Below are 56647 nucleotides of genomic sequence, written 5' to 3'. Positions count from 1 at the left end.
ATGTGGATGTTCCGCTCGGGGTGCTCGTGGTCGTCACAGGCGTCGCGGGCTCGGGCAAGAGCTCGCTCATTCACGGCTCGGTGGCGACGCGAGAGGGCGTCGTTGCGATCGACCAGGGCGCCATCCGCGGGTCGCGGCGCAGCAACCCCGCCACCTACACGGGCCTGCTCGACCCGATCCGCACCGCCTTCGCCAAGGCCAACGGGGTGAAGCCCGCGCTCTTCAGCGCCAACTCCGAGGGAGCGTGCCCCGCGTGCAACGGCAACGGGCTCATCTTCACCGACCTTGGGCCCATGGCCACCGTCTCGACGGTGTGCGAAGAGTGCGAGGGTCGTCGCTTTCAGGCGAGCGTGCTCGAGTACCGGCTGGGCGGCAAGAACATCAGCGAAGTGCTCACGATGCCCGTGTCGGAGGCCGAGCGGTTCTTCGCCGCGGGTGACGCGAAACTGCCAGCCGCGCACGCCATCCTCGATCGACTGGTGGATGTCGGGCTCGGCTACCTGACGCTCGGCCAGCCGCTCACGACCCTGTCGGGCGGCGAGCGGCAGCGCCTCAAGCTCGCGACGCAGATGGGCGACAAGGGCTGGATCTACGTGCTCGACGAGCCGACCACGGGCCTGCACCTCGCCGATGTCGAGAACCTGCTCGGGCTGCTCGACCGCCTCGTCGACAGCGGCAAGTCGGTCATCGTCATCGAGCACCACCAGGCCGTCATGGCCCACGCCGACTGGATCATCGACCTCGGGCCCGGGGCCGGCCACGACGGGGGCCGCATCGTGTTCGAGGGCACGCCCGCCGACCTCGTCGCGGCCCGCTCGACGCTCACGGGCCAGCACCTCGCCGAGTACGTCGGGGGTTAACCCCCTCGTCGCGCGCCCCCGCGACCCCCTAGCCTGGGGGCGACCATTCAGGAGGATCACATGGCAGGCAAGGCAGTGCAGCAGGGTGCGACGTGGGGCTTCGCGGGCCTGCTCGCCTACATCGGCGCGGCGATCTACTTCATCGGCCAGAGCGACGGCAGTTTCGGGGGCGTCATCGTGGGGCTGCTACAGGCCATCGTGTGGCCGGCCTACGCCGTCTACGGCGGGCTGAGCGCGCTCGGCGTGTAGCGCTCGGCGGTCGGGCAGGCTCAGTGCGCGAAGAGCACCTTGAGCACGACGATGCCCGCGCACGCGAGGGCGAGCACGAGCCCGCCCGAGAGCGTGCGCCAAGTGGGCGTGCGACCGCTCAGCCGCTCGACGAGGAACCCGATGAGGGCGAGCCGGCTGACGACCCACAGCGCAGCGAGCAGCTGCGCGAGCTCGGAGGTCAGGAGGGCCGTGTCGCCCAGGATCAGGATGGCGACGGGCACGAGGCCCGAGAAGAGGATGGGCAGGGCATCCACCAGTTCGTGCCGCACGTGGGGGCGGTGGGCGCCGCGCTCGCGACCCAGCTGCTGGCCGACGTTGTGCGCGATGACGTGCGCGAGGTAGGTCGTCAGGGTCGTGACGCCCACGATGAGGGTCGCGTCGCCCGAGTCGATCGAGCTGCCCGTGGCGACAGCGATCGCCGCGAGGGTCAAGATGTTGCCGTACACGTAGGCCGCGAGCCGCAGCCGCAGGCGCTCGGTCGTGAGGTGCTCGCCCGGTCGCGCGATCATCCAGGCGGGCATGCGCGGCGTCGGCGCCGCGACCTGCTCGTCGGCGGTCATCGTGCGCGCGCTAGACCGAGTAGTCGACGACCGCGCGGTCGGTGACGACCGTGCCGATCCAGGCCGCCGCCTCCTTGTGCGCGGGGTGCGCCTGGTAGGCCTCGAGCGCGGCGTTGTCGTCGTGCTCCGAGACGAGCGCGACATCCCAGTGGCCCTCGACGAGACCGAGGTCGCGGTCGACGCGAATGCTCTGGATGCCCGCGATCTGCGTCTCGAGCGCTTCGAGCCGTTCGGCGATGCCGTGGGCGTCGTCGCGGCGCTGGGCGTCGTCGGTGGCGGCCAGGCGGAACAGCACGATGTGGCGGATCATGCTCTCACTATAGGGATGGTCGTCCGGACGCGCGGGGGCTAGATTCGCGCCATGGAGTCGAGATTCGCCACCCCCGTCGACATGCGCGCGTCGGTGTTCTTCGACGGCCCCGAGGCGCCCGCGCGCTACTCGCGGTTCTGGATGCTGCTGGTGCTGTCGTCGATCATCGCCTCGGCGGGCGTCGTGGCCGATTCGACGGCCGCCGTCATCGGCGCGATGATCGTCGCCCCGCTGCTCGGGCCCATCCAGGGGACCATGCTGGCGACGGTGCTCGGCGATCGCGCGAACCTTCTCCGCTCGCTGCTGCTCGTCGTCGCGGGGGCCGCGGTCGCCGTCGCGATCGGCTATGCCATCGGCCTCACGGTCGCCGGCGACGTCGTGGCGGCGACGAACACGCAGGTCGCGGGGCGCGTGAGCCCGCGGCTCATCGACCTGCTCGCGGCTTTAGGTACCGGAGTGGTCGGGTCGGTCGCCCTCGTGCGCCGCGACATCTCCGACACCCTGCCCGGCGTCGCGATCGCGATCTCGCTCGTGCCGCCGCTCACGGTCGTCGGGCTCACGCTCGAGTCGGGCGCGGTCGGCGAAGCCTTCGGCGCGCTGCTGCTGTTCGTCACGAACGTCGTGGCGATCATCGCGACGGGCATCGTCGTCATGTCGTTCTACGGGGTGAACAAGCTCGCGGCCGTGGGGGCCGAGGCGGCGGCGGCCGGCGGGTCGAGGGCGGCGAGCCTGCGCAAGCCCGTCGTGCTGCTCATCTCGATGCTCATCATCATCGGCATCCCGCTCTCGCTCACGAGCATCGAGATCGGCGCCAAGTCGATCATCGAGCGCGTCGTCGTCGACGAGGTCGAGGCGTGGAGCGCCGATGCCGGCTGGCGGGTGCAGTCGATCGACTACAGCACCGTCGAGCTCACGATCCACCTCGAGGGCCCCCTGCCCGTGCCCGACACCGAGGCGCTCGAAGCGGCGCTCGAGGCCCGCGGCGTCGATCCGGAGGCCGTCACGATCGTGCTGATCCCCGTCTACGAGGTCGAGCTCGGCTCGTGACCCCGCACGTGATGCGCCGCATCGGGCTGCTCGGCGGCATGAGCTGGCAGAGCTCTGTGCTCTATTACTCGCTCATCAACGAGGGCATCGCCGAGCGGCTCGGGGGAGTGCACTCGGCCGACCTCGTGATGGTCTCTGTCGACTTCGCCGAGGTAGAGCAGTTGCAGTCCGCCGGCGACTGGTATCGGGCCGGAGAGCTGCTGGCGCGCGAGGCGCGAGCGCTCGAAGCGGCGGGCGCGGAGCTGATCGTGCTGTGCACGAACACCATGCACATCGTCGCGCCGGCGATCGAGGCCGCGGTGAGCATCCCGCTGCTGCACCTGGCTGACGTGACGGCCCGGGCGATCGGGGCCGCCGGTCTGGTGCGGGTCGGATTGCTCGGCACGCGTTTCACGATGCAGCAGGCGTTCTATCGCGAGCGCGTCGAGTCGCACGACATCGAGGTTCTCGTGCCCGACCTCGACGACCAGGCCGTCGTGCATCGCGTGATCTACGACGAGCTCGTCCGCGGCGTCGTGAGCGACGATTCGCGCGTGGAGTATCAGCAGATCATCCAACGACTCGTCGACCGGGGAGCGCAGGGTGTCGTGCTTGGGTGCACCGAGATCGAGCTACTGATCGGCGAACATCACGTCACCGTGCCGCTGTTCGCAACCACACGACTTCACGCGCGCGCGGCAGTCGACTGGGCGTTGGGCGACAATTCTCCGCACTCCCGCTAGGCCCGCTGCGCGCCGGATCGTGATGTCCGTCGGCAGGCTTCCAGAAACGCGGACTAAGGCGAATACGTGTCACGATATTCCGCATTTCTGGAAGCCTGGCGGGGGTGCCCACCGGAACAGGCCTCGGTCGGCGTCCTGCACAACGGCGTTCCGCGCACAGCGGGCAACGACCTGAACGGCCTACCCTGGGGGAGTGACTGCCGCGCCTCTGACCCCTGACGAGATCGAGGCGATCCGCGCGCAGTTCCCGATCCTCGCGCGGCAGGTGAACGGGCATCCGTTGGCCTACCTCGACTCGGCCGCGACGGCCCAGAAGCCGCTGCGCGTCATCGAGGCCGAGAGCGCCTTCTACCGCGAGTCCAACGCGGCCGTGCATCGCGGAGCCCACACGCTCGCGGGCGAGGCGACCGAGTTGTACGAGGATGCCCGGCGCACGATCGCCGGCTTCCTCGCCGTCGACGAGAACGAGGTCGTCTTCACGAGCCACGCGACCGAGGCGCTCAACCTCGTCGCCTACGCCCTCGGCACCGCGAGCCTCGGCCACGGCGCGGGTGCGAGATCGGCGGCCGCCCCCTACGGACTGCACGCGGGCGACGAGATCGTCGTAACCGAGCTCGAGCACCACGCCAACCTCATCCCGTGGCAAGAGCTCACGGCGCGCACGGGCGCGACTCTGCGGTACATCCCGGTGCTCGACGACGGCGCCCTCGACCTCGACGCGGCCGCGAGCATCATCGGCGCGCGCACGCGCGTGCTCGCACTCACGCACGTCTCGAACGTCACGGGCGCGATCACGCCGCTCGAGCAGCTCGTGCCGCTCGCCCGGGCCGTCGGCGCGCTCGTCGTGCTCGACGCCTGCCAGTCGGCCCCGCACACGACCCTGCACCCGCGCGAGCTCGACGTCGACATCGCCGTGTTCAGCGGGCACAAGCTCTACGGCCCCACCGGCATCGGCGTGCTCTACGGCCGCGCCGCGCTGCTCGACGCCCTGCCGCCGTTCCTCTACGGCGGCTCGATGATCACGACCGTCACGATGGAGCGCGCCGAGTACCTGCCCGCGCCGCAGCGCTTCGAACCCGGAACGCCGCGCATCGCGCAGGCCATCGGGCTCGCCGAGGCAGTGCGCTTCGTCACCGAGCTCGGCCTCGACCGCATCGCGGCGACCGAGCACGCCCTCACCGAGCGGATGCTCGCGGGGCTCGCGCGCATCCCGAACATTCGCGTTCTCGGCGGCGCGGACGCCTCCGCGCGCGTCGGCCTCGCGAGCATCGTCGTCGACGACGTGCACGCGCACGACGCCGGTCAGGTGCTCGACGAGGCCGGCATCGCCGCGCGCGTCGGCCACCACTGCGCCCAACCGTTGCACCGCCGCCTCGGGGCGACGGCGAGCCTGCGGCTGAGCCTCGGTGTGCACTCGACGGCCGCCGAGGTCGATCGGGCGCTCGAAGCCGTGGCGAGCATCCGCCCGTTCTTCGGGTTCACGGAAGGAGCCTCGTGAGCGGTCTCGAGCAGCTGTACCAGCAGATCATCATCGACCATTCGAAGCACCCGCACGGCGTCGGCCTCGCCGAGGGCGAGGAAACGAGCCACCAGCGCAATCCCGTGTGCGGCGACGAGATCACACTCGCGCTGCGGTGGGATACCGCGGGCGAGCGCGTCGAGTCGGTCGCGTGGGAGGGGTCGGGATGCTCGATCTCGCAGGCGAGCGCCTCGCTGCTCGCGACCCTCGCCGAGGAGTCGGTCGACGAGGGGTCGCCCTGGCCCCCGGAAGAGCTCACTGCTCTCATCGACGAGTTCCGAGAGGCGCTGCGGTCGCGCGGTGCGACGCCGCTCGACGAGGAGCGCTTCGGCGGCGCGGCCGCGCTCAGCGGCGTCTCGAAGTACGTCGCGCGCGTCAAGTGCGCGATGCTCGCCTGGGTCGCCGCGGAGGACCTGTTGCAGCGCCGCGCCTCTTAGCCGCAGATCTGGGGCAAACGGGCGCTACGGCGGGCGTCTTCCGCCGTTTTGCGGCCAATCTGTGTCACCCCGCGGGGGGCTAGACCCGCTCGAGCACCCAGAGCGGGATCACCCGCTCGGTCTTCAGCTGGTAATTAGCGTAGTCGGGCCAGACCGCGCACGCGCGATCCCACCACAAAGCGCGATCCTCGCCCTCGAGCAGTCGGGCGCGGTAGTCGTGCTTCTCGGCCATGTCCTGCAGCTCGCACAGGGGATGCGCGCGGAGGTTGTGGTGCCACACGGGGTTCTCGGGCGCACCGCCCTTCGAGGCGACCACCGCGTAGTCGCCGTCGTGCTCGACGCGCATGAGAGCCGTCTTGCGCAGCATCCCCGTCTTCGCGCCCAGCGTCGTGAGCACGATGATGGGGCGCCCGCGCAGGTCGTTGCCCTCGGCGCCGTTCGTGCGCTCGTAGAGCTCGGCCTGCTCGCGGGCCCAGGCAGACGTGCTCGGTGCGTACTCTCCGGTCAGCGGCATGACTCGAGCGTATCCGGGCCGCGCTTGGCGTGTCGCGTTCGCGCGGCGTAGTGTCGGCGCTCGAACGTATGTTCGACTGATCCCCGTCAGACCAGCGCCGGGCCGGAGCGCGCGCGACCCTGAATGCGAGACTGCCGTGCCGGCCCGTGCCCGTGACAATCGTGCTCACACGTTTTCGACCCCCGATCCCGCCGACCCGATCGCGATCGTGTGGGCCGACCCCGACGGCCGCCCGATGCGGCTCGTCTGGGCCGGGGCCCGCTGGCGCGTCACCGATCGGCCGACCGTCATCACCGAGCCCGTCTCGTGGTGGCGCCGCCTCGACGTGGATGCTCAGGCCCTCGCCGTCGCACCCCGCACCTGCACCGGCTGGCGCTTTCAGGCCACGGCCGACGATGGCCGCAGCTGCGTGCTCGACGTGCGCGACGAGGGCGACCCGGCGCGCTGGTTCGTCGTCAAGGTCTACGAGTAGCGCGCCTCAGCCGCGTTCGAGCAGCTGCGCGAGCCGCGCGATGAAGGCATCGAAGTCGGTGGCGTCGCGCACGAGCTCCGCCACGTCGCGGCGGGCCGCGAAGACGTCGACGAACTGGTCGAACAGGGGCTGGAACCGCGCACGACCCTCGGCGCTGAACGCGATGAAGGCGATGACCGAGACGCGGGCATCCCCCCAGGCGATCGGGGTGGGCGAGAGCGCGAGGGCGATGGCCGTGCGCTCGGCCGCGAGGCCCATGGCGTGCGGCACTGCGAGGGTCTCGGTGAAGGCCGTCGACGACATGCGCTCGCGTTCGAGCGCGGCGGAGACGTAGGCGTCGTCGACGACCCCCGCCTCGACGAGCGCGGCGCCGAGGCCGCGGATGATCGACTCGGGGTCGTCGCCCGGGGGTGGGGTGAAGAACAGGGCCGGGTCGAAGTACTCGAGCAGCTCGTCGGTGATGCGGGCGCGTCGGCGCTGGCGGCGCACGCGCGAGACCGCTGCGCGGATCGCGTCGATGTCGTCGTCGGTGAGGAAGGGCTGCACGACGACGACGCCGTCGCGCAGGGCGACGGTGGGGATCGTCGAGATGACCAGATCGCTCGTGAGCTCGCGCGGGTCGACGTCGGTGCGCGTGACGACGAACTCGACGCTCAGCTCGCTGCCGAGCTCGCGCTCGACGCGCGTGCGCAGAATGGCGTGCAGGTCGTAGTAGCTCGGGCACACGATCGTGCACGAGACCCGCTCTTCGCGCCGCGACACCCGCTCGAGGTGCGAGCCGAGGTGCAGGGCGATGTACGAGATCTCGTCGTCGTCGACCGTGATGCCCCGCTCTTTCTGCACGATCGAGGCGATGTACACGGCGATGTCGAAGATGAGCGGGTACGAGCTCTTGATCGAGCGGGTCAGCGGGTTGCGGGTGTGCGCGTTCTCGCGTGCGCGCGCCACGAGGTTGCCCAGGTGGATCGCGAGGCGCGTGATGAAGGCCTCGTCGCGAAAGTCGACGACGTATTCCTGCAGCACGAGCTCGACGATGCGCCGCACGGTAGCGACGTCGTCGCCATCGACGACCGTCTCGCCCGCGGGCCCGTTGCCCGGCGCGATCACGCGCGTGATGAGCAGGCGGGCGAGGTAGTCGGTATCGGCAGCGGTCAGCTCGACGTCGAACTGCTCGCGCGTGAGGTGATCGAGTATCTCGACGATGGGCCGGTGCCGCTCGGGCACCGTCGTGGCCTCGGCGTCGGGCAGGTGCTGGTCGCGGCGCGCGCGGTCGACCGCGATGGCCACGTGCAGAATGACGGCGTCGATGCCGTACTCGTTGATGAAGAAGCCCGCGGCGTCGAGCGCCTCGATGAGCTCGGTCTTGAAGGCGCCGAGGCCGGTGAGCGCGAACTCGGTCTCGATCTGCTCGAGGTCGAGCATGCCCTGCGTGCTCTCGCTCTGCACGAGCGCGCTCAGCAGGCGGCGGCGCGCGCCCTCGCTGCCGGTCAGCCGCACGGTGCTGCCGCGCCGCTCGAGCGTGGCGCCGGCCTCGTCGATGAGGGCCTTCGCCTTGCGCAGGTCGGCCTCGATCGTCGACTCGCTCACGAAGAGGCTGTCGGCGAGACCGTGCACGTCGATGCCCTGCTGCGACTCGGTGAGGCGGCGTATCAGGTGGTGCACGCGGTCTTGCGGCGTCTCGGCGGCCGAGCCCCGCTCGCGGCTGTCGGCGAGGAACTCGGCGTACTGCTCGCGGTTGAGGCGGTAGCCGGCGGTCGACGCGGTGACGATGGCTCGGGGATGCGCGGCCGACTTCGCGGCCGCGACGTAGCTGCGCACCGAGCGCGTCGTGACGCCCAGGTGCTCGGCCAGCTCGGTCGCCGTGACCCAGTCGTCCGTCTGGAACAGCAGTTCCAGCATCCGCTCGTATTTGTCGGCCATGTCGAGTGTCACTGTAGACGAGGGGGTCGCCAACCGTTCTTCCGCGACGGCGGAAGGAAGTCTGGTGGAAGGCGGCGGGCTGCTCGCCGAGAGTAGAGCCACCACCGCACGACGGCGCCCTCGACGGCGCCGCGCACCGACGCTCGAACCCCGACCGCAAGGAGGCGATCATGACGCGCACTGCCGCGATCGTCTGCGGGGCCGGGGTCTCGAGCACCTTCCTCGCTCGAGCCGTGCGCACGCTCGCCACCGAGCGGGGTCTCGACTGGCGCATCGAGCCGCTGGCAGAGGACCAGGTGCCGACGCGCATCGACGAGCTGTCGATCGTGCTCGTCGGCCACCACCTCGCCGACCGCTTCGAGGCGCTGCAGCGGGCGCTCGCCCTCAGCGGCGTCCCCGCCGCCCTGTTGCCCGAGGGCGACCCCGTCACCACCGCCGAGCACGGCGTCGCCCTGCTGCTCGCGCTCGATTCCGCCCGCACCGTCTCGGAAGGACACCCTCATGGCTGAACGCACTCTCGCCGTCGCCTCGGCGCACGGCCTGCACGCCCGCCCCGCCGCGCTCTTCGTCAAAGCCGTCACCGATTCGGGCCTCGCCGTCGAGTTGCAGAAGGGCGAGCGCACGATCAACGCCGCGAGCATCCTCGGCGTGGTCTCTCTGGGCATCGAGCACGGCGACGAGGTGACGCTGCGGGTCGAAGGCGAGGGGGCCGTCGCCGTGCTCGAGTCGCTCGCTGGTTTTCTCGAGAAAGACCACGACGCGTGACGAGCGGTCTCGAGACCCGCGGGTCGGTCATCCGCGGCGTCGGCATCGGTCGCGCGACGACCGTCGGGCCGGTGCTGCGCATGCCCGAGCCGGTCGCCGATCCGGCCGACGTGCCGAGCGACCGCACGCCGAGCGACGAGCTCACCCGTGCGACCGCGGCGCTCGCCGCGACGGCGGCCCAGTTGCGCGAGCGCGGCGAGCAGGCCGGCGGTACGGCCGCCGAGGTGCTGGATGCTCTCGCGATGATGGCCGAAGACCCGGCGCTCGCCGCCGACGTTCGGCACCGCATCGAAGACGGCGCGACAGCCGAGTACGCCGTGCACGCGGCCATGGCGACCTTCCGCGACATGCTCGTCGGAATGGGGGGCTACCTCGGCGAGCGCGCCGGCGACCTCGACGACGTGGCGCGCCGCGCGATCGCGCACCTGCAGGGCCGCCCGGCCCCGGGCATCCCGCAATCGGCGACGCCGTTTGTGCTCGTTGCCCGCGACCTCGCCCCCGCCGACACGGCGATGCTCGACCTCGACCTCGTGCTCGCGCTCATCACGACCGACGGCGGGCCGACCTCGCACACCGCGATTCTCGCGCGCGAGAAGGGCATCACGGCCGTCGTCGGCGCGGCGGAGGCCGAGCGCCTGCGCAACGGCGACCTCGTGCTCGTCGACGCCGAGAACGGCGAGATCGAGCTCGACCCTCCGCAGCAGCGCATCGACCTCGCCCTGCAGCGCACGGCCACGCTCGAGGCCATTCGCGCGCAGAGCTCGGGCCCCGGTCGCCTCGCCGACGGCCGCGCCGTGCCGCTGCTCGCCAACATCGGCTCGGTCGACTCGGCTCGCGAGGCCGTGGCGCGCGGCGCCGAGGGCGTCGGGCTGTTCCGCACCGAGGTGCTGTTCCTCGGCGCCGAGGCCGCGCCGAGCGTCGAGGCCCAGGCGGCGACCTACCGCGAGGTGTTCGCGCAGTTCCCCGGCCAGAAGGTCGTCGTGCGCGTCCTCGATGCGGGAGCCGACAAGCCGCTCGCCTTTCTCACCGACGCGGGGGAGGAGAACCCCGCGCTCGGCCGCCGCGGCCTGCGCGCCCTCGTCGCGCACGAGCACGTGCTGCGCGACCAGCTGACGGCGCTCGCTCAGGCGGCCGCCGAGACGGATGCTCTCGTGCAGGTCATGGCGCCGATGGTGTCGACCGCGGCCGAGGCGCAGTACTTCTGCGACCTGGCGCACGAGCTGGGCATCGCCGTCGCAGGGGTCATGGTCGAAGTGCCGTCGTGCGCGATCATGGCCGACCACGTGGCCCGAAACGCCGACTTCATGAGCATCGGCACGAACGACCTGACGCAGTACGTGTTCGCGGCCGACCGCCTGCTGGGCACGGTCGCGGCGTTCCAGAACCCGTGGCACCCCGCGGTGCTGCGTCTCATCGAGTCGGTCGGCACCGCGGGTGCCGCCCACGACGTGCCGGTCGGCATCTGCGGCGAGGCCGCCGCCGACCCGCTGCTCGCCGTCGTGCTCGTGGGCCTCGGCGCCACGAGCCTCTCGATGTCGTCCTCCGCGATCGCCGACGTGCGGGCCGAGCTGGCCCTGCACTCGCTCGACGACGCCCGCAGACTCGCCGCACTCGCCGTGTCGGCCGAGAGCGCCGAGACCGCCCGCCGGGCGGTGCTCGACGCATCCACCCACCCATAACCACCGCACCACCCCTCACACACAAGGAGCGACACCCATGACGACGACGTCAGCACCTCGCACGAGCGCGAGGGTCCGGGTCCAGCGATTCGGAACCTTCCTCAGCGGGATGATCATGCCCAACATCGCGGCGTTCATCGCCTGGGGCTTCATCACCGCGTTCTTCATCCCCACCGGCTGGACCCCGAACGAGACCCTCGCCGCGCTCGTCGGCCCGATGATCGTGTACTTGCTGCCGCTGCTCATCGCCAACACCGCCGGCCGCATGGTCTACGGCACGCGCGGTGGCGTGGTCGCCTCGATCGCGACGATGGGTGTCATCGTCGGAACGACGATCCCGATGTTCCTCGGCGCCATGATCGTCGGCCCGCTCGCGGCATGGATCATGAAGAAGATCGACGCCCTGTGGGCCGGCAAGATCCGTGCCGGCTTCGAGATGCTCGTCGACAACTTCTCGGCCGGCATCGTCGGCTTCGGCCTCGCTATCGGCGCCTTCTTCGGCATCGCACCGGTCGTGACGGTGCTGAGCGACGCGCTCGGCGCCGGGGCGAAGTTCCTCACCGAGACGGGTCTGCTGCCCCTCGCGAGCCTCGTGATCGAGCCGGGCAAGGTGCTGTTCCTCAACAACGCCATCAACCAGGGCGTTCTCACCCCGCTCGGCATTCAGGAGTCGGCCGAGACCGGCAAGTCGATCCTGTTCCTGCTCGAGGCCAACCCCGGCCCCGGCCTGGGCCTGCTGCTCGCCTTCACGTTCTTCGGCGTCGGCATCGCGCGCGCCACCGCACCGGGCGCGATCATCATCCACTTCCTCGGCGGCATCCACGAGATCTACTTCCCGTACGTGCTCATGAAGCCCGTGCTCATCGTCGCCATGATCGCCGGCGGTATGACGGGTATCACGACGAACCTGATCTTCGAGTCGGGTCTTCGCGCACCGGCCTCGCCGGGCTCGATCTTCGCGATCCTGCTGCAGACCGCGAGCGACAGCTACGTCGGCGTGATCCTCTCGGTGATCCTCTCGGCCGCCGTGTCGTTCCTCGTCGCCGCGCTGATTCTGCGGGCCAGCCGCAAGCGCGACCTCGAGGCCCTCGAGTCGGGTGCCGACGGCTTCAGCTCGGCCGTCGCGCAGAACGCCGACCTCAAGGGCGGCGAGAGCCGCGTGGGCGACCTGCTCGGCACCACGGCGACCGCGACGAAGATCTCGACCGTGGTCTTCGCGTGCGATGCTGGCATGGGGTCGAGCGCGATGGGCGCCACGGTGCTGCGCAAGAAGCTCAAAGACGCAGGCATCACGGGTGTTACCGTCACCAATAAGGCCATCGCGAACCTCGACGAGACGGCAGACCTGGTCATCACGCACCAAGACCTGACGGCTCGGGCGCAGAGCCAGGCGCCCCACGCCGAGCACGTGTCGGTCGAGAACTTCATGAACAGCCCGCAGTACGACGTGGTCGTGCAGCACATCAAGGCTCAGCAGAGCTGACCTGAGGGCAGACCAGGGAAAGGCCAGGGATTCGCGTGACCACCACCGTATTGACCACCGACCGCATCGTGCTGAACGGCACCGCGCGCACCCGTGAGGAGGCGATCGCCGAATCCGCTCGCCTGCTCGTGGCCGCCGACGCCGTGACGCCCGAGTACGAGGCGGCGATGCGGGAGCGCGAATCCCTGGTCTCGACCTTCATGGGCAACGGCCTCGCCATCCCGCACGGCACCAACGAGGCCAAAGAGGCGATCCTCGCCTCGGCCATGACGGTCGTGCGGTACGACGAGCCCATCGACTGGGACGGCAACCCCGTCCGCGTCGTGGCCGCCATCGCGGGCAAGGAGGGCGGCCACATGGCCGTGCTCTCGTCGCTCGCGCTGGTCTTCAGCGACGACTCGGCCGTCGAGCAGCTGCTCGCGGCCGAGTCGCCGCAGCAGGTGCTCGACTTGCTCGGCGACGTCAACGACGCGGCATGACCGCAGTCCACTTCGGCGCCGGCAACATCGGCCGCGGCTTCATCGGCATGCTGCTGCGCGAGGCCGGTCACGACCTCGTGTTCGTCGATGTGAACGCCCCGCTCATCGCGTCGATCCGAGACGCCGAGAGCTACCGCGTCATCGAGATCGGGCCGGGCGGGCGCCAGCATGTCGTCACGGGCTTCACCGCCATCGACAGCGCTGCCGATCGGGATGCCGCGGTCGCCGCCGTCGCGTCGGCCGACATCGCGACAACCGCGGTCGGCCCCCCCGTGCTGCGCTTCATCGCCCCCGTCATCGCCGATGCGCTCCGCGCGCGGGCGACGGATGCGCCGCCCCTCATCGTCATGGCCTGCGAGAACGCGCTGCAGGCGACCGACCTGCTGCGCGCCGAGATCGCGTCGGCGCTCGCCGATGCTCCCGACGCCCTGGCCCGCGCCGTGTTCGCCAACACCGCGGTCGACCGCATCGTGCCGACCGCCGATCCGGCCGACGGTCTCGACGTGCGCGTCGAGCCCTTCTGCGAGTGGGCGATCGAGACCGGGCCATTCGCGGATGCCCGGCCGAGCATCCCCGGAGCCCACTTCGTCGACGACCTCGCGCCCTACATCGAGCGCAAGCTCTTCACGGTCAACACCGGGCACGCCACGAGCGCGTATCTCGGACGCGCCGCCGGCCACGCGTTCGTGCACGAGGCAATCGCCGACCCTGCCGTGCGCACGGGCGTCGTCGCGGCGCTCGACGAGACCTCGCGGCTGCTCGTGCTGCGGCACGGCTTCGAGCCGGCCGTGCAAGACGCCTACCGGGCGACGGCGCTCGAACGCTTCGCCAACGCCGCGCTCGCCGATCCGGTCACGCGGGTCGGCCGTCAGCCCCTGCGCAAGCTCAGCCGCCACGAGCGCTTCATCGAGCCCGCGGCGGCGCTCGCCGAGGCCGGCATCGAACCGGTCGGGCTGCTCGCCGCGATCGGCGCCGCACTGCGGTTCCGTGCCGACGACGATCCCGAGAGTCTCGCGCTCGCCGAGCGCATGGCGGCCGAGTCGGCCCCGCAGCTCGTCGCCTCGGTCATGGGCATCGAGCCCGGGCATCCCCTCTTCGACGCGCTAGTCGACGTCGTCGCCGCCGCTCGCGACTGACGCCGCCGACTGCGCCGCCGCGCGCCGCCGAATGACGAACCGGATGACGAGCAGCACGATCAGGCCGACGATGCCGAGCGCCGCGATCCACGGCAGCAGCGCGCCCGTGATGACGAGCAGCACGGTACCGAAGGCGACGAGCGCCTCCCAGCCCGCGGTGAGGCCGGTGAGGAAGGTGGCGGGCTCGTCGTCGGGCGGCGCCACCTCGGGCGAGCCGAGCACGAGCGTGATCGACGAGAGGCTCACCTGGTCGGCGAGCGCGCGCTGCTGCGCCTCGTAGCTCTCGAGCTGCGCCTGCCGGTCGCTGATGGCCGACTCGAGGTCGATGAGGTCGTCGACAGTGTCGGCCTGGCCCTGCAGGGCGAGCAGCCGCGTGATCGACGAACGCAGCGCGGCGACGCGGGCGTCGACGTCTTGCACCTCGCGGCTGACGTCGGTCGAGCTCAGCTGCAGCTCTTCGACCTCGCCGAGCTGCTTGAGGTCGTCGAGGGTGGCCGTAAGGCGCGAGGCCGGGATGCGCAGCACGAGCTCGGCGCCGCCCGCGTCGCTCGACACGCTCGTCTCCCGCGGTGCGTACTCTTGCCGCGCATCGACGCGACCGCCGATGCGCTCGACGAGGGCGACCGCGTCGGACGCGGCCTCGAGCGGCTGCTCGACCGTGAGGTAGAGGTACCCGGTGGTGACGACCGAGCGGTCGTCCGCATCCGTCGCCCCTCCCAGGTCGCCGTCGCCGCCGCTCTCTTCTGAGACCGGTGCCTCGGGGGCACCCACCCCGGGCATGCCGCCCGAGTCGCTCGACTCGTTCACGGCGGTGGCGCAGCCGCTCAGCAGCAGGGCGGCGAGGGCGATGGCGGGGAGGGCGATGAGGCCGCGAGATGTGCGCATGCGCCACACGGTAGACCAGCAGAAGAACGCGTCACCACCCAACGTTTCGGGGCGATACGCGATCGTGACCGCGCCGCGACCGCACCGTGACCGCGCCGCGACCGGATCCTGACCGCACCGCGACCGGATCGTGATGCGCGGTCGGCGTCGGCTGAACCTGTGGTGCACCCGAGAGAACCCAGAGCGAAGGGCGAGAAGCGCGCTGCGGCGCCGATCGGTCGCCTACATTCAAAGGATTCCTCCGCGACTAGGGGTGGACGCGAAGGTCAAGGGGGTCGGCTCAGCCGGCCCCCTTCTCTCTTTCCCGGCTCGCGTGACGGGAGAGAGCATCCGCCATAATCGCAGGCATGGCGCGATGGTCGTGGTTTCGACGGGATGCTCCGCTGCTGTCGGTCACGGGCGACACCGGCACCGGGCCCGTGGTCGTGATGATCCACGGCATCGCCTCGTCGTCGGTGACGTTCCACCACCTCGTGCCGCTGCTCGAGCCCACCCACCGGTGCATCACGATCGACATCCTCGGCTTCGGGGCGTCGCCGAGCCCGGAAGGGGCCACGTACTCGCTGGACGAGCACGCCGCCGCGCTCGATCGCACGATCCGCTCGCTCGGGCTGCGGCAGCCCTTCACGCTCGTGGGCCATTCGCTCGGCAGCCTCATCGCCGCGCGCTACGCCGCGACGCACCGCCGCGCGCTCGATCGGCTCGTGCTCGTGAGCTCGCCCATCTACCTGCCGCCCGCCGTGCTCGGAGACCCCGTCGATCGCGCGAGCATGGGTGCGTACTTCACCGTCTACGAGTTTCTGCGCATGAACCCGAGCTTCACGCAGCGCACGGCGGCGGCGCTCGCGACGGTCGCGCCCATCAAGAACGTGCTCGAGCTCACCGAGAAGAACTGGCAGCCCTTCATGCTCTCGCTGCAGAACGCCATCGAGTCGCAGACGACGCTCGCCGACCTCTCGCGCGTGCGCGTGCCGATCGACCTCGTCTACGGCGCGCTCGACCCCTTTCTCGCTCCCGGCGGGCTCGCGATCGTGCAGCAGTTGCGGCACGTGCGCGCCCACCGCGTCTCAGGTGTCGCGCACATCATCCGGCCGAAGCTCGCGCAAGCGGTGGCGCGCGTCGTCGCTGAACCGCCGGCCACGTGGGTCGAGTGAGCGCGCCGTGGCATCCTGGCAATCTCGAGAGTGTCTCCTGATCACCCCGGGCGAGCACCATCAGCGGCACCTGTCAACCCCGAGCATCCCTCGCCGCATCTCGGTACCGTGACCGAGCCGCCCGCACCCCGCGAGGCGGCGCACGGGCAGAGCGCCGCGTGCAGCGATCAGGGGAGAGGGGGATCGAGCATGAGCATGTTCGAATCCGCGAAAGACGCCGCGAAGGCCACCGGCGAGAAGATCGGCGACTGGGTCGACGAGCAGAAAGACCGCATCGGCGACAAGGCCGACGAGATCCGCGCCGACGGCGAGGTCGCCCGTGAAGAGGCCGAGCTGAAGAAGGCCCAGGCCGACCGCGACGCCGTCGAGGCCAAGAACGACTACAAAGACGAGCTGCGCGACTGATCGCGCGTTCGGCACGAGCGGGGGTCGGCTGCAGCCGGCCCCCGTTCGTCGTTCGGTGCCGTACGGTGCCGGCCTTAAGGTGGAGGTATGCAGACCTCGATCCTCGGCCGCACCGGTGCGACCGTCTCGTCCATCGGCCTCGGAACCTGGCAGCTCGGCGCCGACTGGGGCGACGTGAGCGAGAAGGATGCCCACGCGGTGCTCGACGCGGCCGTCGAGTCGGGCGTCACAATGTTCGACACGGCCGACGCGTACGGTGATGGCCGCAGCGAGCAGCTCATCGCCCGCTACCTGCAGTCGCGGCCCGATGTTTCGGTGTTCGTGGCGACCAAGATGGGCCGCCGCGTGCCGCAGACGGTCGAGAACTACTCGACCGAGAACTTCCGCGCGTGGAGCGACCGCAGCCGCCGCAACCTCGGTGTCGAGACGCTCGACCTCGTGCAGCTGCACTGCCCGCCGACTCCCGTCTACTCGATCGACCGCGTCTATGACGACCTGGATCAGCTCGTCGCTGAGGGTGTCATGAAGAACTACGGCGTGAGCGTGGAGACGGCCGAGGAGGCCCTCACGGCCATCGCCCGCCCGAACGTCGCGAGCGTGCAGATCGTGCTCAACGCCTTCCGCCTCAAGCCGCTCGACGCCGTGCTGCCCGCCGCGATCGACGCGGGCGTCGGCATCATCGCGCGCGTGCCGCTCGCCTCGGGCCTGCTGAGCGGCCGCTACACCGCCGACACCGTCTTCGCCGAGAACGACCACCGCACCTACAACCGCGACGGCTCGCACTTCGACCAGGGCGAAACCTTCGCGGGCGTCGACTACGCCACGGGCGTCGAGGCGGCGCAGGAGTTCTCGGCGCTCGCCGCCGAGCACGGCCTGCAGCCCGCCACGGCCGCGCTCGCCTGGCTCGCGCAGCTGCCCGGCGTGAGCACGGTCATCCCCGGCGCCCGCTCGCCCGAGCAGGCGCGGGCCAACGCGGCCGCGGGCGAGGTCGCCGAGCTCGGCGCCGAGTTCCACGCTCGCGTCGTCGAGCTGTACGACCGGCGGTTCCGCGCGGCCGTGCACGAGCGCTGGTAGCGAGCGCGGCGTGACCGCCGGCTCCACCCCGAGCGCCGCATCCCCCGGCCCGGCGTCTCGCACGGGGCTCGGCCGCACCTTCGCGAACGTCTTCACGGCGAACCTCGCCTCGAGCCTCGGCGACGGCATCGCCCGCACGGCCTCGCCCCTGCTCGCGGCGCGGCTCACCGACGATCCCGTGCTCATCGCCGGCATCGGTGCCGTCGCGATGCTGCCGTGGTTGTTCTTCGCCCTGCCCGCCGGAATCCTCGTCGACCGCATGGACCGCCGGCGGGCCCTCGCTCTCGCGGCCGGGGTGCGCACGCTGCTCGCCGTCGCCCTCGTCGTTCTCGTCGCGATGGACGCGCTCACGATCTGGTGGCTCTACCTCGTGATCTTCGTCTACGGGGTGTGCGAGACGCTCTACGACGGGGCCATCCGCGCGGTCGTGCCGAGCGTCGTGCCGAAGAAGAACCTGCCGCGCGCGAACGCGCGCATCGAAGGCGCCGAACTCGTCGTGCAGAACTTCGCCGCCGCCCCGCTCACGTCGGCGCTCTTCGCCGTCGCCGTGCTCATCCCCATCGGCGGGCTCGTGGCGGCGTTCGGGCTCGCGGCCCTGCTGGCCGCGCTGCTGCCGGCGGTCGCCTCGGGGCGGCAGTTCCACGCCGCGGCGACCGAGCCCGTCGTTCCGTTCCGCCGCCAGCTGGCCGACGGCTGGCACTTCATCATGGGCAACCGCATGCTGCGCACTCTGTGGTTCGTGAGCATCCCCGTCGCGATCCTGTTCTCGGCCTCGGGCGCCACGCTCGTGCTCTTCGTGCTCGACACCCTCGCCATCCCCGAAGCGGGCTTCGGGCTCTTCCTGCTGTTCGGCGCGATGGGCGGGCTGCTCGGCTCGGTCGTCGCCTCGCGACTGGCCCGACGGTTCGGCCTGGGGCCCGTGATGGCGGCGATGAACCTGCTCGCGGGCATCCTCGTGCTGCTCACGGGGCTGTTGCCGGTGCCGATCGCCGCGGTCATCTTCTTCTCGCTCGGCGCCGCGACCACGACCATCTGGAACGTGCTCATGATGTCGTTCCGCCAGGCGATCATCCCGGGTCGGCTGCTCGGCCGTGTGCACGGCACCTGGCGCACGCTGCTGTGGGGCACGATGCCGATCGGCTCGCTCATCGGCGGCGCGCTCGCGCTCATCGACCTCACCGTGCCGTGGATCGTCGGCGGCGCCGGCATCACGGTGCTCGGGCTCGTCTTCTACCGGTTCCTCATGACCCTGCCCAACCCAGAAGACATCGACAACGGCGATGCCCCGCCGCCCGCGACCGGCGCCGTGCCGGTCATGCCCGCCGCCTGAATCGAGCCGTCGTGCCCTACTCGCTCACCCGCCACCCCTTCCCGCCCGCGCAGCGGCGGTTGCGCCTCGGCGCGCGCACGGTGCTCGCTCGTGCGGGGGCCGACGCGTACGTGCGGCTGCGCCTCGTCGAGGCGGCGCCGGGCGAGCTCGCAGGCTTCATCGCGCCCGGGGGAGGCGACCACGTGCGCGTCGTCGTGGGCTCTGCTGACGGCGGATCGGTCGCCGTCGACGAGACCGGGGCGCCGACCGGCGAGGCGCGCACCGAGACGGTCGTCGACCACTCGGTCGACGAGGGGTGGATCGACCTCGACGTGCTCGTGCACGGCGAGCCGGGCGCCGAGCTCGGGCTGATCGGCGCGTGGGCCGCGCGGGCGCCGCTCGGGTCGCCGGCCGTCATGATGGGGCCCAAGGGTTCGGTCGTGCTCTCCGGCGCACCCGGCGAGGTCGTGCTCGCAGGCGACGACAGCGCGCTGCCGGCCGTGCGCCGCTACCTGCGGATGCTCGGCCCGAGCATCACGGGGCACCTGCTGCTCGAGACCCGGTTCGAGGCTGCACTCTTCACCCCAGCGGCGCTCGGCATCGAGCCGCCCGCGGGGCTGCGCGTGAGCATCCTGAACCCCGACCCGCAGCGGCCGAGTGCGGCGCTCGCCGACGCCCTCGCGGCGCTTCCCGCCCCCGCCGCCCCGCTCGAGCGCTTCGTCTTCGCGTGCGGCGAGCAGTCGCTCGTCGCCCCCGCCCGGGCAACGCTCGCCGCGTGGGGCATCGACGTCGAGCGCGCCGTCGTCAAGGGCTACTGGAAGCGCTGACCGCCGCGAGCGCCTTCCACAACTTCGGAGTGGGAGCGCGATTCCCCACTCCGAAGTTGTGGAAGGAGCCGGGAACACGAAGGTCGCCGCGCGCCGCCACCGGCACGCCTCGCGTGCCTCCCCGGGCGACGGGCAGAGTCGCGGCTTCGGCCTAGGGCGTCTCGCCCGCGCGCACCCAGTCGAGCAGGTGCCGCAGCGTCGCCTCGGGCGCATCGCGGTGCACGCTATGGCCCGCGCCCGGCACGACGACCATCTCGAGCAGCGGGTTGCTCGCGAGCACGGCGGCCGCGTGCTCGCCGGCGAACATCGAGCCGTGGTCGGGGTCGGCCGCGATCACGAGCGTCGGGGCGGCGATATGCGGCACGAACGCCGTGACATCCCAGTCGTCGTTGTCGAGCACCATGCGCTCGAGCGCGAAGCGCGACGCGGCCCGCACCGCCCGCACCCGAAACTCGATGTCGAGCGGGTGCCAGTGCCCGAACTGCTCGGCGATGCTCGCGACCGTCGCCCCGTCGTGGTTGGCGAGCTGCCCGTCGAGCACGGCCTGACGGGCGGGCCCATCGAGCTGCAGCGCGGGGTCGAGCAGCACGAGGCGTTCGGCCCACGCGGCCTCGGTGCCCGCCGCCTGTGCCGCCGCGGCCGCACCGATCGAGTGCCCCACGACGAGCTGCCAGGCACCACCGCCCGCGGGGTGCGCGGCGAGCAGGTCGCCGGCGACATCCTCGATGCGGTAGCGGGATGCCCGCGGCGCGTCGCCGTGCCCCCGCAGATCGACGGCCGTCGCCGACCACCCGGCATCGGCGAGGCCCTCGCTGAGCCGCCACGTGGTCTGAGCGGATGACCCGAGGCCGTGCACGAGCAGCGCGCGTCGGGGGCTCGCGGGGTCTCCCCAGTGCCAGCGGGGCAGCGTCACCGTGCTCATGGGCAGGAGCCTAGCCGCGCCGCGGCCGACCCGCCGAGCCGGGTCGCACCGCGAATCGGCTGAGTGCGGGAATCGAATGCGCGATGCCCCGGTTACGGCTCAGCATGACCCGCATCATGATCATCGTCGGCTCCGTCCGCCCCGGCCGTGTCGGCCTTCCCGTCGCCCACTGGGTGCGCGAGCACGTCGTCGCCGCCGGCCACGAGGTCGACCTCGTCGACCTCGCCGAGCTGAACCTGCCGTTCATGGACGAGCCCGAGATGCCGGGCAAGCGCGCCTACACGAAGCCGCACACGATCGCCTGGAGCGCACGCGTCGAGCAGGCCGAGGCCGTGCTGCTCGTGAGCCCCGAGTACAACCACAGCTACAGCCCCGCGCTCAAGAACGCGCTCGACTACCTGCAGCACGAGTGGGCGGCGAAACCCGTGGGCGTCGTGAGCTACGGCGGAGCATCCGCGGGTCTGCGCGCCGCCGCCGCCCTCGACCAGGTGCTCACGACGCTCGGTCTCGTGCGCGTGCCCATCGACATGGCCATCAGCGGTCCGCATGCCCACCTCGTCGACGGCGCCTTCGCGGGCACCGAGAAGCAGCAAGCGACGCTCGCCCGCATGATCGACGAGCTCGGCCGCTACGCGCAGGCGCTGCGCCCGTTGCGCGGCTAGCCGCGAGGCTCAGCCGACAGGCTCGGGTCAGCTGACCGTCTGCACAGGTTCGGTGTCGGGCAGCGGGCTCGCATCGCGCCCGCGCAGGTCGGGGTGCCAGCTGCGGAACAGCACGGCCACGAGCATCCCGACCGCGGCGAAGGCGAGGGCGGCGAAGAACCCGCCGATCGGGCCGATGCCGTCGATGAGGAACCCGGCGATCGCCGAGCCGAGCGCGGCACCGATGAGCTGCCCGGTGCCGAGCCAGCCGTAGGCCTCGGCGGTGTCGCTGAACTTGACGCTCGCCGAGACGATCGCGAACATCACCGCGAGCACGGGGGCGATGCCGATGCCGGCGATCGTCAGTGCGAGCGCGAGCCACCAGAACTCGAGCGCGAACGGCGCGGCGGCCATGCCGACGACGACGATGCCGAAGCGGCGGGCGAGCGCCCAAGGCCCGATTGGCAGGTGCCCCATCGAGAGGCCTCCGACGAGCGAGGCGATGGCCCAGATGCCGAACAAGATTCCCGCCTCGGTGCCGCCCTCGCCGAACACCGCGACGACGCCGACCTCGATCGACGCGGCCGAGCCGATGAGCAGGAACCCGCAGATCGTCGAGAGCAGCACGGCGCGGTTCTTGAGCACGACACCGAGCCGGCGCCGGCTGCGGGGGATGCGCACCTTGCCGACCTCGGGGCTCGCGATGAACCAGATGCCGCCGCCGACGAGAAAGAGCCCGGCCACGGCGATCGCGGCGACGCTCGAGACCTGCGTGGCGAGAAGCACCGTGATGACCGGCCCGGTCACCCAGATGATCTCTTGCGCCGAGGCGTCGAGCGAGAACAGCGGGGTGAGTTGCTTGCCCGTGACCATCTTCGGATAGATGGTGCGAACGGCCGGCTGGATCGGCGGGGTCGAGATGCCCACGACGAAGCCCACGACCATGAACAGCCACAGCGGCATGAGCGCGAACGCGATGAGGCCGATGCCCGTGCTGCACACGATGAGCGTGACGATGAGCACGGGGCGCATGCCGAGGCGTCCCATCCAGCGGCTCGTGAGCGGGCCCGCGATGGCCTGGCCCACGCTCGTGGCGGCGAGCACGAGCCCCGCGGCGCCGTACGAGTCGAAGATGCGCTCGATGTGGATGAGGAATGCGAGCGAGAGCATGCCCGAGGGCAGCCGCGCGGTCAGCTGTGCGGCGATGATGCGCGCCACGCCGGGCGTCTTCAGAAGATCGGTGTATCCACTCACAAGACCTTCAGCCTACGGCCCGTCGAGGGTGCCGGTGAGGGCCCGCTTCTGGATGCCCGAGCGCACGATTCACGGCGTTCTCGCGGCTCGGCACGGCGTGTCGGTGCTTGCCCACAGGCTGTGTATAAGTCGCCCGACTTATCCCCAATTGTGGACGACACGCCCACTACATCTTGGGTGTGACCTTTGTCAGACCCCGCATATATAGTGATGGAACCGCGCGAGGGGAACAGCGCGAACAGCCCGGATCTCCGGGCTTTTTTGACCCGAAGTATTCAGTCAGGGGGCCGCGCGAGCGGCCATGCGAGCAGGGCGCCGAGGACGGCGCACGAGGGAGAGTGGGCACGTGAGCAGCATCACCGTGGTGAAGCGCGATGGAAGCCGTGAGGCGTACGACGCCAACAAGATCAACCTGGCGATCGAGCGCGCGGCCGAGGGTCTCGACGACTCGATCGCGTGGGTGACGCAGATCGCGAGCGAGCTCGAGCTCACGCTCTTCGACGGCATCACCACGCAGCAGCTCGACGAGGCGGTCATCCAGGTCGCCCTGCAGAACGTGAAAGACGACCCGGCGTTCGACGTCGTCGCGGCGCGCCTGCTGCTCAAGACCATCTACAAGCGCGTGCTCGGCGACTACGAGAACGCGGCCGAGCTGCGCGAGCTGCACCGCGCGCACTTCGCGGGCTACATCCACCGCGGCGTCGACGAGGCCCTGCTCGACCCCCGGTTCCCTGACCTCTTCGACCTCGACGCCCTCGCCGACGTGCTCGACCCCGCGCACGACGAGCTGCTCAAGTACATCGGTGTCGTCACGCTCAACAACCGCTACGGCATCAAGGCGCGCAACGGCGAGCCCCTCGAGACCCCGCAGTACTTCTGGATGCGCGTGGCCATGGGCCTCTCGCTCAACGAGGCCGAGCCCACGAAGCACGCGATCGCCTTCTACGACAAGATGTCGAAGCTCGAGTACCTCGCCGCGGGCTCGACGCTCGTCAACGCCGGCACGAGCTACCCCCAGCTCTCGAACTGCTTCGTCATGGAGATGCAAGACGACATCGAGCACATCGCCAAGAGCGTGCGCGACGTCATGTGGCTCACCAAGGGCACGGGCGGCATCGGCCTCGCGGTGACCAAGCTGCGCGCCCAGGGCTCGCCCATCCGCTCGAACAACACCACCTCGACCGGGCCGATCCCCTTCATGCACACGATCGACTCGGTGCTGCGCGCCGTCAGCCGCGGCGGCAAGAAGTTCGGTGCCCTGTGCTTCTACATGGAGAACTGGCACATGGACTTCCCCGAGTTCCTCGACCTGCGTCAGAACTCGGGCGACCCCTACCGCCGCACGCGCACCGCCAACACCGCCGTGTGGATCAGCGACGAGTTCATGAAGCGCGTGCAGAACGACGACGACTGGTACCTCTTCGACCCGCTCGAGGTCGCCGACCTCAACGAGCTGTACGGCAAAGACTTCTCGAAGCGCTACGCCGAGTACATCGCCATGGCCGAGCGCGGCGAGCTCAACATGTTCAAGAAGATCGGGGCGCGCGAGCAGTTCAAGCAGATCCTCATCTCGCTGCAGTCGACGAGCCACCCGTGGCTGACGTGGAAAGACACGATCAACAACCGGGCCATCAACAACAACACCGGCACGATCCACCTGTCGAACCTGTGCACCGAGATCTGCCTGCCGCAAGACCGCGACAACATCTCGGTCTGCAACCTGGCCTCGATCAACCTCTCGCAGCACTTCGTCGTCGGGGCCGACGGCCGCGGTGCCCTCGACTGGGCGAAGATCGACGAGAGCGCGCGCCTCGCGGTGCGCCAGCTCGACAACCTCATCGACATCACGGTGTCGAGCGTCGACGAGGCCGACCACGCCAACCAGAACAACCGCGCCATCGGTCTGGGCGTCATGGGCTTCACCGACGTCGTCGAGCGCCTCGGCTTCTCGTACGACTCGGAGGAGGCGTTCGACCTCATCGACGAGATCATGGAGCACGTCTCGTACGCGGCCATCGACGAGTCGGCCGACCTGGCGCAAGAGCGCGGCGCGTACGCGAACTTCGCCGGCAGCCGCTGGTCGCAGGGCCTCGTGCCGCTCGACACGATCGACCTCACCGAGGCCGACCGCGGCGTCGAGGTGCAGGTCAACCGCACCACGCGTCTCGACTGGGATGCGCTGCGCACAAAGGTCAAGGGCGGCATGCGCAACGCGACGCTCATGGCCATCGCGCCCACGGCATCCATCGGTCTCGTCGCGGGCACGACGCCGGGTCTCGACCCGCAGTTCTCGCAGATCTTCAGCCGCTCCACGAGCTCGGGCAAGTTCCTCGAGGTCAACCGCAACCTCGTGAACGCGCTGCAGGCGCACGGGCTGTGGGAGCGCGTGCGGGAGGACATCCTGCGCAGCCAGGGCGACATCCAGGGCATCGCGGCCATCCCCGACGACATCAAGGCGGCGTACAAGACGAGCTTCCAGCTCTCGCCCTACGCGTTCCTCGAGGTCGCGGCCCGCGCGCAGAAGTGGATCGACCAGGCGATCAGCCGCAACATGTACCTCGAGACGCGCGATGTCGACGAGATGATCGACATCTACAGCGCCGCATGGAAGAAGGGCGTGAAGACGACCTACTACCTGCACATGAAGCCGCGCCACACCGCCGAGCAGTCGACGGTGAAGGTCAACAAGGCCGAGGCGATCAACGCCGACGCGAGCAGCGCCCCGAAGAAGGGCTTCGGCTCGGCCGTCGCCGCGGCCCCGGCTGAGACGGCGAGCGCAGCTCCGCGCAAGGGCTTCGGCTTCGGCGGCGCCGCGAAGGCGGGGGAGTGAGCACCATGACCCCCACCGCCACCCAGACCAGCACCACCACCCTGAGCACCACATCGTTCACCTACGAGGTTCCGATCGACCCGATGGACGAGCTGCACTGCGAGAGCTGCCAGTAGGCGGCGCTCGCCATCCACCCCACCTTCCTCTATCCCGCACCACCCACCAGAAAGACGCGAAACCATCATGGGAATCCTCGGAACCGGAATCCAGGAGGGCCTGCTGCTCAAGCCGGTCACCTACAAGTGGGCCATGGACCTCTACGACCAGGCAGTTGCCAACACCTGGTTCCCCAACGAGATCCAGCTCGGTGAAGACATCGCCGACTTCAAGAAGATGAGCGACGAAGAGCGTCACGCCATCACGTTCCTCATGTCGTACTTCAACCCGAACGAGCTGCTCGTCAACAAGGCGCTCGCGTTCGGCGTCTACCCCTACGTCAAGGCTCCCGAGGCGCACCTCTACCTCGCGAAGCAGATGTGGGAGGAGGCGAACCACTGCATGAGCTTCGAGTACGTGCTCGAGACCTTCCCGATCGACCGCGCCGCGGCCTACGACAGCCACGTCGACGTGCCGTCGATGGCGCGCAAAGAGGAGTTCGAGGTCAAGTTCATCCGCCGCATGACGGAAGACACGCTCGACATCACGACGACCGAGGGCAAGCAGGACTTCATCCGCAACCTCGTCGCGTACAACGTGATCCTCGAGGGCATCTGGTTCTACTCGGGCTTCATGGTCGCCCTGTCGTTCCGTCAGCGCAATCTGCTGCGCAACTTCGGCTCGCTCGTCGACTGGATCGTGCGCGACGAGAGCCTGCACCTCAAGTTCGGCATCAACCTCATCCTCACGGTGCTGGAGGAGAACCCCGACCTGCAGACGCCGGAGTTCGCCGCCGAGATCCGTCAGATGATCCTCGACGCCGTCGAGATGGAGGAGCAGTACAACCACGACCTCCTCCCCAACGGCATCCTGGGCCTCAACGCCAACTACATCAACCAGTACGTCAAGTACCTGGCCGACCGTCGTCTCGAAGAGCTCGGCTTCGAGGCCGAGTACAACGTGTCGAACCCGGCGAAGTGGATGGCGACGGCGAACGACACCCTGCAGCTCGTCAACTTCTTCGAGTCGACGAACACCTCGTACGAGGTCAACGCCAAGACCTCGGCCTAGCCCCGGCGTTCGCGCCCTTTCCCACCCCCCACCACTGCGGCCCGTGCACCCGGCAGATCTGCTCTTCATCGGAGGAGTGGTCTACCGGGGGCCGGGCCGCAGTGCTGCGCCCGGGGCTGCTGCTCCGGCGCCGCTGCAGGTCGCCGTGGTCGGCGGCCGCATCGCGGCGGTGGATGCCGACCTCAGCGCGTGGCGCGGCCCCGACACAGAGGTGGTCGATCTGGCCGGCGGGATGCTGCACGCGGGTTTCGTCGACGCGCACATCCACCCCATCCAGGGCGGCCTCGAGCGGCTCGGCTGCGACCTGAGCGAGGGCTCCTCGGCCGCAGACTACGCCCGGCTCATCACGGACTACGCGCGACTGAACCCGCCGCGCGGTTGCGACGCCTCGCGCGCCTGGATCACGGGCGGCGGCTGGGCGATGAGCGCCTTCGCTGGCGGCACCCCAAGCGCCGCCGAGCTCGACGCGATCGAGCCCATCCGCCCGGTCTTCCTCTACAACCGCGACCACCACGGCGCGTGGGCCAACTCGGCCGCCCTCGCGCTCGCGGGCATCACCGCCGACACTCCCGACCCGGCCGACGGCCGCATCGAGCGTCTGCCCGACGGCAGCCCGCAGGGCACCCTGCACGAGGGTGCCGCCGCCCTCGTCGCCGCCGTCGCCCCCGCCGCGACACCCGATGACGAGTACGCCGCTCTGCTCGAGGCGCAGCGCTATGCGCACTCGTTCGGCATCACGGCCTGGCACGACGCGATCGTCGGCGACTACTTCGGCGCGTCGGACACGGCGCTCGTCTACCGCCGCGCCCTCGCCGAGGGGCGACTGACGGTCGACGTCGTCGGCGCCCTGTGGTGGGATCGCACTCGCGGGGTCGAGCAAGTGCCCGAGCTCGTCGCGCGCCGCGAGGCGCACGCGGCCGAGCTCGGGCGCGACGCACGGTTCCGGCTCTCGGCCGTCAAAATCATGGCCGACGGGGTGGTCGAGAACGGCACGGCCTCGATGCTTGAGCCGTACCTCGGTCACGACGGCGCGACGCCGAGCGAGCATCCCACCGGCATCGCCTTCGTCGGCGGGCAGGCGCTCACCGACGCGATCGTCGCCCTCGACGCGGCCGGCTTCAGCGCGCACGTGCATGTCATCGGCGACCGCGCGGTGCGCGACGCGCTCGACGCCGTCGAGGCGGCCGCGGCCGCGAGCGACTGGTCAGAACGCCCGCTATCGGATGCCCGCCGCCACCACCTCGCCCACCTGCAGTTCGTGCATCCCGACGATGTGGCCCGATTCGCCGCCCTCGGCGTGACCGCGAACATGCAGGCGCTCTGGGCCTGCAACGAGCCGCAGATGCGCGAGCTCACGGTGCCACTCGTCGGCCCCGAGCGCGCGGCGACGCAGTACCCCTTCGCGAGCATCCTGCGCGCTGGCGGCGCTTCCGGCGCGGCGACGGATGCTCGCCCGCGCCTGTGCGCCGGCAGCGACTGGCCCGTCTCGACCCCCGACCCGTGGCAGGCCATCCACGTCGCAGTCAACCGAACGCTGCCCACCGACGACCCCGAGCATGACCCCGAGCCCCTGCTCGCGCACGAGGCGCTCACCCTCGCCGAGGCGCTCGACGCCTACACCGCGGGCTCGGCGTTCATCAACGGGCGCGGGCCGGGCGACGCCGAGGTCACGGGAGTCATCGAGGTCGGGGCGGTCGCCGACCTGGCCGCGACCGACCGCGACCCGTTCGCGGGGCCGGCGGTGAGCATCCATACCACCCGGAATGTCGGCACCTGGGTGGCGGGCCGCCGGGTGTTCGGCTAGGAGCCGAGTTGCCTGAAGACGACTTCACCGTGATCCGGCCGTGCGCGCCGAGCGGGCTGGTGCGAGAGTCCATTTCGCCCATGTGTCGACAGCACAGTCCCGCCGCTGAGCTTGTCAGCCGCATGGTTGACTCATCGTCATGAACCGCGATCTGTCAGAGGCAGACGACCGGGAGCTTGAACGCCTGGCCTACTCACGGGCAGACACGCCCGAGCGAGTGTCGCTGGCTGACGCTGCGGCCCAGGAGCTCGCGCGTCGTGCCGACGTTGCGGCTGCGGAACGGGCGAGCGCAGAACTCGCCGCTCGCATCGCGAATCCCCCCGAGCAGAACGAACGGGAATCCGCATCCGACGACGCGGAAGATGGCAGAAGGCGGAGGATGCGTGCCGTTGGGGTGGCTGGCGTGATCTCGGCCCTGCTGGCCATCCCGACGGTGGGGTGGGCGCTGGCACTACCCGATCCCGATCCCCTCGCGATCTTCGACGAACCGGAGAGCCAAGAGGATCGCGAGTGGGCAGAGCGTCTCTCGCAGGGCTTTGCGTCGTACATCACGCAAGGCCCGCGGGTTACTCCACTGGGGAACGATCGTTTCGGCATCGTGTATCGGGCGTCAACCGTGCCCGACGGGCGGAGTACCGAGTGGGACCTGTATTGCATCGCTGTCGCCGATCTCCCCGAAGAGTCTGAGGGATGGAGTGCCGGGGGTCTCTGCGTACTGCCATCCGTGTTCGAAGAATCTGGTGTGGTCGCGAGTTCGGGCGGCAACACCGCCGGTCCTGGCCTGTTCGCGTGGGGACCCGCGGGTAGCCCCAGGCTTGAGGACAGTCAGAGCCTGCATGGCAACGAGCAAGCGCCGAGCGTGCTCGATGTCATTGCCTTCGGTGCATACGGGGGATCTCCTGTCGTCGAAGCGTTCGACGACATCGACGAGCCTGATCGACTTCTCATGGGGCCCTCCGCGGTCTACGTGTCACGGGAGGCTGAGGGTAGCGGTGCAGACTTCTCGGCGTTCCTCATCGACAGTATTGAGCTCGACGGCGAGCCAGAGTATTGCCTGAGGGCGCGCCATCCTGAGGTGCCTTCTGCGACGAGTTGTGGCCCTCTGTCGCGCGTCGAACGACGTGGTCTCACCGTGCAACTCCGCACTCCCGAGAGCGTCTGGACCGTGGGTGTCAATACTGACGGCTCGATCAACTCCAGCACCTTCCCGCTCGCGGCTGACTAGCCACGACAGTCCACGATCGTTGCGCCACTGTGTGCCCCTCGAGACGTCCTCCACACTTAAGTGCTACCGTGTAGCACATGGACCGCATCGGGGTGCGCGAGTTGCGGCAGAACGCGAGCAAGTACCTTGACCGCGTGAAGCGGGGCGAATCGATCGAAGTGACCGAGCGCGGGGTGCCGATTGCGATCATCGGGCCCGTGCCGACCGTCAAGAAGTCACGCGTGCAAGAACTGATCGACGACGGGCTCATGACGCGAGGGCGCGGCGATCTCGCAGCGTGGCTCGCCGCGAATCCTCCCGCGCCGGTCAGCCCGGAATACAGCGGCCCCTCGATCGCAGAGATTCTTGATGAGCAGCGCGGGGAACGGCTCTAGGTGCTCTATCTCGACACCTCGGCGGTGGTGAAGTTGCTGCTGCGTGAGAAAGAATCCCTGGCCCTTCGGGCCTTCATCGGCGATCAGGACTGGGCCTCGAGTGCGCTTTTGAGAACCGAGTTGCCGCGCGCCCTCGTTCGAGTCGAGCCTTCCGTTCTGCCGCGGGCGGTCGACGTGCTCGCGCGGGTGAGCCTGCTGGCCATCGACACGCGGGTACTTGACACGGCCGCGCGACTCTCGCCGCCGACACTGCGCAGCCTCGATGCGATTCACCTCGCGAGTGCACTGGAGCTTCGCGACGAGCTGACCGCGTTCGTCGCCTATGACGATCGTCTGCTGGCCGCGGCTTCTGCGCTCGGGATGCCGGTCGCATCGCCAGCCGACTAGTCCGCGGCGCGCGGAGCGTGGCTGCCCTGCCGGGGATGCGCGGCGCTCGGGTTCAGCCGGCGAGCTGCTTGCGGATGCGCTGCACCGAGATCGGGCCCTGCGCGCCGAGCGGCTGCGCGAAGAGCGAGAGACGCAGCTCTTCGAGCATCCAGCGGGCCTCGCGGATGCGGGGCTCGGGGTCAACGCTCAGCGGCAGCGTGCCGCCCGCCGCGGTGTAGAGCTCGACCGACTGCTGCACCTCGAGCATCCAGGCGCGGTCGCGGCCGAGGTTGTCGGCGAGGCGCTCGACGCGGTGGCTGATGCCGCGCAGGTAGACGACGAGGCGGGGGAGGCGGGCGAGGCCCGTGCGTCCGATGAATCCGTCGTGCACGAGGGCGTTGAGCTGCTCGCGCGCGTCGGCGAGCGGCGCCATGAACTGCAGGCTCGAGCTGCGCCCGATGAGCACGTCGACCTCGCGCGCCGCCGCCAGCACGGCCGCCGTCGTCGCCACGATGCCGAACAGGCGGTCGGGCAGGCCGGCGTTGACGCGGTCGCGCAGAGACTCGAACTGCTCGCGAGACCAGGGGAGAGCATCCAGACCATCAGAGAGTTCGGCGTCGATCACGGCCCGCAGCGCATCGTCGATGAGTGCGGCCGTCGAGCGATAGGGCGAGGCGCCGAGGCTGAGCTTCTCGGCGCTCGTCAAGTGTTCTTGGATGTACGCGAGCGGTGACGGAACCCCGAGCTGCACGAGACGGCGAACCCCCGAACGGTGCGCGGCGACCTGGTCGGCGACCGACGTCTGCAGTCGGATCGCCACCGAGCCGCCCTCGTCGACGAGTGCGGGGTAGGCGCGGATCGTGGTGTCGCCGCGGCGCATGTCGAGCTGCCGGGGCAGGGTTCCGCCGGCACCGCCGTCGCCGCCCGACCCCTTGCCGATCGTGTCGTCCCATGCCGTGATGCCGCCGCGCTCGATCGGGCTCTTCGCTGCGGCCGTCGCGACCTTCGCGACCGAGTCGCGCGTGCGTTCGCGCAGCTTCTGCTGCAGGGCCGTGAGGTCGGTGCCGCGCGCGAGCTTGCTGCCGCGCTCGTCGACGACGGCGTAGCCCATGCGCAGGTGCGGGGGCAGGCGGTCGAGGTCGAAGTCGTCGGGGTCGACGGGCGTAAAGGTCTGGCGGCGGATCTCGGTGGCGAGAAACTCGGTGATCGAGAGCTCGCGCAGGTCAGCCTCGGGCGGCACGGCCGCCAAGAGTCGAGCGGCCCAGTCGGCGGCAGGCACGACGTTGCGGCGAATGGCCTTGGGCAGCGTCTTGAGCAGCGCGGTCACGAGCTCGAGCCGCAGGCCCGGAACGAGCCAGTCGAACCCCGCCGTGTCGAGCCGCGGCAGCAGCGGCAGCGGCACGGTGACGGTGACGCCGTCGTCGGCGGCGCCGGGCTCGAAGCGGTATCCGACACTGAGCGTCTGATCGCCGAGCGTGAGCCGCGTCGGGTACGAGCCGTCGTCGGCCGGAAGCTGCTCGGCCTCGACGAGGTCGTCGCGGGTGAGAGTGAGGGCGTCGGGATGCTCTCGCAGAGCATCCCGCCACCAGCGCTCGAAGCGGCGCACGTCGGTGACGTCCGCGGGGATGCGCTGCTCGAAGAACTCGACGATCTTCTCGTCGTCGAGCAGGATGTCGCGGCGGCGGCTGCGCTCTTCGAGCTGCTCGAGCTCGCGTCGCACGCGCGCGTTGTCGCGCAGGAACGCGGTGAGGCGCTTGTCGAGCCGGGAGGTATCCCACTCACCCTCGACGAGCGCGTGGCGGATGAACAGCTCGCGCGCGAGCGCCGGATCGATGCGGCTCAGCTGCGCGCGCCGGCGCGGGATGATCGGCACGCCGAACAGCGTCACCTTCTCGTCGACGACCGCGGCGCCCTGGCGCTTCTCCCACCGCGGCTCGCTGAACGAGCGCTTCGCGAGCTCACCCGCGAGCGGCTCGGCCCACGCCGGGTCGATGACGGCGACCGTGCGCGCGAACAGCCGGCTCGTCTCGACGAGTTCGGCGGCCATGACGGCGTCGGGCTGCTTCTTCGCGAGGCCCGAGCCGGGGTAGAGCACGAAGCGGCGCTGGCGCGCGCCGAGGTAGTCGCGCTTCGCGGTGTCTTTGAGGCCGATGTGGCTGAGCAGGCCGGCGAGGATGGCTTTGTGGATGGCCGTCGCATCGGCTCCTGTTTCTCCATCTGCGGGATGCTTGCCGACGCCTTTCGTCTGCCGTCGAATCTGCCGCTCGACGTCCGCCCACTCGCGAATGCGCAGATAGTTGAGAAACTCGCTGCGTACCTCCTTGCGGAACTGGTTGCCGCTGAGCTCTTTCTGCCGCCGCTGCAGGTGGTTCCAGAGGTTGAGCAGAGTGATGAAGTCGCTCGTCGGGTCGCGGAACCGGTTGTGCAGCTGGTCGGCGCGCTCGCGCTTCTCGACGGGTCGTTCGCGCGGGTCTTGGATGCTCAGCCCCGCGACGATCGCAATGACCTCCCGCGCGACCCCGAGCTTCTGGGCTTCGACGACCATGCGCGCGTAGCGCGGGTCGAGCGGCAGCTGCGCTATCTCGCGGCCGACTCGGGTGATGCGGTGCGCGCCGCGCTGTTCTCCTGCGCCGCCCCCAGCTTTCGACACCGCGCCCAGTTCCAGCAGCAGGTCCAGCCCGTCGGCGATGCCGCGCTTGTCGGGCGGCTGCAAGAAGGGGAACTGCTCGATGTCGCCGAGCCCGAGCGAGATCATCTGCAGAATGACGGCCGCGAGGTTGGTGCGCAGGATCTCGGGGTCGGTGTACTCCGGCCGCTTCGTGTAGTCGAGCTCGCTGTAGAGGCGGATCGCGATGCCGTCGCTCGTGCGCCCCGAGCGGCCCGACCGCTGGTTGGCGCTCGCCTGCGAGATCGGCTCGATCGGCAGCCGCTGCACTTTTGAGCGCGCGCTGTAGCGGCTGATGCGGGCGGTGCCGGTGTCGACGACATAGCGGATGCTCGGCACGGTGAGGCTCGTCTCGGCCACGTTGGTCGCCAGCACGATGCGTCTCCGGATGCCCGCGGGCGCCCGCTCGAACACCCGGTGTTGCTCGGCCGCACTCAGCCGGCCGTACAGCGGAAGCACCTCCGTGCCCGCGCCGCGCGGGCCCTGGCGGGCGAGGTGCCCGGTGAGGGCATCCGCTGCGTCACGAATCTCGTTCTCGCCGCTGAAGAACACCAGCACGTCGCCGTCGCCTTCGCGGCCGAGCTCGTCGACCGCGGCGATGACGCCCTCGATCATGTCGATGGCCTCGCCGGGAGTCGACGGGCCGTCGGCTTCGTCGTCGTCGGGGTCGGTGAGGTTGTCGGTGTCGGCGCCGTCAGGCACCAGCGGCCGGTAGCGGATCTCGACCGGGAACGTTCGCCCGCTCACCTCGATGATCGGCGCGGGGCTCCCGTCGGCCGCCGCGAAGTGCTTCGCGAAGCTCTCGGGGTCGATCGTCGCGGAGGTGATGATGAGTTTCAGCTCGGGGCGGCGGGGGAGCAGCTGCTTGAGGTAGCCGACCAGGAAGTCGATGGTGAGGCTGCGCTCGTGGGCTTCGTCGATGATGATGGCGTCGTAGGCCCGCAGCTCGCGGTCGCCGCGGAGGGCGGCGAGCAGGATGCCGTCGGTCATGAGGGTGACGCGCGTGTCTCGGCCGACCTGGTCGGTGAAGCGCACCTTGTAGCCGACGAGTCCGCCGAGCTCGCTGCCGAGCTCCTCGGCGACGCGCTCGGCGATCGTGCGCGCGGCGATGCGGCGCGGCTGCGTGTGCGCGATGCGCTCACGGCCGAGCTCGAGCAGGATCTTCGGCAGCTGCGTCGTCTTGCCCGACCCGGTCTCACCCGCGACGATGACCACCTGGTGGTCGCGAATCGCCGCGGCGATGTCGTCGCGCCGCTGGCTGACCGGCAGGTCCGGCGGGTAGGTGATTGCGAGGGTCGGGCGATCGGCGGCGGCGGTCATGAGCCCTCCAGTCTAGAACTCCTTCGCCACCCGACGCCCATAGGGGTCACCCTCCCCACCAGATCTTCGCGCAGCGCCTTTCCCCCTTTCTCTTGTGTGAAGCCGGTTTGACGTCAATATGGCTTCACACTCGCGAGATGCATCTTCTGTACCTGCTGGGGCATCCGATTCGGTGGCGCATCGTCGAGATCCTCGCGAGCGGCGAGCACACGGCGGGCGAGGTGTGCGGGGCGATCGTCGACGAGCGCCGTGTCGAGCGCACGGCGGTGTCGTACCACCTCACGGTGCTCGTCGAGGCGGAGGTGATCACGGCGCGGCCGTCGTGGTCGTCGATCGTGTACCGCTTGCATCCGCGACTGATCGGGGCGCTCGCCCTCATCACGCAAGGGCTCATCGAGAAGCGCGACGGCGCCCGGTACGACGACATCGTGCTGCGCGATGATGTGGATGCGATCCACGAGAGCCTGCTGCGGCCGGATGCTCGGCTCGCAGAGTGCTGGTGTATACGAAAGATTAGTGTGGTTCGCAACATCTAGCCTTATTACTGCCTAATGTATACATTGGGAGCGTGAGCAATAGTGCAGCCGATCGCGCGTTCGACGCCCTGCGGGCGGCGATCGTCGAGGGCGAGCTGCCCCCCGGCGCTCCACTGACCGAGGTCGAGCAGGCAACCAGGCTCGGGGTCAGCCGCACTCCCGTGCGCGAAGCCTTCGCGCGGCTCATCGCCGCCGGCCTCGCCACCGAGCGCGGGCCCCGAACGCTCGTCGTGAGCGAGATCGAACCCGACGACGTCACCGCGCTCTTCGAGCTGCGCGTCGCCCTCGACGAGCAGGCCGCCCGCCTCGCCGCCCGCCGGTCGAGCTCCGACCAGAGCAGCGCAGACTTCGCCGAACTCGCCGCCCGCTTCGCTGCCGTCGACGCCGCGACCCTGAGCGCCGACGACCCCCACCGCCACGGCTACTACGCTCTCGTCGCCGAGTTCGACGCCGCCCTCGACGAAAGCCTGAGCAGCAGCCCCTACCTGGCTGCCGCGATCAAGAGCACGCGCGTGCACCTCGCCCGCGTGCGCCGCCTGGCTCGCGACGATGACGACCGTCTCGCCCGTAGCGCCGCCGAGCACGGCGCCATCGCGCGCGCCATCGCCGACGGCGACCCCGAACGCGCGGCCGCCGCCACTCGGCTGCACCTGCACGAAGCCCTCACGAGCATCCACGCCCATCTGCCGCGCAGCGGCGACGACACGAAAGAGCGACCATGACGACCACCCACACCGTGCGCACCTACAAGAGCAGCGAGCCCCTCGCCGCCGCCGACCAGCTCGCCGGCAAGCTCGCCGCGCTCGCCGCCGAGCAAGACCGACCCCTCGACCAGCAGGCCGTCGACATGGTCATCAACCGCATCATCGACAACGCCGCCGTCGCCGTCGCGAGCCTCGATCGTGCGCCCGTGATCAGCGCGCGGGGGCAGGCCGAAGCCCACGCCTACAGCCCCGGCGCGACCGTGTTCGGCACGCCCGCCGACACCCGCTACAGCCCCGAGTGGGCCGCCTGGGCCAACGGCGTCGCCGTGCGCGAGCTCGACTACCACGACACCTTCCTCGCCGCCGACTACTCGCACCCCGGCGACAACATCCCGCCGATCCTCGCCGTCGCCCAGCACACCGGAGCCGACGGAGCACAGCTGCTCAAGGGGCTGCTCACCGGCTACGAGATCCAGATCGACCTCGTGCGCGCCATCTGCCTGCACGAGCACAAGATCGACCACGTCGCACACCTCGGTCCGAGTGCCGCCGCCGGCATCGGCACGCTGCTGCGGCTGCCGACGGAGACGATCTTCCAGGCCATCGGCCAGGCCCTGCACACGACGACCGCCACGCGCCAGTCGCGCAAGGGCGAGATCTCGACCTGGAAGGCGCACGCCCCCGCCTTCGCCGGCAAGTTGGCCGTCGAAGCCGTCGACCGGGCGATGCGCGGCCAGACGAGCCCGAGCCCCATCTACGAGGGGGAGGACGGGTTCATCGCGTGGCTTCTCAGCGGGCCGGATGCTCGCTACGAGGTTCCCCTGCCCGACAGCGGTCAGCCGCTCACGGGCATCCTCGACAGCTACACGAAAGAGCACTCGGCCGAATACCAGGCGCAGGCGTGGATCGACCTCGCGCGCCGCCTCGGCACCGAGCGCCCCGAGCTGCGCGACCCCGCGAACATCGAGAAGATCGTGCTGCACACGAGCCACCACACGCACTACGTCATCGGCTCGGGCGCGAACGACCCGCAGAAGTACGACCCCACCGCGAGCCGCGAGACGCTCGACCACTCGATCCCGTACATCGTCGCCGTCGCCCTGCAAGACGGGCGCTGGCACCACGTCGACTCCTACGCCCCCGAGCGCGCGGGCCGCCCCGACACGGTCGCCCTCTGGCACAAGATCACAACCACCGAAGACGCCGAGTGGACCCGCCGCTACCACTCCCTCGACCTGAGCGAGAAGGCCTTCGGCGGACGCATCGAGATAGAGCTGACCGACGGCACGCGTGTCGTCGACGAGATCGCCGTCGCCGACGCGCACCCGCTGGGCGCGCGGCCCTTCGGTCGCGCCGAGTACGTCGGCAAGTTCCGGATGCTCGCGGAGCGCATCCTGAGCCCCGACGAGATCGACCGCTTCCTCGGGGTCGCCCAGCGCCTGCCCGAGCTCAGCCCCATCGAGCTCGGCGGTCTCACCGTCACGCCCATGACCCCCGTTCCCGCCGCCCCGAAGGGACTCTTCTGATGCTCTCCACCACCACAACGCCGAGCCAGCGCCGCCAGGCGTTCCGCGCGGGGCTCGCCAGCGGGCGCCTGCAGGTGTTCCCGGGCGCGTTCACGCCGCTCAGCATCCGCCTGATCGCCGACAAGGGCTTCGATGGCGCCTACATCTCGGGCGCCGTCATGGCCGCCGAGCTCGGCCTGCCCGACATCGGGCTCACGACGCTCAGCGAAGTCGCGCACCGCGCGCACCAGATCAGCCGCATGAGCGACCTGCCGACGCTCGTCGACGCCGACACCGGCTTCGGCGAGCCCATGAACGTCGCCCGCACGGTGCACGAGCTGGAAGACGCGGGCGTCGCTGGCTTGCACCTCGAAGACCAGGTCAACCCCAAGCGCTGCGGGCACCTCGACGGCAAGGCCGTCGTCGACCTCGACACGGCGGTCAAGCGCATCCGCGCGGCCGTGGATGCGCGCCGCGACCCCGACCTCGTGATCATGGCGCGCACCGACATCCGCGGGGTGGAGGGTCTCGACGCCGCGATCGACCGAGCCAAGGCGCTCGAAGCGGCCGGTGCCGACGCGATCTTCCCCGAGGCGATGGCGACGCTCGCCGAGTTCGAGCAGATGCGCAAGGCCGTGAGCGTGCCGATCCTCGCCAACATGACCGAGTTCGGCAAGAGCGAGCTGTTCACGCACCAGCAGCTCGCCGACGTCGGCGTGAACCTCGTGATCCACCCGGTGTCGCTGCTGCGTGTCGCGTTCGGCGCGATCGAGCGCGCACTCGACACCCTCCAGTCGACGGGAACCCTCGACGGCGAGGTCGCGGGCATGCAGACTCGAGGCAGGCTCTACGAGCTGCTCGACTACGAGGCGTACAACGCCTTCGACGCGGGCATCTTCACCTTTAACGGCCGCTGAACGCGGCCTTGCCCTACACCGGCCGCTGACCCACAAGGAGACCGACATGCTCGACGACATCAAGAAGGGCCTGGCCGGCGTCGTCGTCGACGTCACGGCGATCTCGAAGGTCAACCCCGACACGAACTCGTTGCTGTACCGCGGGTACCCGGTGCAGCAGCTCGCCGAGCGCTGCACGGCCGAAGAGGTCGCCTACCTGCTGTGGCACGGCGAGCTGCCCGACGCGGCCCAGCTCGCCGAGTTCGAGACGCTCGAGCGCTCGCTGCGGCACTTGAACCCCACGGTGAAAGACGCGATGGATGCGCTGCCGCTGAGCGCGCATCCCATGGACGTCGTGCGCACCGCCGTGAGCGTGCTCGGCGCGCTCGACGAGTCGCTCACGACCGACGGCACGTGGATCGACGGCGATCTCACGCTCGAGCGCAGCATCCGGATGTGGGCGCAGCTGCCGGCGATCGTCGCCTACGCCCAGCGGCGGATGCGCGACCAGGAGCTCGTCGAGCCGCGCGACGACCTCGGCTACTCGGCGAACTTCTTGCACATGACGTTCGGCGAGGTGCCCGAGCTCGTCGTCGTCAACGCGTTCGACGTGTCGATGATCCTGTACGCCGAGCACTCGTTCAACGCCTCGACGTTCACCGCGCGCGTCATCGCCTCGACGCTCAGCGACGTCTACTCGGCGGTGACGGGCGCGATCGGCGCGCTCAAGGGCCCCCTGCACGGCGGCGCGAACGAGGCTGTCATGCACACCTTCCGCGAGGTCGGCACGGCCGAGCGCGCCGCCGCGTGGCTCGCCGACGCGCTCGCCGCGAAGCGCAAGATCATGGGCTTCGGCCACCGGGTCTACAAGAACGGCGACTCGCGCGTGCCCACCATGAAGGCCGCGCTCGAGACCCTCGTCGCGCACTACGAGCGGCCCGAGGTGCTCGACCTCTACGACGCCCTCGAGAAGGCCATGGACGAGGCGAAGGGCATTAAGCCCAATCTCGACTACCCCTCGGGGCCGGCCTACGACCTCATGGGCTTCGACACCGAGCTCTTCACGCCGCTCTTCATCGCCGCGCGCGTCACCGGGTGGACGGCGCACGTGCGCGAGCAGCTCGCCGCGAACGCGCTCATCCGCCCTCTGAGCCTGTACAACGGGCCCGACGAGCGTTCGGTGCCCAGCACCGTCTGAGGGGGATGGGGGAGACTAGGGGGATGACTCACGCGATCCCGACCCCGCACATCACGCTCAACGACGGCCACCGCATCCCGCAGTTCGGGCTCGGCGTGTGGCAGATCGACGACGCCGGAGCAGAGCGCGTCGTCGGCGAGGCGCTTGAGGTCGGCTACCGCCACATCGACACGGCCCGGGTCTACAAGAACGAGACGGGCGTCGGCAAGGCGATCGCGGCATCCGGAATTCCGCGCGACGAGCTCTTCATCACGACCAAGCTGTGGAACAGCGACCAGGGTCGCGACACCGTGCGCGCGGCGGCCGAGGCGAGCCTCGAACGGCTCGGGCTCGAGCAGGTCGACCTTTACCTCATCCACTGGCCGTCGCCGAAGTACGGCAAGCACGTCGAGTCATGGGAGGCCATGATCGAGGTGCGCGACGCCGGGCTCGCCCGCTCGATCGGCGTCTCGAACTTCATGCAGACCCACCTCGACGACCTCGCGGCCGCGACCGAGGTCGTGCCCGCGGTCAACCAGGTCGAGTTGCACCCCGCCTTCCAGCAGCGCGACCTGCGAGCGTTCCACGAGGAGCGGGGCATCCGCACCGAGTCGTGGAGCCCCCTCGGCAGCGCCCAGTACGACCTCGCCGAGCTGCCCGGCTTCGCTGCCATCGCCGCGCGCCACGGCAAGACCGTGCAGCAGATCGCGATCCGCTGGCACCTGCAGGAGGGTCTCATCGTCTTCCCGAAGACCGTTCGCCGCGAGCGCATGATCGAGAACGCCGCGGTCTTCGACTTCGAGCTCTCGGCCGACGACATCGCGACGATCGCGGCCTGCGACCGCGACCAGCGCGTCGGCGCGCACCCCCTCAACACCGACTTCTGAGGTCGGGGGCCTCCGTGGGCGCCGTCGCGGTGCGTCGCTGCACTCCGGCTGATGCGGCGGCGATGGATGCTCTCGACCCGGTAGCCAGAGGTTACGCGCTCGGCGCTCTTGCTCGGCAGCAGGCCGACGAGACCGACTTCCTCGTCGCCGAAGTCGACGGCACCATCGTGGGATCAGGAGAGTTGACGACGACGGAACCCGCCGAGCTGAAGAGCTTGTGGGTCGAGCCTTCAGCCCGTGGCCATCGCGTCGGCTCCGCGATCGTGCGGGCGTGTGAGGTGCTCGTCGTTGATCGCGGAGTCGTCGGGCCCGACGGCCGCTGGCGGCTCGTGATGGGTGTCGGGCTAGACAACCCCCGTGCCGCCGTGCTCTACGAGCGGCTCGGGTTTCAGCGCACGGGGGCGATCTCCACGACTACCTACGACTATGTCGACGACGAGGGTGTCAATCGCACCGCGACCGAGACCGACGAGGAGCTCATCAAGATCTGGTGATCGTTGAAAGCGCCGGCGAGTCCCCACGCCGTCGCGACCCCACACCGACCCGGCCCTGCCGCCGAGTCCTGCGATGCGCCTTCCAGAACTGCGGACGCAGATGAAGCCGGTTCATTTCGATCCGCAGTTCTGGAAGTGCAGCTAGTCGGGACCACCGGATGCGCGTCTGACCCTTTCCGACACCTCGCACGCTTCGAACCGTACGAGGTGTCGCAAACAATAAGAGGCACTGACCACGGGCAGCGGGCAGCGGGCAGTTGGTCGTTCGTCGCCGGGAGCGGGGCGGGCAGAGAGCCCGCGCGGCGGGGGATGCGCGGCTCGCGCTAGAGGGCGACCTCGGTGCGCACGCCCAGCGGCGTGGGCGCGAGCAGCGTCCCGCCCGCGGGCGACTCGAGACCGGCGAACTCGCGCTCGAGAGCGTCGCGGCCCTCGCTGAAGTGCGTCCACTGGTCGACGTGCAACCCAACCACGCGACGCGCGCCGAGCACGAGCGCCGCGGCCCGGGCGCGCTCGGCCGTCAGGGTGAGGGGAGCGTCGATGTCGTCGACCCGAGCTGCTCCGGCGAACAGGATCGCCGCATCCACCCGCCCGTGGCGCGCGGCGATCGCCTCGACGACCGCGACCTCCGAGTTATCGCCCGACACGTAGACGGTCGGATGCCCGGGCGCGGAGAGCAGGAACCCGCACACCGGCCCGAGGCGCTCGGCCCACTCGTCGGGGCCGTGCTGCGCGGCAAGCGCCACCAGCCGCGCACCGGCCGGTGCGTGCGACGCCACGGCCGTGCCCACGACACCCGGGTCGTCGAGCGCAATCCCCTCGTCGTCGGCGAGCCCGATGATGCGGGCGGTGCCCCCGCGGGTGCCGAGGTCCTGCGCCCCCACGGGCGTCGTCACCACGAGCGGCAGCGTCAGCGCGAGATCGCGGCCGCGGTGGTCGAGGTTGTCTTCATGGTGGTGGTGCGAGACGAGGGCGGCGTCGATGCGGCCCAGAGCATCGAACGCCACCGCGGGCGCCGCGGTCTTCTCGAGCGCGTCGGGGTGGTCGCCGTAGCGCTGGGGCTCGTCGAAGGTGGGGTCGAGCAGTAGCCGCAGGCCCGCCCACTCGAGCAGGGCGGTGGGGCCGCCGACGACGGTGACGGCGATGGATGCGGAGCTCGGGTTCATGCTGCGACCCTAGCCGCGGTCAGGAAAACCGTGGGGCAGCGCGGCGAGCGTCGGCTGCAGTTCGTCGAGCCGCGCCCGCTCGAGCCTGAGTGCCGTGGCTTCGCGCTCGCGGCGCAGCGCGGCGACGCCGGCGAGAAAGAGCTCGGGGTCTCCGCCCGGCACGGGCGAGACGTAGAGCGCGGCTTCGGTCGCGAGGTCGCGGGCGAGGCGCTCGCGCGTCGACGCGGTGTGGCCGCCCGCCTGCCGCAAGAACTGGGCGATGCGTCGCGAGAGCGCGTCGGGCATGCGGGCGACGTCGGCGGTGGAAGCCCATTCCACGAGCTCCACCGGAACCCCGTACACGGGCGGCACGGCACTCGAAACCCGCTCGTACTGGCTGTAGGTGCCGGCGAGCAGGTCGCCCAGCCGCTTGGCGCGCGAGTTGAGCATGGCGACCACCACGGCGAGCCCGCCGCCCGTGAAGACGATCTCGAACACGCCGACGAGCGAGCGGATGAACGCGTGGCGGAACGAGATGGCCCCGCCGTCGTCGCGCACGATGCGGTCGCCGAGGGCGAGGCGGCCGAGCGACTTGCCCTGGCTCGCGGTCTCGACCACGGCGGGCAGCAGCACGAGGCCGACGACGACCACGAGGATGCCGACGGCGGCGTAGAGCGCCTCGTCGAGGCCGAGGTCGATCGCGAGCGAGAAGACGCCCCAGGCGAAGAGCCCCGTCGCCACGAGGTAGACGAGGTAGTCGATGATGCCGCCGGCCATGCGCAGAATGACGCTCGTCGCGCGCAGCTCGAGGGCCACGGCTTCGCCCGTGAGCAGTTCGCGCTCGCTGTCGTGCTGGCTCAGGTTCGCAGCAGTGCCAGACATGACATCATCTAAACAGATGGATCTTGACGCCTACTCTTCAGCCCACGCCGCCGAATGGGACCGGCTGCGCGAGTTGTCGCGCCAGCGCCGTTTCGCGGGGCGCGATGCCGATGAGCTCATCGAGCACTATCAGGCCGGGGCCACGCAGCTCTCGGCCATCACGACAAGCGCGGGCCAGGTCTCGCAGGCCGCGACTCTCAGCGTGCTGCTGTCGCGCGCACGACTGCGCTTCACCGGCGCCACCGCCGAGCCGCTCGCCCAGCTGGCCCGCTACGCGACGCGAGAGGTGCCGGCGGCGCTATACCGCATCCGGTATCTGACGATCGCGGTTGCCGTGGCCTTCGTCGCCGTCGCGACGCTCTACGCGGTCTGGGTCGCGACGAATCCTGATGTAATCGCCGCACTCGGCCCTTACGACGAGCTGCGGCGCTACGCAGAAGAGGACTTCGTCGGCTACTACAGCGAGTCGGGCGAGGCGGTGTTCGGGCTGCAGGTCTTCAGCAACAACGCGTGGATCGCCACGCAGGCCGTCGCCTTCGGCATCACCGGGCTGTTCGTGCCCGTCGTGCTCTTTCAGAACGCGCAGGGGCTCGGCATCAGCGCGGGCATCATGACCGAGTTCGACCGGCTCGACGTGTTCTTCCTCAACATCCTCCCCCACGGCCAGCTCGAGATCTATGCGATCTTCGTGGCCGGCGCAGGCGGACTCATGATCTTCTGGGCCTGGGTCTCGCCCGGCCCGCGCACACGCCTGCAGGCGCTCGCCGACGACGGCCGCGCCCTGTTCGCGGTCATCGGCGGGCTCGTGGCAGCGCTGCTCGTGAGCGGCATCATCGAGGGCTACGTGACGCGGCAAGACTGGCCCGACGTCATTCGCATCGGCATCGGCACGGTCGCGCTCGTGGCATTTTTGCTCTATCAGTGGATGCTCGGCGGGCGTGCCTACCGCGATGGCGAGACGGGCGACCTCGACCCGATCAGCCGCGGCGCGCGCGTCGTCGTCGGCGACTAGTCCGCCCCGCTGCAGCACCCACGTCACCTCGGGTGCGGGTGACCTATCATGAAACAGATTTCACCCACCGTGGCCGACCGGAGTCGTGCCCACCACCATCCAGGGATTCTCGTGACCACTTCACTGCGTCGTCGTCCTGTTGTCGCTCTCACGGCCCTGGCCGCGGCAGCGCTCGTGCTCTCGCCGCTCTCCGCTGCCCACTCGGCAGACTCGCAGTCGGTCAGTCTCGGAAACGGTGACACCTTCACCGTGCCCGCGGGCGTCACGAGCGTGTTCGTCGAGCTCACGGGCGGCGACGGGGGCACGGCGACGAGCTCGAGCGGTATCACCCAGATCGGGCAGGGCGGGCGCGGCGGACTCGTCTCGGGAACCCTCGCGGTCGAGCCGGGCGATGAGTTGTCGTTCTTGGTCGCGACGGCGGGCAGCGGGATCGACCTCACGGCCCCGGGCGACATGCTCGCCGGCGGAACCGGTCACCGTTTCGGTGGCGAGGGCTGGGCGAGCGGTGGCGGCAGCACGAGCGCGTCGCTCAATGGCTCCATCGTTGCGGGCGCGCCGGGCGGCGGCGGCGGTGCCGCCATCTGGACGACGTCGGACTCGCTCCTGTTCGCGACCGACGGCGGCGACGGCGGCGAGAGCGGTGGCGACGTCATCGACGGTGCGACCGTCGTGCTGGCGGGTGGAGCCGCCGGTGGCAACACCGTCGGGTTCACCGAAGACGGCCAGTCGGCCAATACCTCGAACAGCAGCAGCCTCGTGCTCGCGTTCGGTGCGGGCGGTGCCGGGTGGCCCGGTGGGGCTGCCGGCGCCAACGACTTCGGCAGCGGAACGCCGATCGAGGTCTACCTCGCGGGCGGCGGCGGGGGACTGCCGTTCGTGGGCCCTGAGCTCGCGAGCTCGACCGTCGGGGTGAAGGCGAGCGCGGAGCCTCGCGACGGATCGGCGACGATCACCTTCACGGTCGTGCCCGAACTGGCGGCGACCGGCGGCGCCGACCTGACCGCGGCCGCACTCGCTGCCGCGCTCCTTCTCGCCGTGGGCGCTGCGGCCGTCATCCGCACTCGTCGGGGCCAACCGCAGCGCTAGTCGACGAACTACGCCTGGCGGCGCGCGGTGCGGGCCATGATGACCACGATCGCGACGATGCCGAGCACGAGCGCCGCGATTCCGGCCCACAGCCAGGGCGAGATGCCCGCAGTGTCGGCAGGCTCGTCCGAGACGAGCGTGACGGGCACACTGACCTCGATCGGTTCGATCGTGTCGGGAACGGGAATGCCGACATTCTCGTCAGGCTCGAGGACGACGCGCACGATGAGGTCGTAATCGCCCGGCGCCACGCCCTCCGGAAGCGCGCCCGAGAGCGAGACTTGTCCGTCTCCCGTGAGCTCTTGCTGGTCGATGAGAATCTCGCCCTCGTTGAGAACAGGGCGAGCACTCCGCTCTGACACGTCGGCAAAGGGAGCGATGTAGTTTCCGAGATCGGGTGTCGTGTCGTCCGGATCTCCGTCGGTTAGTCCATTGCGGCGGTCGTAGTAGAGATATACGACCTGCGCTCGCCACGGCATGTCGCTCCAGGTAGGTTGGCGCGGTCCTATTTGCCCCGTGGTGGGATCAACAACAGTGACGTCCTTCAGGCCGTCAGGGAACATCAGCCTGAGCGCGAGCAGCATGTCAATGTCGGGCAACTGGTTGATGGGAACCGAGTAGCGGTACGCCTGCCCGCCCTCATTGACCGTCTCGAAGAGGCCTTGCACGTTCGTGACCAGGATGTCTTGCAAGATGTCGCGCGCGGGGGATTCGGTCGCGAGCGCGGTCGACACCTCGATCAGTTGCCCCGGCAGATCCGTGATGATCGTTGTGGGCACCGCGGGGGGCGCGATGGTCAGATTCGGGAGCGTCACGAACGACGGCGGCGAGACGATGAGGTTGGGCGGGGGGATGACGATCACCGACTGCACGGTCAGGGCGATCGACTCCGACGTGCTCGAGGCGGCGTTGCCCCGAGCATCCGCGTGCACAATCGACAGCGTGTACGAACCGATGGGCAATCCTGTCGCGGTGCACGACCAGGTACCCCCGACGCTCACGGTCAGCGGCCCGCAGACGGTTGTCGCGCCTGCCGTGACGCGCACGGTGCCCGATGCCTCGGCCGTGCCCGCGAGCACGAACGCCCCCGGCCCCACCGTGAGGGTGGAACCCGCCGGCGTCGTGAACGTGGCGGGTACAGTCGGCCCGGTCGTGTCGAGGGTGTAAGTGGTCGTCGCGGCGAGCGACGTGCCACTCACACCCCCCGCCGTGCGGGTCTGCGTGACGGCCAGGTCGAGCGGGCCATCCAGTGCTCCGGCGACCGAGATGGAGCACGTCCACGTTCCCGCCATCGCGACGGTGGCGATGCAGACCTCGTCGCCTTCGACGGTCAGCCGAACGGTCGCACTCGTCGTTCCGGCGAGCGGCGTCACGGTTCCCGAGATGGTCGGCGACGTGCTCGAGCTCACCACGCCCGTCGAGGCCGAGTCGAAGGCGGGGGGCGAGAGCGCGACGATCGTGCGGCTGACGGTTTCAGCGGGCAATGAGAGTCCGCCCACGTCTTCCATCCGCTGCGCGCCGACGGTTCCGACGAACGACCCGAGGGTCACGTCGCAGCTCCAGGCGCCGTTGACCACCGTGGTCGAGCACGGGTACCCGAAGGCGAACGTGCCGGCATCGATGGTTTCGATGCGCACGGTTGCGCCATCGGGACCGGTGCCCGTCAGAGTCGTGACGGTGGCTCCGCTGGCGGAGTACTGCACGACGCCCGAGGTCGCGGGCGCCGGATCGTCGAACGTGAACGGGGTGTCGACCGCCGCGATCGCCGCGGTCGGAAACACGAGTGCGGAGGCGATGATCGCGACCGCCGAGACGGTGGCGATGCGGCGAACGGGTCGGCGCACGCGCGCGCCTGAATTCGGGTGATGCGTCGGCATGAGCACTCTCTCGGGCGCAGGGGCACCATGGAGTGCCGGGGGATGTAGCGCCAGACTAACCCGAGATGAGGCTGTTTCGACTGCACATGTGCCACGAGTTCTGCAGCCGCCGTTGACCTCCTCGCGACGCGTCGTGCGGCTACAGCCGCCCGGCCGCCTTATAGGCGAGGTACCGGTCGGCGACCGCGGGCGGCAGGTCGAGAGGGGCCGCGCTGACGACGTCACCACCGAGCCGGCGCACGGCGGCCGCGACGCGCTCGGCGTCGAGCAGGGCGCGCTCGGCCGCGGCGGCCCGGTAGACCGATGCGCGCGAGTCGCGCTCACCGGCGGCGTCGAGCAGCGCGGGGTCGGTGACGGCGGCGACGAGCACGAGGTGCCGGGTCGTGAGTTGCGGCAGCATAGCGAGCAGCGAGCGCGTGGCTCCCGGCGATTCGAGCGGCACGCACAGCACGACGAGCGAGCGCTGCGCGGTCATCGAGCGGACGAGCCCGGGCACGGCCGTGTAGTCGGTCTCGATGAGCGCGGGGTCGATGGGCGCCATGGTCTCGACGAGCTTCGCGAGCAGGTCGGCGCCGCGCGCGCCCTGCACCCGCCCGCGAACGCGGCGGTCGAAGACGGCGACGTCGATGCGGTCGCCCGCGCGGTCGGCGAGCGCACTCAGCAGCAGGGTCGACTCGAAGGCCGTGTCGAGTCGAGTCTCGTCGGCGATGCGGGCCGCGGCCGTGCGACCCGAGTCGACGATCACGACCACGTGCCGGTCGCGCTCGGGGCGCCAGGTGCGCACCATGAGGGTCTGCGCGGGGGTGCCGCCCGGCCCCGGCCCGCCCGAGCGCCGCGCCGTCGCACGCCAGTCGATCGACCGCACGTCGTCGCCGCGCACGTACTCGCGCAGGCTGTCGAACTCGGTGCCCTGGCCGCGCACCATGACGCTCGTGCGCCCGTCGAGTTCGCGCAGCCGCGCGAGTCGGGAGGGCAGGTGCTTGCGCGACGCGAATTCTGGCAGCACGGTGATCTCGGCGGGCACGCGGATGCTCGCCTGACGCCCGGCCAACCGCAGCGGCCCGATCGCCCGCACCGTGACCAGCACGGCTCGGCGTTCTCCGCGGCGCCACGGCGTGAGCGCGGTGACGAGGGCGCGGCGCTCCCCGGCGGGAACAAGCACGCGCTGCCGCGTCGGCCGGGCCCCGGCCGACGGCTCCCACGCATCACGGATGATGCCGCGCAGCGTGCGCCGCCCCGGGTTCGTGACGTAGAGCGTCGCACTCGCGGTCTCGGTGAGGCGCACGCGCGCATCCGTCTGCCGCTGCAGGCGCAGGGCGCGCGGCGAGGCGGCCAGCACCAGGTCGACGACCATGAGCACGAGGCAGATCCCGAGCCAGCCGAGCAGCACGAGGCCCGCGGGCACGACGTCGACGAGCGCGACGACGGGCACGACGCCGAGGGCGACGAGCAGCACGAACCAGCCGGTGATGGCCATAGTTACAGCGGCACCTGCACCTGCTGCACGATCGAGCGAAGGATCGTGTCGGCCGAGACGCCTTCGAGCTCGGCCTCGGGGCGCAGCCCGATGCGGTGCCGCCAGACGGGCAGCAGCATCGCCTGCACGTGGTCGGGCGTGATGGCTTCGGCGCCCTGCAGCCAGGCCCAGGCTTTCGCTGCGGCGAGCAGCGCGGTGGTGCCGCGGGGGCTCACGCCGAGCTTGACCGAGGGGCTCTGGCGCGTCGCGCGCGCGAGGTCGACGAGGTAGCCGAGCAGCTCGGCCGACGCCCGTACCTCACCGACGAGGGCGCGGGCGGTCGTGATGTCGTCGGCGCTCACGACGGCGCTCACGCCGGCTGCACCGAGGTCGCGCGGGTTGAAGCCGTCGGCGTGCCGCTGCATGATCTGCAGCTCGGCCTCGCGCGGGGGCAGGTCGAGCACGAGCTTGAGCAAGAAGCGGTCGAGCTGCGCTTCGGGCAGCGTGTAGGTGCCCTCGTACTCGACCGGGTTCTGCGTGGCGGCGACCAAGAACGGGTGCGGCAGCGCGTGGGTCTCGCCGTCGACCGTGACCTGGCGCTCTTCCATCGCCTCGAGCAGGGCCGACTGCGTCTTCGGAGGAGTGCGGTTGATCTCGTCGGCGAGCAGGATGTTGGTGAACACCGGCCCGCGCCTGAACTCGAAGTCGCCCGCCTTGGCGTCGTAGACGACCGAGCCCGTGACGTCGCCCGGCATGAGGTCGGGCGTGAACTGCACGCGCGTGGTCTGCAGGTCGAGCGCCGCGCTGAGCGAGCGCACGAGCAGGGTCTTGGCCACGCCAGGCACACCCTCGAGCAGCACGTGCCCGCCCGTCAGCAGGGCCACGATGAGGCCGCTCACGGCGCCGTCTTGGCCGACGACGGCCTTGCCCACTTCGGTGCGCACGCGCCCGAAGGCATCGCGCAGGTCTGTGTCAGTCATGAACCCATTCTCTCTGTCTGGTCGTCGAGTGCCACGCGCTTCGCCACCTGCCGCTCGAGCTCGAGCAGGCGGTCGCTCAGCTGCACGAGGTCGCGGTCAGAATCCGGTTCGGTGCCGACGAGCAGGGCGCGCAACGACAGCTGGTCGCGCCCCGTGATGCCCGCCACGGCGATGATGATGTCGTCGACTCCGGCAGCGCTGCCCAGTGCGAGCCCCTCGGCGAGGCGGCGCAGGGTGCCGACGCGCAGCGCGTCGAGCGCCCGCAGGCGCGAGCCCTCGCGGGCGTAGAGCCGAGCCCGGCCCTCCATCGTCTCGGTGGTCTTGACGACGACGGGCAGGTTCTCGATGACGACGGGGCCCAGCCGGCGCCCCTGCCAGACGGCGGCAGCGATGCCGACGAGCAGCGCGAGCCAGGCCACCGGGTTGACCCAGCCGGGGGTGAGCTCGGCGATCGTCGGCGTGCTCAGGTCGGCGGGTGTGGGTTGGTACCAGACGAGCGTCGCGTGCTCGCCGAGCAGACCGAGCACGAGGGCCGCGTTGCCCGCGCTCGTGATGTCGCCGTTCTGCAGCGCCGTGCCGGCGCCGAGCACGCTCACCGAGCGGCGATCGATGTCGAGGCTCACGAGCGCGGCACCCGCTTGCCCGGCGTCGAAGCAGGTCGTACCCTCGAGCGTGCTGTAGCCGACTCCGGCGGCGATGATGCTCTCGGCCCGCTGCGCCGCCGGCACTCGGCACCCGGCGTCGAGCGTCACGCGGCCCGCGCCGTCGCCCTCGGGGCTGCCGGCATCGGGGTCGCCGCTGTCGAGCGGCCCCGCCACCAGCGCGTCGATGCCCAGGCCGTCGAGCGCGAGCGCGGTCGGCTCGGCGATGAGGGTGTGATCGGCGAGCCCCAGCACCTCGCTCCACTGCTCTGCGCCGAGGATGCCGCGGGCGTCACCCACGAACAGGGTCGCCCCGGGCCCGCCGTCGACCTGCGACAGGTTCTCGAGCTCGGCGCGCGACTGCTCGAGCGTGCTCGTCACGATGACGTCGACACCCTGATCGCGCAGCACCTCGACGAGCGCGCGCGAGCCTGACGGCGCCGTCTCGCCGGCACCCCAGCGCTCGGCGACGCGGCCGGCGCCGTTGAGCGCGACCATGACGAGGCCGAAGGCCAGCAGGGCGCCGATCGCGACGGCCCAGTACAGGCCGCGCCGCAGCGAGCGGCGCACGGTCGGGGTGATGATCTCGGTACTCGACCCGGCGAGCACGCTCGTGTCGTAATCGACCTCCGGCGCAGTGGTGGTGGTCATCGGGGCACCGTGCCCGCGCCGGTCAGCTCGCTCACGCTCGGCAGCGGCGACGGCGCCCGGTCGATCGCGTCGTCGAGCTCGCGCACGAAGGCGTAGCCCTCGGCGTCGCCCCGCTGGCCCAGGTAGCGCACCTCGTCGAAGCGGTCGGCCGCGCGCTGCAGCGCCGCGGCGTGCTCGCCGAACTGGCGGCCGGCAGCGCTCGCGAAACCGTGGGCTGTGGTGCCCGGCAGCGGTGTGACGATCGTGCGCTCATCGAGCGCTCGCGCGATGGCCCGGTAGCGCTCGGCGATCCCGGTGGCCCAGTCGCCCGCGCTCGCCGCCTTCTCGGCGTCGCGCCGCAGCTGCCGGGCTGTGCGGCGGTCGCGCTCGCCGAACAGCTCGGTTTCGAGACGGCTGCGCTGCCGCCAGCGCGGCAGGCCGTAGATGAGGATCGCCGTGAGCACCGCGATGACGCCGAGCACGAGCAGGATGACGAGCACGAGCGGCGAGAACGCGCCGCCCTCGCCGAAGGTCAGACTGCCGAGCCATTCGAGCACGGCCTGCGAGAGCAGGTCGAACCACGTCGGCTGGCTCTCGGCGTAGGCCGGGTCGCTGAGCTCGTCGAGCAGCAGCTCGCGGGCATCCGGAGCATCGGGCTCGACCGGAACCGCCACGATCAGCGCGCCGCAGATGAGTACGGGTCGGGCGCGCTCGCGCCGCTCGCCCGCAGCTCGACCACGCGCTGCAGCTCGAGGTCGAGACCCTCTTTGCGCATGCGCAGGTCGATGTAGATGAGCGCCGTGGCCGCCGACAGCAGCACTGAGCCGATCGCGCCGACCACCACGGTGACGGCGATCGTCAGCACGTTCGCGCCGAGCAGCAGCCAGATGCTGGTCAGGTCGTCACCGGCGGGGTTGACGAGAACCGTGCCGAAGCTCGCGGCGAAGCTGAACGGCGCCGAGATGACGCTCGAGGCCACCTGCACCATGACAGTGATGAGCAGCAGCGTGCCGAAGGTGCGCCAGAAATGCCCCGTCACGAGCGTCCAGCCGCGGCGGATGGCATCGCGCAGCGGCAGGCGCTCGAGGATGATCGCCGTCGGAACGAGGGCGAGCTTGATCCACAGCCACATGCTGAGCGCCAGGAAGGCGAGACCGCCGACAACGCCGAGCAGCACGCCGATCGCGATGCCCGCGGGCCCGCCGACGGCGATGAGCAGAGCGATGACGATGACGAAGAGGGTCAATCCGACCATGAGTGCTGCCGAGAGCAAGGCCGTCCAGCCGATGAGCGCCCACCAGCGACCCTTGCCGAGCTCGAACAGCTGACGCAGCGTGAGCTTCTCGCCGAGCGTCGCGCGCGAGACCTCGAGCACGATCACGCCGAGCAGCACGGCCTGCGCCACGAGCGACAGCGCGACCGCGATCAGTCCGGTCACGATGATGAGCCCGATCGCGCCCGCCTCGATGGCCGCAGCGTTGTCGACCGAGGCCCGGAACGAGCGGTCGAGGGCCCAGAAGCTGACGCCGAAGGTCAGACCGAAGGCCACGAGCACGACGAGCGCGTTGAGCAGCAGCGCCGCCCCGAACGTCGGGCGCGGGTTGCGCCGCAGCACCTGAAAGCTCGCGCCGAGCACGGTGCCGAAGTCGAGGGGCCGCAGGGGGATGAGCCCGGGCTTGGGTGGCGGCGTCCAGCCCGTGGCGCCCGGGGTGGTCGCGGCGGCAGAACCGGCGTCGCCCGAGGGACCGTAGGGCCCCGCAGCCGTCGAGTCCGGGCCGGATGCCGCGGAGGGATCCCCGGGCGAAGCCCAAGAGGTGGAGTCGCTCACGTGCTGGCCCTTCGTCGTCGCCTGAGGTCTGCTCGGAACGTATGCTGTCACACTCGTCTAGGCTGGGGCCAAATATGAACCGGAGGTCGCCCGATGACCGCGCGCATCCTCGTCGTCGATGACGACGCCGCTATCGCTGAGATGATCGGCATCGTGCTGCGCGGCGAGGGCTTCGATCCTCACTTCTCGTACGACGGGGCGTCAGCGCTCGAGTCGTTCGCGAGCGTCAAGCCCGACCTGGTGCTGCTCGACCTCATGCTGCCGGGCATCGACGGCATCGAGGTGTGCACGCGCATCCGCGAGTCGAGCGGCACGCCCATCATCATGCTCACCGCCAAGAGCGACTCGACCGACGTCGTGCGCGGCCTCGAGAGCGGCGCCGACGACTATGTCGTCAAGCCCTTCAACCCGAAAGAGCTCGTCGCGCGCATCCGCACGCGCCTGCGGCCAAGTACGCAGTCCGATGTCGAGCGCCTGCCGATCGGCGACCTCGTCATCGACGTGACGGGGCACGAGGTTACCCGCGAGGGCGGGCCCATCTCGCTCACCCCGCTCGAGTTCGACCTGCTGCTCGCGCTCGCCATGAAGCCCAACCAGGTGTTCACGCGCGAGATGCTGCTCGAGCAGGTGTGGGGCTACCACTACAAGGCCGACACCCGCCTCGTGAACGTGCACGTGCAGCGGCTGCGGGCCAAGGTCGAGCTCGACCCCGACAACCCGAGCATCGTCATGACGGTACGGGGCGTGGGCTACCGGGCCGGCGCGGCCCGCTGAGCGCGGGTCGGCCCAGCCCATGCCTCCGTACACCTGGCGCAGCCTGGTGCAACGGGCGCGCCAGCTCTGGCGCGGCTCGCTGCAGCTGCGCACGGTGGCGATCACGGTGTTCTTCTCGACGATCGCCGTGACGATCATCAGCGGCTACATGTCGATCAGCATCGCCACCAACCTCTACGAGGCGCGCAAGAGCCAGGCCATCGCCGAGGCCCGGCAAGCCACGGTGAGCGTGCAAGAGCTCTTCGACAGCTCGGTGACCTCGTCGGGAACGATCGACGTCGAATCAGTCAACATCACGGCAGCGACCACGATTCGCAGCGTGGCATCGAGCTCGGGCGGCACGCAGTTCGCGATCTCTCGCACTCCCGGGCAAACCACGGCCGTCACCATGACTCCCACGAGCACCCGCGGTCTCGACACGACGGTCATCAGTGACGAGTTGCGCGACCAGGTCGCGCAAGACGACGGTCGGCTCTACACGCAGGCGGTGACCCTGCAGAGCGAAGTGGGCGACGATCCGGGCCTGATCGTCGGCAGCGTCTTCGAGGTGCCCACGGCCGGGCAGTACGAGCTCTACCTCGTCTACAACGTGCGCGACGTGCAACAGACCCTCGACTTCGTGCAGCAGACCCTCGTCATCGGCTCTCTGCTGCTCGTCGCCACGATCGGCCTCGTGACCTTCCTCGTCACACGCCTTGCGATCAACCCCGTGCGGGTCGCCGCCGAGACGGCCGAGAAGCTCGCCGCGGGGCAGCTCGAAGAGCGCATCCCCGAGAAGGGCGAAGACGTCATCGCCACCCTCGCCCGCTCGTTCAACCGCATGGCCGACAGCTTGCAGCGCCAGATCACGCAGCTCGCGGCGCTCTCGCGCGTGCAGCAGCGCTTCGTGAGCGACGTGAGCCACGAGCTGCGTACGCCGCTCACGACCATCCGCCTCGCGGGCGACGTGCTCTACGAGCAGCGCGACCAGTTCAGCCCCACGACCGCGCGCACGGCCGAGCTGCTGCACGCGCAGGTCGACCGCTTCGAGGTCATGCTCGCCGACCTGCTCGAGATGAGCCGCTACGACGCCGGCGCCGTCGAGATCGACACCGAGCCGACCAGCCTCGTGCGCCTCGTCGAAGAGTCGCTCGAGGCGATCCGCCCGCTTGCGGAGGAGCGCGGCAGCGAGCTGCGGCTCGTCGCTCCCGGCGGGTACTTCGAGGCCGAGGTCGACGCCCGGCGCATCCGCCGCATCCTGCAAAACCTGCTCGGCAACGCCGTCGATCACGGCGAGGGCCGCCCGATCGTCGTCTACGTCGACAGTGACCGCGAGTCGGTCGCGATCGCCGTGCGCGATTACGGCGTCGGCATGGATGCTGCGCAACTCGAGCGCGTCTTCGATCGGTTCTGGCGCGCCGACCCCTCGCGCCAGCGCTCGACGGGGGGCACCGGTCTCGGCCTCGCGATCGCGACGGAAGACGCGCAGCTGCATGGCGGCAACATCGACGTGTGGTCGGTGCCCGGCGAGGGCACGTGCTTTCGCGTGACGCTGCCCCGCGAGCGCGGAGCAACGATCGACCACTCGCCCATCGAGCTGCCGCCCGTCGACCCGCTCGAGCCCGTGCTCGACGGCGGGGCAGGTGATGACGATGCGTGAGCACGCGATCCGACTGCGCCGGCTGCTGCTGGCGCTCGCCGTCGTGCCCGCCCTGTTGCTGACGGGCTGCGTCTCGGTGCCGTTCTCGGGCGGTGTCGAGTTCGGCGGCGAGGTCGACTCGGGCATCGATGTCGATGTCGACGTCGACTTCTTGCCCTCGGGGCCGTCGGTGGGCGCGACGCAAGAAGAGATCTTGCGCGAGTTCCTCGCGGCGACGACGGCGGCGCAGAACAACTACCGCATCGCCCGCTCGTACCTCGCCGACGACGTCGCCGACGTCTGGAACCCCTACGCGAGCACCCTCGTGCGCAGCCGCGAGGGCGCGGTCGAGCGGGTGGGCGAGACCACGCTCACCTACAGCGTGCCGATCGTCGCCGCGGTCGACGAGGTCGGGCGGTACTCGGTGGCCGACGATGCCGCCACGCAGACGCTGCCGCCGTTCCGCTTCGTCGAGCAAGACGGCGAGTGGCGCATCGCCGAGCTCGGCGACGGCATCCTCATCTCGCAGCAGGCGTTCCCGAGCGCATTCAGCCAGCACACTCTCTACTACTGGGATTCCGCCTTCCGCAACCTCGTGCCCGACCTGCGCTGGTTCCCCTCTCGCTCTGAGGTCGCGACGCGCATCGTGCGCGCGGTGCTCGAGCCGCCCACGAGCTGGCTCGGCCAGGGCGCGACCGTCTCGGCGATTCCCGAGGGCACCGCGCTCGCGCTCGCCCCGGTATCGATCACCGCCGGTGTCGCGCAGATCGACCTCACGAGCGAGGTGCTGTCGCTCAGCGATCGCGAGCGCCAGCGGCTGCGCCTGCAGCTGGCCGCGAGCCTGCGCGCGGTGAGCGGCGTCGTGGGCGTGCAGATCACGGTCGACCAGAACGCCGTCGAGATTCCCGAGTGGACCTCTGGCTCGCCCGACATCGTGCCCCAGGTCGATCCGCGCCTGCTGCTGCGCACGGAAGACGCGTTCGGGTTCGCCACCGGCGGCGAGATCGAGCCCGTTGGCACGCTCAGCGCGCGCGTGCTCGAGCTCGACGCCACGGGAGTCTCGCTCGCGCGCACCCGCACGCTCGCGGCCGTGCTCGCGCCCGGCGGGGTGTGGGCCGTGCGGTCGGGAGACACGCCTTCGGTGCTGCTCGACGACCGTTCGGGGCTCATCGCCCCGAGCATCGACGGCTACCAGTTCGTGTGGTCGGTGCCGTCGGGCTCGTCGGCCCAGATCCGTGCCGCCGAGCTCGACGGCACCGTGCACGTCGTCGAGGCGGCACTGCCCGCTGACGCGCGCATCGTCTCGCTCGACCTCTCGCGCGACAACGCCCGCGTGCTGCTCATGCTGCAGGGGGCGGGCGGTCCGCGGCTCGTGCACGCCGCGGTCATCCGCGACGAGGCCTCGGGCGTGCCCGTGCGGCTCGGCGAGCTGCGCGACCTGCCGCTCAACGGCGACACCGCGGTCGACGCCACGTGGGTCGACGAGGTGCGCGTGGCCTCGATCACGCGCAGCGACGAGCAGTCGCTCGTCGAGCTGCACGAGCTCGGCGGCCGCAGCCGACCGCTCGGCCTCCCGCCCGAGCCCGTGCAGATCGTCGGGGGCAACTCCGGAGTCGACGGCATCCGCGTGCTCGGCGTCGACGGCATCGTGTTCGAGCCGCGCGGCTCGGGCTGGCAGAACGCGGGGCTGCGCGCCTCGTTCCTGGGCACGCAGCAGTAGCCGCCCTCCCCAGCGCGGCTCGCTCGCCCGATGCCGTCGGCACCCTCGTGCCACAGTGCGCGCATGGTCGACGCCCGCACCCTTCTCGCCACGGCGCTCGCCGATGCGTGGGCGCTCGTCGCCCCGATCGACTGCGCCGGATGCGGTGCTCCCGATCGCGCGCTGTGCCTGACCTGCGCCCACGCCCTGCGATCGCGGCCGCAGCGCGCGGTGCTCGAGCCGCCCATCGCGCTCGCGCCCGCCGCGCTCGTCCCCGGCCTCGACGCGCCTGCCACCGGGGCGGCGGCGCCGGGCGGCTCCGCCGCGCTGCCGGTCGTGGCGGCGCTGCCCTACGAGGGCGTCGCGCGCGCCACCATTCTGGCGCTTAAGCACGAGGGTCGCACCGAACTCGCGCGCTGGCTCGCGCC

Annotated in this window: 53 protein-coding genes and 1 pseudogene (1 of these 54 cut by a window edge); 38 read left to right on the top strand and 16 right to left on the bottom strand. The window is 70.5% G+C overall.

Annotation, left to right across the window (positions count from 1 at the left end):
• Together ACK4HH_RS08880 and ACK4HH_RS08875 are read left to right on the top strand one after the other, a co-directional pair.
• Positions 1-860, top strand: partial view of an ATP-binding cassette domain-containing protein gene (locus tag ACK4HH_RS08880; RefSeq protein ID WP_409650859.1) — the end only. Its footprint begins 1513 nt before the window's first position; only the last 860 of its 2373 coding nucleotides appear in the window; its start codon lies off the left edge, out of view; it ends in the stop codon at positions 858-860.
• A gap of 60 nt (positions 861-920) precedes the next feature.
• Positions 921-1109: a hypothetical protein gene (locus tag ACK4HH_RS08875; RefSeq protein ID WP_409650857.1), complete on the top strand. Its 189-nt coding sequence runs from the start codon at positions 921-923 to the stop codon at positions 1107-1109.
• A 20-nt stretch (positions 1110-1129) separates the two neighbouring features.
• Here the strand turns inward: ACK4HH_RS08875 and ACK4HH_RS08870 are convergent, their stop codons facing one another.
• Together ACK4HH_RS08870 and ACK4HH_RS08865 are read right to left on the bottom strand one after the other, a co-directional pair.
• Positions 1130-1690, bottom strand: a complete 561-nt coding sequence (locus ACK4HH_RS08870; protein WP_409650855.1) for a hypothetical protein — start codon at positions 1688-1690, stop codon at positions 1130-1132.
• Positions 1691-1700: 10 nt separating this feature from the next.
• Positions 1701-2000, bottom strand: a complete 300-nt coding sequence (locus ACK4HH_RS08865; protein ID WP_409650853.1) for a Dabb family protein — start codon at positions 1998-2000, stop codon at positions 1701-1703.
• A gap of 51 nt (positions 2001-2051) precedes the next feature.
• Here ACK4HH_RS08865 and ACK4HH_RS08860 point away from each other — a divergent pair, with 51 nt between their 5' ends.
• The 4 genes from ACK4HH_RS08860 (at position 2052) to sufU (ending at position 5725) form a co-directional block, all read left to right on the top strand.
• Positions 2052-3047 carry a DUF389 domain-containing protein gene (locus ACK4HH_RS08860; RefSeq protein ID WP_409650851.1) on the top strand — a complete coding sequence of 332 codons (996 nt, stop codon included), beginning with the start codon at positions 2052-2054 and terminating at the stop codon, positions 3045-3047.
• Positions 3044-3769 carry an aspartate/glutamate racemase family protein gene (locus ACK4HH_RS08855; RefSeq protein ID WP_409650849.1) on the top strand — a complete coding sequence of 242 codons (726 nt, stop codon included), beginning with the start codon at positions 3044-3046 and terminating at the stop codon, positions 3767-3769. The genes ACK4HH_RS08860 and ACK4HH_RS08855 overlap by 4 nt, the downstream gene beginning before the upstream one ends.
• Before the next feature lie 193 nt (positions 3770-3962).
• A complete protein-coding gene (locus tag ACK4HH_RS08850) occupies positions 3963-5267 on the top strand; it encodes a SufS family cysteine desulfurase (RefSeq protein WP_409650847.1) in 1305 nt (434 codons plus the stop codon).
• Positions 5264-5725, top strand: coding sequence for a Fe-S cluster assembly sulfur transfer protein SufU (gene sufU / locus ACK4HH_RS08845; protein ID WP_409650845.1), 462 nt, complete (start codon positions 5264-5266; stop codon positions 5723-5725). The genes ACK4HH_RS08850 and sufU overlap by 4 nt, the downstream gene beginning before the upstream one ends.
• A gap of 79 nt (positions 5726-5804) precedes the next feature.
• Here sufU and ACK4HH_RS08840 read toward each other — a convergent pair whose 3' ends face one another.
• Positions 5805-6239: a nitroreductase family deazaflavin-dependent oxidoreductase gene (locus ACK4HH_RS08840; RefSeq protein ID WP_409650843.1), complete on the bottom strand. Its 435-nt coding sequence runs from the start codon at positions 6237-6239 to the stop codon at positions 5805-5807.
• Positions 6240-6375: 136 nt separating this feature from the next.
• On the opposite strand from ACK4HH_RS08840, the gene ACK4HH_RS08835 reads away from it, so the two are divergent.
• A complete protein-coding gene (locus ACK4HH_RS08835) occupies positions 6376-6711 on the top strand; it encodes a hypothetical protein (RefSeq protein WP_409650841.1) in 336 nt (111 codons plus the stop codon).
• Positions 6712-6717: 6 nt separating this feature from the next.
• Here the strand turns inward: ACK4HH_RS08835 and ACK4HH_RS08830 are convergent, their stop codons facing one another.
• Positions 6718-8631, bottom strand: coding sequence for a BglG family transcription antiterminator (locus ACK4HH_RS08830; RefSeq protein WP_409650839.1), 1914 nt, complete (start codon positions 8629-8631; stop codon positions 6718-6720).
• 170 nt (positions 8632-8801) lie between these two features.
• On the opposite strand from ACK4HH_RS08830, the gene ACK4HH_RS08825 reads away from it, so the two are divergent.
• The 6 genes from ACK4HH_RS08825 to ACK4HH_RS08800 all read left to right on the top strand — a co-directional run bounded on the left by ACK4HH_RS08825 (position 8802) and on the right by ACK4HH_RS08800 (position 14173).
• Positions 8802-9140: a PTS sugar transporter subunit IIB gene (locus ACK4HH_RS08825; RefSeq protein ID WP_409650837.1), complete on the top strand. Its 339-nt coding sequence runs from the start codon at positions 8802-8804 to the stop codon at positions 9138-9140.
• On the top strand, positions 9133-9396 hold the full coding sequence (locus ACK4HH_RS08820) for an HPr family phosphocarrier protein (RefSeq protein WP_409650835.1): 264 nt from the start codon (positions 9133-9135) through the stop codon (positions 9394-9396). Before ACK4HH_RS08825 ends, ACK4HH_RS08820 begins: the two co-directional genes overlap by 8 nt.
• Positions 9397-9476: 80 nt before the next feature.
• Positions 9477-11075 carry a phosphoenolpyruvate--protein phosphotransferase gene (gene ptsP, locus ACK4HH_RS08815; RefSeq protein WP_409650899.1) on the top strand — a complete coding sequence of 533 codons (1599 nt, stop codon included), beginning with the start codon at positions 9477-9479 and terminating at the stop codon, positions 11073-11075.
• A gap of 109 nt (positions 11076-11184) precedes the next feature.
• Positions 11185-12558, top strand: coding sequence for a PTS mannitol transporter subunit IICB (locus ACK4HH_RS08810; protein ID WP_409650833.1), 1374 nt, complete (start codon positions 11185-11187; stop codon positions 12556-12558).
• A 35-nt stretch (positions 12559-12593) separates the two neighbouring features.
• Positions 12594-13037: a PTS sugar transporter subunit IIA gene (locus ACK4HH_RS08805; RefSeq protein ID WP_409650831.1), complete on the top strand. Its 444-nt coding sequence runs from the start codon at positions 12594-12596 to the stop codon at positions 13035-13037.
• Entirely contained in the window at positions 13034-14173 is a 1140-nt protein-coding gene (locus ACK4HH_RS08800) for a mannitol-1-phosphate 5-dehydrogenase (protein ID WP_409650829.1), read from the top strand. Before ACK4HH_RS08805 ends, ACK4HH_RS08800 begins: the two co-directional genes overlap by 4 nt.
• Here the strand turns inward: ACK4HH_RS08800 and ACK4HH_RS08795 are convergent.
• Complete coding sequence (locus ACK4HH_RS08795) at positions 14141-15058, bottom strand: DUF4349 domain-containing protein (RefSeq protein WP_409650827.1); 918 nt, start codon at positions 15056-15058, stop codon at positions 14141-14143. The two genes, ACK4HH_RS08800 and ACK4HH_RS08795, sit on opposite strands and share 33 nt — an antisense overlap.
• Positions 15059-15405: 347 nt before the next feature.
• On the opposite strand from ACK4HH_RS08795, the gene ACK4HH_RS08790 reads away from it, so the two are divergent.
• From ACK4HH_RS08790 to ACK4HH_RS08770, 5 genes are all read left to right on the top strand, one after another.
• On the top strand, positions 15406-16212 hold the full coding sequence (locus ACK4HH_RS08790; protein ID WP_409650825.1) for an alpha/beta fold hydrolase: 807 nt from the start codon (positions 15406-15408) through the stop codon (positions 16210-16212).
• Positions 16213-16401: 189 nt separating this feature from the next.
• The gene (locus ACK4HH_RS08785) at positions 16402-16617 is read left to right on the top strand and encodes a hypothetical protein (RefSeq protein WP_409650823.1); all 216 of its coding nucleotides are present in this window, start codon (positions 16402-16404) and stop codon (positions 16615-16617) included.
• 87 nt (positions 16618-16704) lie between these two features.
• Positions 16705-17691 carry an aldo/keto reductase gene (locus ACK4HH_RS08780; RefSeq protein WP_409650821.1) on the top strand — a complete coding sequence of 329 codons (987 nt, stop codon included), beginning with the start codon at positions 16705-16707 and terminating at the stop codon, positions 17689-17691.
• A gap of 10 nt (positions 17692-17701) precedes the next feature.
• Positions 17702-19021, top strand: a complete 1320-nt coding sequence (locus ACK4HH_RS08775) for an MFS transporter (protein WP_409650819.1) — start codon at positions 17702-17704, stop codon at positions 19019-19021.
• 11 nt (positions 19022-19032) lie between these two features.
• Positions 19033-19827: a siderophore-interacting protein gene (locus ACK4HH_RS08770; RefSeq protein ID WP_409650817.1), complete on the top strand. Its 795-nt coding sequence runs from the start codon at positions 19033-19035 to the stop codon at positions 19825-19827.
• Between the two features lie 151 nt (positions 19828-19978).
• Here ACK4HH_RS08770 and ACK4HH_RS08765 read toward each other — a convergent pair whose 3' ends face one another.
• Positions 19979-20749, bottom strand: a complete 771-nt coding sequence (locus ACK4HH_RS08765; RefSeq protein ID WP_409650815.1) for an alpha/beta fold hydrolase — start codon at positions 20747-20749, stop codon at positions 19979-19981.
• A 104-nt stretch (positions 20750-20853) separates the two neighbouring features.
• Here ACK4HH_RS08765 and ACK4HH_RS08760 point away from each other — a divergent pair, with 104 nt between their 5' ends.
• Positions 20854-21411 (top strand): NADPH-dependent FMN reductase, encoded by a 558-nt coding sequence (locus ACK4HH_RS08760; protein WP_409650813.1) that lies wholly within the window; start codon positions 20854-20856, stop codon positions 21409-21411.
• 27 nt (positions 21412-21438) lie between these two features.
• On the opposite strand, the gene ACK4HH_RS08755 is transcribed toward ACK4HH_RS08760, so the two are convergent.
• On the bottom strand, positions 21439-22644 hold the full coding sequence (locus tag ACK4HH_RS08755) for an MFS transporter (protein ID WP_409650811.1): 1206 nt from the start codon (positions 22642-22644) through the stop codon (positions 21439-21441).
• Positions 22645-22990: 346 nt separating this feature from the next.
• On the opposite strand from ACK4HH_RS08755, the gene ACK4HH_RS08750 reads away from it, so the two are divergent.
• The 6 genes from ACK4HH_RS08750 to ACK4HH_RS08725 all read left to right on the top strand — a co-directional run bounded on the left by ACK4HH_RS08750 (position 22991) and on the right by ACK4HH_RS08725 (position 30431).
• Entirely contained in the window at positions 22991-25474 is a 2484-nt protein-coding gene (locus tag ACK4HH_RS08750) for a ribonucleoside-diphosphate reductase subunit alpha (protein WP_409650809.1), read from the top strand.
• A 183-nt stretch (positions 25475-25657) separates the two neighbouring features.
• The gene (locus ACK4HH_RS08745; RefSeq protein WP_409650807.1) at positions 25658-26641 is read left to right on the top strand and encodes a ribonucleotide-diphosphate reductase subunit beta; all 984 of its coding nucleotides are present in this window, start codon (positions 25658-25660) and stop codon (positions 26639-26641) included.
• 43 nt (positions 26642-26684) lie between these two features.
• Positions 26685-28445 carry an amidohydrolase gene (locus tag ACK4HH_RS08740; RefSeq protein ID WP_409650805.1) on the top strand — a complete coding sequence of 587 codons (1761 nt, stop codon included), beginning with the start codon at positions 26685-26687 and terminating at the stop codon, positions 28443-28445.
• A 139-nt stretch (positions 28446-28584) separates the two neighbouring features.
• Positions 28585-29670 carry a hypothetical protein gene (locus ACK4HH_RS08735; RefSeq protein ID WP_409650803.1) on the top strand — a complete coding sequence of 362 codons (1086 nt, stop codon included), beginning with the start codon at positions 28585-28587 and terminating at the stop codon, positions 29668-29670.
• Between the two features lie 77 nt (positions 29671-29747).
• A complete protein-coding gene (locus ACK4HH_RS08730; RefSeq protein WP_409650801.1) occupies positions 29748-30044 on the top strand; it encodes a type II toxin-antitoxin system Phd/YefM family antitoxin in 297 nt (98 codons plus the stop codon).
• On the top strand, positions 30045-30431 hold the full coding sequence (locus tag ACK4HH_RS08725; RefSeq protein WP_409650799.1) for a type II toxin-antitoxin system VapC family toxin: 387 nt from the start codon (positions 30045-30047) through the stop codon (positions 30429-30431).
• A gap of 52 nt (positions 30432-30483) precedes the next feature.
• Here the strand turns inward: ACK4HH_RS08725 and hrpA are convergent, their stop codons facing one another.
• On the bottom strand, positions 30484-34395 hold the full coding sequence (hrpA, locus tag ACK4HH_RS08720; protein ID WP_409650797.1) for an ATP-dependent RNA helicase HrpA: 3912 nt from the start codon (positions 34393-34395) through the stop codon (positions 30484-30486).
• 137 nt (positions 34396-34532) lie between these two features.
• Here hrpA and ACK4HH_RS08715 point away from each other — a divergent pair, with 137 nt between their 5' ends.
• The 7 genes from ACK4HH_RS08715 (at position 34533) to ACK4HH_RS08685 (ending at position 40594) form a co-directional block, all read left to right on the top strand.
• On the top strand, positions 34533-34931 hold the full coding sequence (locus ACK4HH_RS08715) for an ArsR/SmtB family transcription factor (protein ID WP_409650795.1): 399 nt from the start codon (positions 34533-34535) through the stop codon (positions 34929-34931).
• A 32-nt stretch (positions 34932-34963) separates the two neighbouring features.
• Positions 34964-35653 (top strand): GntR family transcriptional regulator, encoded by a 690-nt coding sequence (locus ACK4HH_RS08710; protein WP_409650793.1) that lies wholly within the window; start codon positions 34964-34966, stop codon positions 35651-35653.
• Positions 35650-37161 (top strand): MmgE/PrpD family protein, encoded by a 1512-nt coding sequence (locus ACK4HH_RS08705; RefSeq protein WP_409650791.1) that lies wholly within the window; start codon positions 35650-35652, stop codon positions 37159-37161. The genes ACK4HH_RS08710 and ACK4HH_RS08705 overlap by 4 nt, the downstream gene beginning before the upstream one ends.
• Complete coding sequence (gene prpB / locus ACK4HH_RS08700) at positions 37161-38057, top strand: methylisocitrate lyase (protein ID WP_409650789.1); 897 nt, start codon at positions 37161-37163, stop codon at positions 38055-38057. The genes ACK4HH_RS08705 and prpB overlap by 1 nt, the downstream gene beginning before the upstream one ends.
• Before the next feature lie 46 nt (positions 38058-38103).
• Positions 38104-39234 (top strand): bifunctional 2-methylcitrate synthase/citrate synthase, encoded by a 1131-nt coding sequence (locus ACK4HH_RS08695; RefSeq protein ID WP_409650787.1) that lies wholly within the window; start codon positions 38104-38106, stop codon positions 39232-39234.
• Positions 39235-39257: 23 nt separating this feature from the next.
• The gene (locus ACK4HH_RS08690) at positions 39258-40100 is read left to right on the top strand and encodes an aldo/keto reductase (protein ID WP_409650785.1); all 843 of its coding nucleotides are present in this window, start codon (positions 39258-39260) and stop codon (positions 40098-40100) included.
• Positions 40101-40162: 62 nt separating this feature from the next.
• Complete coding sequence (locus tag ACK4HH_RS08685) at positions 40163-40594, top strand: GNAT family N-acetyltransferase (RefSeq protein WP_409650783.1); 432 nt, start codon at positions 40163-40165, stop codon at positions 40592-40594.
• A 323-nt stretch (positions 40595-40917) separates the two neighbouring features.
• On the opposite strand, the gene ACK4HH_RS08680 is transcribed toward ACK4HH_RS08685, so the two are convergent.
• Together ACK4HH_RS08680 and ACK4HH_RS08675 are read right to left on the bottom strand one after the other, a co-directional pair.
• A complete protein-coding gene (locus ACK4HH_RS08680) occupies positions 40918-41757 on the bottom strand; it encodes an MBL fold metallo-hydrolase (RefSeq protein ID WP_409650781.1) in 840 nt (279 codons plus the stop codon).
• 9 nt (positions 41758-41766) lie between these two features.
• On the bottom strand, positions 41767-42618 hold the full coding sequence (locus ACK4HH_RS08675; RefSeq protein WP_409650779.1) for an RDD family protein: 852 nt from the start codon (positions 42616-42618) through the stop codon (positions 41767-41769).
• Between the two features lie 16 nt (positions 42619-42634).
• Here ACK4HH_RS08675 and ACK4HH_RS08670 point away from each other — a divergent pair, with 16 nt between their 5' ends.
• Positions 42635-43630, top strand: a complete 996-nt coding sequence (locus ACK4HH_RS08670) for a stage II sporulation protein M (protein WP_409650777.1) — start codon at positions 42635-42637, stop codon at positions 43628-43630.
• Between the two features lie 111 nt (positions 43631-43741).
• On the top strand, positions 43742-44716 hold the full coding sequence (locus ACK4HH_RS08665; protein WP_409650775.1) for a hypothetical protein: 975 nt from the start codon (positions 43742-43744) through the stop codon (positions 44714-44716).
• A gap of 8 nt (positions 44717-44724) precedes the next feature.
• Here ACK4HH_RS08665 and ACK4HH_RS08660 read toward each other — a convergent pair whose 3' ends face one another.
• The 6 genes from ACK4HH_RS08660 to ACK4HH_RS08635 all read right to left on the bottom strand — a co-directional run bounded on the left by ACK4HH_RS08660 (position 44725) and on the right by ACK4HH_RS08635 (position 52128).
• Positions 44725-46560, bottom strand: a complete 1836-nt coding sequence (locus ACK4HH_RS08660; RefSeq protein WP_409650773.1) for an Ig-like domain-containing protein — start codon at positions 46558-46560, stop codon at positions 44725-44727.
• A gap of 172 nt (positions 46561-46732) precedes the next feature.
• The gene (locus tag ACK4HH_RS08655) at positions 46733-48070 is read right to left on the bottom strand and encodes a DUF58 domain-containing protein (RefSeq protein ID WP_409650771.1); all 1338 of its coding nucleotides are present in this window, start codon (positions 48068-48070) and stop codon (positions 46733-46735) included.
• A 2-nt stretch (positions 48071-48072) separates the two neighbouring features.
• Complete coding sequence (locus tag ACK4HH_RS08650) at positions 48073-49029, bottom strand: AAA family ATPase (protein WP_409650769.1); 957 nt, start codon at positions 49027-49029, stop codon at positions 48073-48075.
• Positions 49026-50321 (bottom strand): DUF4350 domain-containing protein, encoded by a 1296-nt coding sequence (locus ACK4HH_RS08645; protein ID WP_409650767.1) that lies wholly within the window; start codon positions 50319-50321, stop codon positions 49026-49028. Before ACK4HH_RS08645 ends, ACK4HH_RS08650 begins: the two co-directional genes overlap by 4 nt.
• Entirely contained in the window at positions 50318-50974 is a 657-nt protein-coding gene (locus tag ACK4HH_RS08640) for a DUF4129 domain-containing protein (protein ID WP_409650765.1), read from the bottom strand. The genes ACK4HH_RS08645 and ACK4HH_RS08640 overlap by 4 nt, the downstream gene beginning before the upstream one ends.
• A gap of 2 nt (positions 50975-50976) precedes the next feature.
• The gene (locus ACK4HH_RS08635) at positions 50977-52128 is read right to left on the bottom strand and encodes a hypothetical protein (RefSeq protein ID WP_409650763.1); all 1152 of its coding nucleotides are present in this window, start codon (positions 52126-52128) and stop codon (positions 50977-50979) included.
• Positions 52129-52221: 93 nt separating this feature from the next.
• Between ACK4HH_RS08635 and mtrA the strand changes: the two genes are divergently transcribed.
• The 4 genes and pseudogenes from mtrA to ACK4HH_RS08615 form a co-directional block, all read left to right on the top strand.
• Positions 52222-52902 carry an MtrAB system response regulator MtrA gene (gene mtrA, locus ACK4HH_RS08630; protein ID WP_409650761.1) on the top strand — a complete coding sequence of 227 codons (681 nt, stop codon included), beginning with the start codon at positions 52222-52224 and terminating at the stop codon, positions 52900-52902.
• A 19-nt stretch (positions 52903-52921) separates the two neighbouring features.
• The gene (mtrB, locus tag ACK4HH_RS08625; protein WP_409650759.1) at positions 52922-54541 is read left to right on the top strand and encodes an MtrAB system histidine kinase MtrB; all 1620 of its coding nucleotides are present in this window, start codon (positions 52922-52924) and stop codon (positions 54539-54541) included.
• Entirely contained in the window at positions 54528-56240 is a 1713-nt protein-coding gene (locus ACK4HH_RS08620; protein ID WP_409650757.1) for a GerMN domain-containing protein, read from the top strand. The genes mtrB and ACK4HH_RS08620 overlap by 14 nt, the downstream gene beginning before the upstream one ends.
• A gap of 63 nt (positions 56241-56303) precedes the next feature.
• Positions 56304-56647, top strand: a pseudogene (locus tag ACK4HH_RS08615) (hypothetical protein); the annotation flags it as partial.

The organism is Microcella sp., assembly GCF_046296455.1.
Lineage (GTDB): Bacteria > Actinomycetota > Actinomycetes > Actinomycetales > Microbacteriaceae > Microcella.
Note: the sequence above shows the minus strand (reverse complement) of the source record. Positions and strands in the feature narration are given on the sequence as shown.

Coding starts and splice junctions, on each gene's coding strand:
- ACK4HH_RS08875 (WP_409650857.1), top strand. CDS start 921: ATGGCAGGCAAGGCAGTGCAGCAGGGTGCGACGTGGGGCTTCGCGGGC.
- ACK4HH_RS08870 (WP_409650855.1), bottom strand. CDS start 1,690: ATGACCGCCGACGAGCAGGTCGCGGCGCCGACGCCGCGCATGCCCGCC.
- ACK4HH_RS08865 (WP_409650853.1), bottom strand. CDS start 2,000: ATGATCCGCCACATCGTGCTGTTCCGCCTGGCCGCCACCGACGACGCC.
- ACK4HH_RS08860 (WP_409650851.1), top strand. CDS start 2,052: ATGGAGTCGAGATTCGCCACCCCCGTCGACATGCGCGCGTCGGTGTTC.
- ACK4HH_RS08840 (WP_409650843.1), bottom strand. CDS start 6,239: ATGCCGCTGACCGGAGAGTACGCACCGAGCACGTCTGCCTGGGCCCGC.
- ACK4HH_RS08830 (WP_409650839.1), bottom strand. CDS start 8,631: ATGGCCGACAAATACGAGCGGATGCTGGAACTGCTGTTCCAGACGGAC.
- ACK4HH_RS08825 (WP_409650837.1), top strand. CDS start 8,802: ATGACGCGCACTGCCGCGATCGTCTGCGGGGCCGGGGTCTCGAGCACC.
- ACK4HH_RS08820 (WP_409650835.1), top strand. CDS start 9,133: ATGGCTGAACGCACTCTCGCCGTCGCCTCGGCGCACGGCCTGCACGCC.
- ptsP (WP_409650899.1), top strand. CDS start 9,477: ATGCCCGAGCCGGTCGCCGATCCGGCCGACGTGCCGAGCGACCGCACG.
- ACK4HH_RS08810 (WP_409650833.1), top strand. CDS start 11,185: ATGATCATGCCCAACATCGCGGCGTTCATCGCCTGGGGCTTCATCACC.
- ACK4HH_RS08800 (WP_409650829.1), top strand. CDS start 13,034: ATGACCGCAGTCCACTTCGGCGCCGGCAACATCGGCCGCGGCTTCATC.
- ACK4HH_RS08795 (WP_409650827.1), bottom strand. CDS start 15,058: ATGCGCACATCTCGCGGCCTCATCGCCCTCCCCGCCATCGCCCTCGCC.
- ACK4HH_RS08790 (WP_409650825.1), top strand. CDS start 15,406: ATGGCGCGATGGTCGTGGTTTCGACGGGATGCTCCGCTGCTGTCGGTC.
- ACK4HH_RS08785 (WP_409650823.1), top strand. CDS start 16,402: ATGAGCATGTTCGAATCCGCGAAAGACGCCGCGAAGGCCACCGGCGAG.
- ACK4HH_RS08780 (WP_409650821.1), top strand. CDS start 16,705: ATGCAGACCTCGATCCTCGGCCGCACCGGTGCGACCGTCTCGTCCATC.
- ACK4HH_RS08765 (WP_409650815.1), bottom strand. CDS start 20,749: ATGAGCACGGTGACGCTGCCCCGCTGGCACTGGGGAGACCCCGCGAGC.
- ACK4HH_RS08760 (WP_409650813.1), top strand. CDS start 20,854: ATGACCCGCATCATGATCATCGTCGGCTCCGTCCGCCCCGGCCGTGTC.
- ACK4HH_RS08745 (WP_409650807.1), top strand. CDS start 25,658: ATGGGAATCCTCGGAACCGGAATCCAGGAGGGCCTGCTGCTCAAGCCG.
- ACK4HH_RS08735 (WP_409650803.1), top strand. CDS start 28,585: ATGAACCGCGATCTGTCAGAGGCAGACGACCGGGAGCTTGAACGCCTG.
- ACK4HH_RS08730 (WP_409650801.1), top strand. CDS start 29,748: ATGGACCGCATCGGGGTGCGCGAGTTGCGGCAGAACGCGAGCAAGTAC.
- hrpA (WP_409650797.1), bottom strand. CDS start 34,395: ATGACCGCCGCCGCCGATCGCCCGACCCTCGCAATCACCTACCCGCCG.
- ACK4HH_RS08715 (WP_409650795.1), top strand. CDS start 34,533: ATGCATCTTCTGTACCTGCTGGGGCATCCGATTCGGTGGCGCATCGTC.
- ACK4HH_RS08705 (WP_409650791.1), top strand. CDS start 35,650: ATGACGACCACCCACACCGTGCGCACCTACAAGAGCAGCGAGCCCCTC.
- prpB (WP_409650789.1), top strand. CDS start 37,161: ATGCTCTCCACCACCACAACGCCGAGCCAGCGCCGCCAGGCGTTCCGC.
- ACK4HH_RS08695 (WP_409650787.1), top strand. CDS start 38,104: ATGCTCGACGACATCAAGAAGGGCCTGGCCGGCGTCGTCGTCGACGTC.
- ACK4HH_RS08690 (WP_409650785.1), top strand. CDS start 39,258: ATGACTCACGCGATCCCGACCCCGCACATCACGCTCAACGACGGCCAC.
- ACK4HH_RS08685 (WP_409650783.1), top strand. CDS start 40,163: ATGGATGCTCTCGACCCGGTAGCCAGAGGTTACGCGCTCGGCGCTCTT.
- ACK4HH_RS08680 (WP_409650781.1), bottom strand. CDS start 41,757: ATGAACCCGAGCTCCGCATCCATCGCCGTCACCGTCGTCGGCGGCCCC.
- ACK4HH_RS08675 (WP_409650779.1), bottom strand. CDS start 42,618: ATGTCTGGCACTGCTGCGAACCTGAGCCAGCACGACAGCGAGCGCGAA.
- ACK4HH_RS08670 (WP_409650777.1), top strand. CDS start 42,635: ATGGATCTTGACGCCTACTCTTCAGCCCACGCCGCCGAATGGGACCGG.
- ACK4HH_RS08655 (WP_409650771.1), bottom strand. CDS start 48,070: ATGGCCATCACCGGCTGGTTCGTGCTGCTCGTCGCCCTCGGCGTCGTG.
- ACK4HH_RS08650 (WP_409650769.1), bottom strand. CDS start 49,029: ATGACTGACACAGACCTGCGCGATGCCTTCGGGCGCGTGCGCACCGAA.
- ACK4HH_RS08645 (WP_409650767.1), bottom strand. CDS start 50,321: ATGACCACCACCACTGCGCCGGAGGTCGATTACGACACGAGCGTGCTC.
- mtrA (WP_409650761.1), top strand. CDS start 52,222: ATGACCGCGCGCATCCTCGTCGTCGATGACGACGCCGCTATCGCTGAG.
- mtrB (WP_409650759.1), top strand. CDS start 52,922: ATGCCTCCGTACACCTGGCGCAGCCTGGTGCAACGGGCGCGCCAGCTC.
- ACK4HH_RS08620 (WP_409650757.1), top strand. CDS start 54,528: ATGACGATGCGTGAGCACGCGATCCGACTGCGCCGGCTGCTGCTGGCG.